The 56,961-nt window shown below is 65.7% G+C and carries 51 protein-coding genes (2 of these 51 only partly in view); 20 read left to right on the top strand and 31 right to left on the bottom strand.

Annotated features, from left to right (window positions below; all coding sequences use genetic code 11):
- From WG208_RS03620 to WG208_RS03590, 7 genes are all read right to left on the bottom strand, one after another.
- Window positions 1-1,222, bottom strand: partial view of a SufS family cysteine desulfurase gene (locus WG208_RS03620; protein ID WP_337169957.1) — the 5' portion only. The gene continues 26 nt to the left of window position 1, outside the view; only the first 1,222 of its 1,248 coding nucleotides appear in the window; its start codon is at window positions 1,220-1,222; the stop codon falls past the left edge of the window.
- Between the two features lie 86 nt (window positions 1,223-1,308).
- Window positions 1,309-1,647 (bottom strand): Rieske 2Fe-2S domain-containing protein, encoded by a 339-nt coding sequence (locus WG208_RS03615; protein ID WP_337169956.1) that lies wholly within the window; start codon window positions 1,645-1,647, stop codon window positions 1,309-1,311.
- Window positions 1,644-2,117: a Fe-S cluster assembly sulfur transfer protein SufU gene (gene sufU, locus WG208_RS03610; RefSeq protein ID WP_337169955.1), complete on the bottom strand. Its 474-nt coding sequence runs from the start codon at window positions 2,115-2,117 to the stop codon at window positions 1,644-1,646. The genes WG208_RS03615 and sufU overlap by 4 nt, the downstream gene beginning before the upstream one ends.
- 7 nt (window positions 2,118-2,124) lie before the next feature.
- Complete coding sequence (gene sufD, locus WG208_RS03605) at window positions 2,125-3,435, bottom strand: Fe-S cluster assembly protein SufD (RefSeq protein WP_337170016.1); 1,311 nt, start codon at window positions 3,433-3,435, stop codon at window positions 2,125-2,127.
- 2 nt (window positions 3,436-3,437) lie between these two features.
- Window positions 3,438-4,187 carry a Fe-S cluster assembly ATPase SufC gene (gene sufC, locus WG208_RS03600; RefSeq protein ID WP_337169954.1) on the bottom strand — a complete coding sequence of 250 codons (750 nt, stop codon included), beginning with the start codon at window positions 4,185-4,187 and terminating at the stop codon, window positions 3,438-3,440.
- Between the two features lie 51 nt (window positions 4,188-4,238).
- Window positions 4,239-5,672, bottom strand: coding sequence for a Fe-S cluster assembly protein SufB (gene sufB / locus WG208_RS03595; RefSeq protein WP_337169953.1), 1,434 nt, complete (start codon window positions 5,670-5,672; stop codon window positions 4,239-4,241).
- Window positions 5,669-6,334, bottom strand: a complete 666-nt coding sequence (locus WG208_RS03590) for a helix-turn-helix domain-containing protein (protein WP_337169952.1) — start codon at window positions 6,332-6,334, stop codon at window positions 5,669-5,671. Before WG208_RS03590 ends, sufB begins: the two co-directional genes overlap by 4 nt.
- Before the next feature lie 197 nt (window positions 6,335-6,531).
- Here WG208_RS03590 and WG208_RS03585 point away from each other — a divergent pair, with 197 nt between their 5' ends.
- The 4 genes from WG208_RS03585 to WG208_RS03570 all read left to right on the top strand — a co-directional run bounded on the left by WG208_RS03585 (window position 6,532) and on the right by WG208_RS03570 (window position 8,376).
- Window positions 6,532-6,945, top strand: coding sequence for a hypothetical protein (locus WG208_RS03585; RefSeq protein WP_337169951.1), 414 nt, complete (start codon window positions 6,532-6,534; stop codon window positions 6,943-6,945).
- Window positions 6,946-7,006: 61 nt separating this feature from the next.
- Window positions 7,007-7,654, top strand: coding sequence for a M23 family metallopeptidase (locus WG208_RS03580; protein ID WP_337169950.1), 648 nt, complete (start codon window positions 7,007-7,009; stop codon window positions 7,652-7,654).
- Between the two features lie 52 nt (window positions 7,655-7,706).
- Entirely contained in the window at window positions 7,707-8,051 is a 345-nt protein-coding gene (locus WG208_RS03575) for a YhbY family RNA-binding protein (protein ID WP_337169949.1), read from the top strand.
- 61 nt (window positions 8,052-8,112) lie between these two features.
- Window positions 8,113-8,376 (top strand): ferredoxin family protein, encoded by a 264-nt coding sequence (locus WG208_RS03570; RefSeq protein ID WP_337169948.1) that lies wholly within the window; start codon window positions 8,113-8,115, stop codon window positions 8,374-8,376.
- A gap of 132 nt (window positions 8,377-8,508) precedes the next feature.
- On the opposite strand, the gene WG208_RS03565 is transcribed toward WG208_RS03570, so the two are convergent.
- From WG208_RS03565 to WG208_RS03555, 3 genes are read right to left on the bottom strand one after another with little or no spacing between them, the layout of a single operon-like run.
- Window positions 8,509-9,126 (bottom strand): isoprenylcysteine carboxylmethyltransferase family protein, encoded by a 618-nt coding sequence (locus WG208_RS03565; protein ID WP_337169947.1) that lies wholly within the window; start codon window positions 9,124-9,126, stop codon window positions 8,509-8,511.
- A gap of 55 nt (window positions 9,127-9,181) precedes the next feature.
- Window positions 9,182-9,982, bottom strand: a complete 801-nt coding sequence (locus WG208_RS03560) for an alpha/beta fold hydrolase (protein WP_337169946.1) — start codon at window positions 9,980-9,982, stop codon at window positions 9,182-9,184.
- Window positions 9,979-11,337, bottom strand: coding sequence for an AI-2E family transporter (locus tag WG208_RS03555; protein WP_337169945.1), 1,359 nt, complete (start codon window positions 11,335-11,337; stop codon window positions 9,979-9,981). Before WG208_RS03555 ends, WG208_RS03560 begins: the two co-directional genes overlap by 4 nt.
- Window positions 11,338-11,400: 63 nt before the next feature.
- Between WG208_RS03555 and WG208_RS03550 the strand changes: the two genes are divergently transcribed.
- The gene (locus tag WG208_RS03550; RefSeq protein WP_337169944.1) at window positions 11,401-12,567 is read left to right on the top strand and encodes an HRDC domain-containing protein; all 1,167 of its coding nucleotides are present in this window, start codon (window positions 11,401-11,403) and stop codon (window positions 12,565-12,567) included.
- Window positions 12,568-12,879: 312 nt separating this feature from the next.
- Complete coding sequence (locus WG208_RS03545; RefSeq protein WP_337169943.1) at window positions 12,880-13,428, top strand: signal peptidase II; 549 nt, start codon at window positions 12,880-12,882, stop codon at window positions 13,426-13,428.
- A gap of 383 nt (window positions 13,429-13,811) precedes the next feature.
- Here WG208_RS03545 and WG208_RS03540 read toward each other — a convergent pair whose 3' ends face one another.
- The 3 genes from WG208_RS03540 to WG208_RS03530 all read right to left on the bottom strand — a co-directional run bounded on the left by WG208_RS03540 (window position 13,812) and on the right by WG208_RS03530 (window position 16,530).
- A complete protein-coding gene (locus WG208_RS03540) occupies window positions 13,812-14,183 on the bottom strand; it encodes a VOC family protein (protein ID WP_337169942.1) in 372 nt (123 codons plus the stop codon).
- Between the two features lie 467 nt (window positions 14,184-14,650).
- Window positions 14,651-15,055 carry a metal-sulfur cluster assembly factor gene (locus WG208_RS03535; protein WP_337169941.1) on the bottom strand — a complete coding sequence of 135 codons (405 nt, stop codon included), beginning with the start codon at window positions 15,053-15,055 and terminating at the stop codon, window positions 14,651-14,653.
- A gap of 62 nt (window positions 15,056-15,117) precedes the next feature.
- Window positions 15,118-16,530, bottom strand: a complete 1,413-nt coding sequence (locus WG208_RS03530; protein ID WP_337169940.1) for a serine hydrolase — start codon at window positions 16,528-16,530, stop codon at window positions 15,118-15,120.
- Between the two features lie 321 nt (window positions 16,531-16,851).
- Between WG208_RS03530 and WG208_RS03525 the strand changes: the two genes are divergently transcribed.
- The 3 genes from WG208_RS03525 to WG208_RS03515 are packed head-to-tail and all read left to right on the top strand — an operon-like array spanning window position 16,852 to window position 19,682.
- A complete protein-coding gene (locus WG208_RS03525; RefSeq protein WP_337169939.1) occupies window positions 16,852-17,433 on the top strand; it encodes a sigma-70 family RNA polymerase sigma factor in 582 nt (193 codons plus the stop codon).
- A 16-nt stretch (window positions 17,434-17,449) separates the two neighbouring features.
- Complete coding sequence (locus WG208_RS03520; protein ID WP_337169938.1) at window positions 17,450-18,268, top strand: hypothetical protein; 819 nt, start codon at window positions 17,450-17,452, stop codon at window positions 18,266-18,268.
- Window positions 18,269-18,272: 4 nt separating this feature from the next.
- Window positions 18,273-19,682, top strand: coding sequence for a PDZ domain-containing protein (locus WG208_RS03515; protein ID WP_337169937.1), 1,410 nt, complete (start codon window positions 18,273-18,275; stop codon window positions 19,680-19,682).
- A 320-nt stretch (window positions 19,683-20,002) separates the two neighbouring features.
- Here WG208_RS03515 and WG208_RS03510 read toward each other — a convergent pair whose 3' ends face one another.
- The 3 genes from WG208_RS03510 to WG208_RS03500 are packed head-to-tail and all read right to left on the bottom strand — an operon-like array spanning window position 20,003 to window position 22,963.
- On the bottom strand, window positions 20,003-20,833 hold the full coding sequence (locus tag WG208_RS03510) for a matrixin family metalloprotease (protein ID WP_337169936.1): 831 nt from the start codon (window positions 20,831-20,833) through the stop codon (window positions 20,003-20,005).
- 27 nt (window positions 20,834-20,860) lie between these two features.
- Entirely contained in the window at window positions 20,861-21,802 is a 942-nt protein-coding gene (locus tag WG208_RS03505) for an alpha/beta fold hydrolase (protein ID WP_337169935.1), read from the bottom strand.
- Window positions 21,803-21,814: 12 nt separating this feature from the next.
- Window positions 21,815-22,963: a patatin-like phospholipase family protein gene (locus tag WG208_RS03500; RefSeq protein ID WP_337169934.1), complete on the bottom strand. Its 1,149-nt coding sequence runs from the start codon at window positions 22,961-22,963 to the stop codon at window positions 21,815-21,817.
- Between the two features lie 139 nt (window positions 22,964-23,102).
- On the opposite strand from WG208_RS03500, the gene WG208_RS03495 reads away from it, so the two are divergent.
- Complete coding sequence (locus tag WG208_RS03495; RefSeq protein WP_337169933.1) at window positions 23,103-23,972, top strand: protein phosphatase 2C domain-containing protein; 870 nt, start codon at window positions 23,103-23,105, stop codon at window positions 23,970-23,972.
- Window positions 23,973-24,079: 107 nt separating this feature from the next.
- Here the strand turns inward: WG208_RS03495 and WG208_RS03490 are convergent, their stop codons facing one another.
- Window positions 24,080-24,532, bottom strand: coding sequence for a hypothetical protein (locus WG208_RS03490; protein ID WP_337169932.1), 453 nt, complete (start codon window positions 24,530-24,532; stop codon window positions 24,080-24,082).
- Between the two features lie 190 nt (window positions 24,533-24,722).
- Here WG208_RS03490 and WG208_RS03485 point away from each other — a divergent pair, with 190 nt between their 5' ends.
- On the top strand, window positions 24,723-25,826 hold the full coding sequence (locus WG208_RS03485; RefSeq protein ID WP_337169931.1) for a hypothetical protein: 1,104 nt from the start codon (window positions 24,723-24,725) through the stop codon (window positions 25,824-25,826).
- Between the two features lie 174 nt (window positions 25,827-26,000).
- Here the strand turns inward: WG208_RS03485 and WG208_RS03480 are convergent, their stop codons facing one another.
- From WG208_RS03480 to WG208_RS03470, 3 genes are read right to left on the bottom strand one after another with little or no spacing between them, the layout of a single operon-like run.
- Window positions 26,001-26,615, bottom strand: a complete 615-nt coding sequence (locus tag WG208_RS03480) for a hypothetical protein (protein ID WP_337169930.1) — start codon at window positions 26,613-26,615, stop codon at window positions 26,001-26,003.
- Window positions 26,616-26,665: 50 nt separating this feature from the next.
- Complete coding sequence (locus tag WG208_RS03475; protein WP_337169929.1) at window positions 26,666-30,199, bottom strand: serine/threonine-protein kinase; 3,534 nt, start codon at window positions 30,197-30,199, stop codon at window positions 26,666-26,668.
- Window positions 30,196-30,768, bottom strand: coding sequence for an ECF-type sigma factor (locus WG208_RS03470; protein WP_337169928.1), 573 nt, complete (start codon window positions 30,766-30,768; stop codon window positions 30,196-30,198). Before WG208_RS03470 ends, WG208_RS03475 begins: the two co-directional genes overlap by 4 nt.
- A 179-nt stretch (window positions 30,769-30,947) precedes the next feature.
- Between WG208_RS03470 and WG208_RS03465 the strand changes: the two genes are divergently transcribed.
- From WG208_RS03465 to WG208_RS03445, 5 genes are all read left to right on the top strand, one after another.
- Window positions 30,948-31,907, top strand: a complete 960-nt coding sequence (locus tag WG208_RS03465; RefSeq protein ID WP_337169927.1) for an aldo/keto reductase — start codon at window positions 30,948-30,950, stop codon at window positions 31,905-31,907.
- Between the two features lie 49 nt (window positions 31,908-31,956).
- Complete coding sequence (locus tag WG208_RS03460) at window positions 31,957-33,291, top strand: MFS transporter (RefSeq protein ID WP_337169926.1); 1,335 nt, start codon at window positions 31,957-31,959, stop codon at window positions 33,289-33,291.
- A gap of 189 nt (window positions 33,292-33,480) precedes the next feature.
- Window positions 33,481-36,339, top strand: coding sequence for a TonB-dependent receptor (locus WG208_RS03455; RefSeq protein ID WP_337169925.1), 2,859 nt, complete (start codon window positions 33,481-33,483; stop codon window positions 36,337-36,339).
- Between the two features lie 43 nt (window positions 36,340-36,382).
- Complete coding sequence (locus tag WG208_RS03450) at window positions 36,383-37,534, top strand: phytase (protein ID WP_337169924.1); 1,152 nt, start codon at window positions 36,383-36,385, stop codon at window positions 37,532-37,534.
- A gap of 151 nt (window positions 37,535-37,685) precedes the next feature.
- The gene (locus WG208_RS03445) at window positions 37,686-38,132 is read left to right on the top strand and encodes a hypothetical protein (RefSeq protein ID WP_337169923.1); all 447 of its coding nucleotides are present in this window, start codon (window positions 37,686-37,688) and stop codon (window positions 38,130-38,132) included.
- Between the two features lie 58 nt (window positions 38,133-38,190).
- Here WG208_RS03445 and uppS read toward each other — a convergent pair whose 3' ends face one another.
- The 3 genes from uppS to WG208_RS03430 form a co-directional block, all read right to left on the bottom strand.
- Entirely contained in the window at window positions 38,191-38,943 is a 753-nt protein-coding gene (gene uppS / locus WG208_RS03440) for a polyprenyl diphosphate synthase (RefSeq protein WP_337169922.1), read from the bottom strand.
- A 289-nt stretch (window positions 38,944-39,232) separates the two neighbouring features.
- A complete protein-coding gene (locus tag WG208_RS03435; RefSeq protein WP_337169921.1) occupies window positions 39,233-39,802 on the bottom strand; it encodes a TspO/MBR family protein in 570 nt (189 codons plus the stop codon).
- A 175-nt stretch (window positions 39,803-39,977) separates the two neighbouring features.
- Window positions 39,978-41,219 carry a metallophosphoesterase gene (locus WG208_RS03430; RefSeq protein WP_337169920.1) on the bottom strand — a complete coding sequence of 414 codons (1,242 nt, stop codon included), beginning with the start codon at window positions 41,217-41,219 and terminating at the stop codon, window positions 39,978-39,980.
- A 241-nt stretch (window positions 41,220-41,460) separates the two neighbouring features.
- Between WG208_RS03430 and WG208_RS03425 the strand changes: the two genes are divergently transcribed.
- The 3 genes from WG208_RS03425 (at window position 41,461) to WG208_RS03415 (ending at window position 47,380) form a co-directional block, all read left to right on the top strand.
- On the top strand, window positions 41,461-42,642 hold the full coding sequence (locus WG208_RS03425) for an efflux RND transporter periplasmic adaptor subunit (RefSeq protein ID WP_337169919.1): 1,182 nt from the start codon (window positions 41,461-41,463) through the stop codon (window positions 42,640-42,642).
- Complete coding sequence (locus tag WG208_RS03420) at window positions 42,639-45,866, top strand: multidrug efflux RND transporter permease subunit (RefSeq protein WP_337169918.1); 3,228 nt, start codon at window positions 42,639-42,641, stop codon at window positions 45,864-45,866. Before WG208_RS03425 ends, WG208_RS03420 begins: the two co-directional genes overlap by 4 nt.
- A 71-nt stretch (window positions 45,867-45,937) precedes the next feature.
- The gene (locus WG208_RS03415; RefSeq protein ID WP_337169917.1) at window positions 45,938-47,380 is read left to right on the top strand and encodes an efflux transporter outer membrane subunit; all 1,443 of its coding nucleotides are present in this window, start codon (window positions 45,938-45,940) and stop codon (window positions 47,378-47,380) included.
- A gap of 45 nt (window positions 47,381-47,425) precedes the next feature.
- Here WG208_RS03415 and WG208_RS03410 read toward each other — a convergent pair whose 3' ends face one another.
- Genes WG208_RS03410 through WG208_RS03395 form a run of 4 tightly spaced genes read right to left on the bottom strand, consistent with a single transcriptional unit; the run spans window position 47,426 to window position 51,531 of the window.
- Window positions 47,426-48,073 (bottom strand): SLATT domain-containing protein, encoded by a 648-nt coding sequence (locus tag WG208_RS03410; RefSeq protein ID WP_337169916.1) that lies wholly within the window; start codon window positions 48,071-48,073, stop codon window positions 47,426-47,428.
- Window positions 48,070-49,638: an ATP-binding protein gene (locus WG208_RS03405; RefSeq protein ID WP_337169915.1), complete on the bottom strand. Its 1,569-nt coding sequence runs from the start codon at window positions 49,636-49,638 to the stop codon at window positions 48,070-48,072. The genes WG208_RS03410 and WG208_RS03405 overlap by 4 nt, the downstream gene beginning before the upstream one ends.
- 35 nt (window positions 49,639-49,673) lie before the next feature.
- Entirely contained in the window at window positions 49,674-50,471 is a 798-nt protein-coding gene (locus WG208_RS03400) for a family 1 encapsulin nanocompartment shell protein (protein ID WP_337169914.1), read from the bottom strand.
- A 1-nt stretch (window position 50,472) separates the two neighbouring features.
- Window positions 50,473-51,531 (bottom strand): Dyp-type peroxidase, encoded by a 1,059-nt coding sequence (locus WG208_RS03395; protein ID WP_337169913.1) that lies wholly within the window; start codon window positions 51,529-51,531, stop codon window positions 50,473-50,475.
- A 122-nt stretch (window positions 51,532-51,653) separates the two neighbouring features.
- Between WG208_RS03395 and WG208_RS03390 the strand changes: the two genes are divergently transcribed.
- Complete coding sequence (locus WG208_RS03390) at window positions 51,654-52,619, top strand: helix-turn-helix domain-containing protein (RefSeq protein WP_337169912.1); 966 nt, start codon at window positions 51,654-51,656, stop codon at window positions 52,617-52,619.
- 36 nt (window positions 52,620-52,655) lie between these two features.
- Here WG208_RS03390 and WG208_RS03385 read toward each other — a convergent pair whose 3' ends face one another.
- The 4 genes from WG208_RS03385 to WG208_RS03370 all read right to left on the bottom strand — a co-directional run.
- Entirely contained in the window at window positions 52,656-53,201 is a 546-nt protein-coding gene (locus tag WG208_RS03385) for a DinB family protein (RefSeq protein WP_337169911.1), read from the bottom strand.
- Window positions 53,202-53,341: 140 nt separating this feature from the next.
- The gene (locus tag WG208_RS03380; RefSeq protein ID WP_337169910.1) at window positions 53,342-55,204 is read right to left on the bottom strand and encodes a M14 family metallopeptidase; all 1,863 of its coding nucleotides are present in this window, start codon (window positions 55,202-55,204) and stop codon (window positions 53,342-53,344) included.
- A gap of 38 nt (window positions 55,205-55,242) precedes the next feature.
- Window positions 55,243-56,313, bottom strand: coding sequence for a tryptophan--tRNA ligase (trpS, locus tag WG208_RS03375; protein WP_337169909.1), 1,071 nt, complete (start codon window positions 56,311-56,313; stop codon window positions 55,243-55,245).
- A 234-nt stretch (window positions 56,314-56,547) separates the two neighbouring features.
- Window positions 56,548-56,961, bottom strand: partial view of a hypothetical protein gene (locus WG208_RS03370; RefSeq protein WP_337169908.1) — the 3' portion only. It continues 231 nt past the right edge of the window; only the last 414 of its 645 coding nucleotides appear in the window; the start codon falls outside the window, past its right edge; it ends in the stop codon at window positions 56,548-56,550.

Here is a 56,961-nt window from a genome sequence, read left to right as displayed (position 1 = left end):
GCGCCTCCGTCAGCGCGCTCACCAGCGCATCCACATCCGACTCGTCGCTGTACACGTAGAACGACGCGCGCGCCGTGGCGCTCACCCCCAGGCGCCGCATCAGCGGCTGCGCGCAGTGGTGTCCCGCGCGGATGCACACGCCGTGCTGATCGAGAATGGTCGCCAGATCGTGCGGGTGGATATCGGGCATGGAGAAACTCACCACTCCGCTGCGTTGCGCGGCCTGCGGTCCGTACACCGTGATACCGGGCAGGGCCGACAGCTTCGCCTCGGCCCGCTCCAGCAATGCCAGTTCGTGCGCACGCACGTTGGCCATGCCGAGCCGCCCGAGATACTGCACGGCGGCCGCGAGGCCCACTGCATCGGCGGCATTGGGCGTGCCAGCTTCGAACTTGTGCGGTAGCACATTCCACGTGCTGTCGGTGTCGCGCACCCACTCGATCATGTCGCCGCCGTACTGGTACGGCGGCATGGCTTCCAGCAGTGCGCGCCGGCCCAGCAGGCAACCGCTCCCCATGGGGCCCAGCAGTTTGTGTCCGCTGAAGGCGTAGAAGTCGACGTCCAGTGCGTCGAAATGCACCGGCAGATGTGGCACGGCCTGGGCACCGTCCACGACGATCACCGCACTCGAGCGCGACCGCACGATGTGCACCGCTTCCTCGATGGGCGTGATGGCTCCCACGGCGTTGGAGACGTGCGTGATCGCCACCACCTTGGTGCGGTGGTTCACCACCGATCGCAGGTGATCGAGATCGATGGTCTGGTCGGGTGTCAGTTCGACGATGCGCAGCGTGGCACCGCTGGCCAGCGCAAGCTGCTGCCAGGGCACGAAGTTGGCGTGGTGCTCGAGTGCGGTGACGACCACTTCGTCACCGGCCTGCACGTTGGCGCGCCCCCAGCTCGAGGCCACGAGATTCATGGCTTCGGTGGTGCCACGCGTGAAGATCAGACAGTCGCTGTCGGCCATGCCCACGAATCGCGCGATGGTGGTACGCGCTTCGTGATAGATCTCGGTGGCCCGGGCCGACAACGCATACGCACCACGGTGCGGATTGGCGTTGGCCGTTTCGTAGAACCCGCGCAACGCGTCGAGCACCGCCGCGGGCTTCTGCGAGGTGGCGGCCGAATCGAGATAGTGCAGTCCCGGATTGCCGGCGAGCAGCGGAAAGTCCGCGCGGGGCGCCAGCGGGGAGAGCATCGACGAACGCGTGTGCGAATCCATCAGTGATCCGACTCCTGTTGGTCCTTCGTGGTCCTTCAAGGTTGCTTCATGAGGCTTCGTGGCGCGCCCCGAAGCGTCATGACACTTCACGAACGACAGGGACCCACCAGCACGATGCCGTCGGTCACACGCACGTCGAAGGTCATGATGGCATCGGTGGCCGGCCCCTGCAGCACCGCACCGGTGCGGATATCGAAACGGGCTCCATGCCACGGACATTCGAGTACACAGGGCGACACGAGATCGCCGCCCGACAGCGCGAAGTCCCGGTGCGGACAGCGATCCTCCACGGCATGAATCGTTTCGCCGTCACGCACGAGACACACCCGACGTCCGTCGGCGAGCACCACACCCAGCGGAAACGCCGACTCCACCTCGTCCACATGCGCCGCGCGGACGAACAGAGGAGTCGTTTCGTGATTCACTCGGTGCTGATCGCCGCTGGCGAAGCGACATCCACCGACACGCCCTGGGTGCGCTCCAGCGCGGCCTTGAGCGTGTGCCACGCCAGCGACGCACACTTCACGCGCACCGGAAAACGCGACACCCCCGAAAACACCACGAGCTGTCCGAGATCCTTGCCGCCCTTTTCGTCCTGCCCCAGCACCAGGGCGTGAAAGCGCTGGAACAGCGCCTCCGCCTCGGCGCGGGACTTGCCTTTCACCGCCGCGGTCATGAGCGACGCCGAGGCTTTCGAGATCGCGCACCCGTGACCCGTGAACTTCACATCGCGGATGACATCGTCTTCGACCACCAGGGCCACGTGCACCTCGTCGCCGCACAACGGATTCTTGCCGTCGGCCTCACGATTGGCCTCCGGCAGTTCGCCGAAATTGCGCGGCTTGCGATTGTGGTCGAGGATGACCGACTGATACAGCTCCTGCAGATCGCTCATGGGGACCTCAGCCCGGCTGCCCCTCGCCCGTGAACCGCTCGAGCGTCAGGGTTTCGAGCGCTTCCACGATGACCGGCGAATCGATCGTCTCCAGCACGTCCGCCGCGAAGGCGTACATCAGCAGCTGGCGCGCCAGGGGCGCACTCACGCCGCGGCTCTTGAGATAGAACAGCGCGGTTTCGTCGATGCGGCCCACGGTGGCCCCGTGCGTGCACTTCACGTCGTCGGCAAAGATCTCGAGCTGCGGCTTCGTGTCGATCTGGGCGTCCTGCGACAGCAGCAGCGTGTTGTTGGTCTGCTTGCCGTCGGTCTTCTGCGCTTCGGGGTGCACGTACACCTTGCCGTTGAACACCCCATGCGAACGCTCGTCGAGCAATCCCTTGTACTGTTCACGACTGAAGCAGTTGGGCGCCACGTGCTCCACACGCGTCTGATGATCGCCGTGCTGCTGCCCGTCGAGCATGTAGAGACCGTTGATCGTGCAGCCGCAGCCGTCGCCGGCCAGCACCGTGTACACGTTGCTGCGCGACAGCGAGGCGCCGGTCTGGAACGTGAACGCGATGAAGTGGCTGTCGCGTCCCTGCCGGGCTTCCACCGTGCTCACGTGCTGCGCCGAGCGGGACTCGCGCTGGATGCGCACGAGCTGCAGTGTGGCGCCGTCCTCCACGAACGCTTCCACCGCGGCGTTCGTGAAGTAGGGCACGTCGGCCAGCCCGATGTAACTCTCCACCACCGACGCCTTGGCGTGGCGTTCGGTGATCAGCAGATGCCGCGGATGACTCATGACATTGGCGCCGGCCGCGTTGACCAGGTGCAGAATGTGCACGGGGGTCTCGCTGACCATCTCCTTCGCGACGTGCACGAGCATCCCTTCACCCGCGAACGCCGCATTGAGCGCCGAGAAGCCATCGCGCGAGGGCGTGACGGCGGTGCCCAGGAACCGCGACAGCAGCTCGGGTTCGTCGGTGGCCGCCTGGGCCAGGGGCATCACCCGCACGCCCTCGGGCAGGGCATCGAGCGACGACAGCGCCGCGTCGAACCGGCCATTCACGAACACGATCAGCGGCCACGTGCCACCGAACGTGTATGGCGCCAGCGTGGCGGCCTGCACGGCACCGACCGGTGCCCGGTCCATCGCCACCTCGAACTGCGCCGACGCGATCGCCGACACGTTCGTGTAATGCCAGTCCTCCTCACGCGTGGTGGGGAACCCCAGCAACTTGAACGCGTCCGCGCCCGCCGTCCGCAACGCCTTGAGCGTGCCGGGCGCGTCGACCACCGACGCCGCCACGGCCTGCTCGGCGAATCGAAGCCCCATGCTCACGCCGCCGTCTCCAGGACCCAGTCGTAGCCGCGGTTCTCGAGTTCCAGCGCGAGGGACTTGTCGCCCGACTTGATGATGCGGCCTCCGGCCAGCACGTGCACGTAGTCGGGCACGATGTAATTGAGCAGACGCTGATAGTGCGTCACGACGATCGTCGCATTGTCCGGACGCCGGAGCGCGTTCACGCCCTCGGCCACGATGCGCAGCGCGTCGATGTCGAGACCCGAATCGGTTTCGTCGAGAATGGCCAGTGTGGGCTGCAGCACCGCCATCTGCAGGATCTCGTTGCGCTTCTTCTCGCCGCCGGAGAAACCGGCGTTCACCGAGCGGTTGAGCATGGACGCATCCATGTCCACCAGCTTCAGCTTCTCCTCCACGAAGTCGAGAAACTCCATCGGGTCGACTTCGTCGAGGCCGTGCGCCTTGCGGATCTCGTTGTACGCCGCGCGCAGGAAGTACGCGTTGGTCACACCGGGAATCTCCACGGGATACTGGAAGGCGAGGAACACGCCACGCTGGGCGCGCACTTCGGGATCCATCTCGAGGAGATTCTCGCCCTTGTAGAGCACTTCACCGCCGGTGATCTCGTACGCCGGGTGGCCGGCCAGGACCTGCGCCAGCGTGCTCTTGCCCGAACCGTTGGGGCCCATCACGGCATGCACCTCGCCGGCGTTCACGGTGAGCGTGATGCCCTTGAGGATCGGCTTGCCGTCGATCGCGGCATGAAGGTCGGTGATCTGCAGCATATATGTCGAAGCGATGTGTGAACAGAAACGGATGACGGGGACGGATGGGCCTCAGCCCACCGACCCTTCCAGCGTGATGCCGAGGAGCTGCTGCGCTTCGAGCGCGAACTCCATGGGCAGCTCCTTGAACACTTCCTTGCAGAACCCACTCACGATCATCGACACGGCCTGCTCGGCGTCGAGACCACGCGCCTTGAGATAGAAGATCTGATCCTCGCCGATCTTCGATGTGGACGCCTCGTGTTCCAGCGTCGCGCTGTTGTTGCCCACTTCCACGTAGGGGAAGGTGTGCGCGCCGCACTGATTGCCCACGAGCATCGAATCGCACTGCGTGTAGTTGCGTGCGCCCTCGGCCTTGGGAAGGATCTGCACCTTGCCGCGGTAGCTGTTCTGCCCCTGCATGGCGCTGATGCCCTTGGAGACGATCGTCGACTTCGTGTTGCGGCCGATGTGGATCATCTTCGTGCCGGTGTCGGCCTGCTGCCTCTTGCTGGCCACGGCCACCGAGTAGAACTCGCCCACGCTGTTGTCACCCTGCAGGATCACGCTCGGGTACTTCCAGGTGATGGCCGAGCCGGTCTCCACCTGCGTCCACGAGATCTTGGCGTTGGTGTACGCCTTGCCGCGCTTGGTGACGAAGTTGTAGATGCCGCCCACGCCGTTCTCGTCACCGGCGTACCAGTTCTGCACGGTGCTGTACTTCACCGTCGCGTTGTCGAGCGCGACGATCTCCACCACGGCCGCATGCAACTGGTTGGTGTCGCGCTTGGGCGCGGTGCAACCTTCCAGATAGCTCACGTACGCGCCTTCGTCGGCCACGATGAGCGTGCGTTCGAACTGGCCCGTCTCCGCGGCGTTGATGCGGAAGTACGTGGAGAGTTCCATGGGGCAGCGCACGCCCTTCGGGATGTAGCAGAAGGAGCCGTCGGAGAAGACCGCGCTGTTGAGCGCCGAGAAGAAGTTGTCGCTGTACGGCACCACGGAGCCCAGGTACTTCTTCACGAGTTCCGGATGCTCGCGCACCGCTTCACCAAACGACATGAAGACGATGCCGTACTTCGCCAGCTCCTCCTTGTAGGTCGTGCCCACCGAGACCGAGTCGAACACGGCATCCACGGCCACGCCCGACAGGCGCTTCTGCTCCGTGAGCGAGATGCCGAGCTTGTTGTACGTCTCGAGCAGCGTCGGGTCGACTTCGTCGAGCGACGCCAGCGGCTTGACCGACTTGGGCGCGCTGTAGTACGACGCGGCCTGATAGTCGATGGGCGGATAGTGCAGGTTGGCCCAGTGGGGCTCCGTCATCGTCTGCCAGCGACGGAACGCCTTCAGGCGCCAGTCGAGCAGCCACTCGGGCTCGTGCTTCTTCCCCGAGATGAAGCGCACCGTGTCTTCGGTCAACCCGGGCGGCAGCGTGTCCGCCTCGATGTCCGTCGTGAAACCGTATTGATACTCGCGATTGACGAGCGACTCGATGGTCGAACTCATGCCTGCTCCTGTTGCACCGCCAAAAGGTGACCTGACACACCGTACTCACAGTGACCGCAGCCGTCGCGCCGATGCGCACTGCGCACGAGCGGCACGCCGAGCAGCCGCTCCACGAACCGCGCTTCCACGGCACACGCTTCCGGAAACCGTTCCGCGATCTCGCGCATGGCGCAGTTGTGAATGCGCAGCGTGAGCGTGGGCGTGGTGACCGGTTCGGCCATGTAGCCCTTGGCCGTCAGCAACTCGGCCACGAGGGCGATCCGTTCGTGGAGCGGAAGCGACTCCAGCACCGGCGCCGCTTCGTCGGCCAGCCGCATCCAGTCGGCTTCGAGCACCGCTTCCACTCCCGCATCTCCGGCCTGGGCGCGCAGGGCGTCGAGCGCCGTCGCCAGCACCTTGAGATAGCTGCGGGGAAAAAGGGCCTCGCCGGCCGGCGTCAGCGAATACGCGAACACGGGGGCACCCACACCGCGGACCTCGCGGCGATATCGCACCAGCCCGTCCTCTTCGAGCGCCTTGAGATGCCGGCGCAGAGCGTTGGCCGTCAGTCCGAACTGTTCGCCCAGCTCGTGCGCCGTCAGTGGCTGCGACTTCTTCAGTGCAACCAGCAAATCGGCCCGTACGCCGCGAAATCCGCCCAGAGCGCCAACGACATCCTCCATTCGTCGGAATATACCCGACGACTTTTATACGTCAACGAAACTGTTCACGAATTATGTGAGATCCATGTGAGATCCAGATCACACTTGCTTTGCGCGGGCGTGTGTGACAGGATCTGCGAATTGGACATTCCGCGCCGACGGCGGCGGCGGTACTGTTCGAATCCTCCCACCTTCCTGGATCCGAGGTCTCCGCCGCAGTGAGTGTCACTGTCATCGTGGCCGTGCTCGTGCTCGCCATCGGACTCGTCGCGCTTGCCCGCGCGCAGCGTCTCTCCCGGAAGTCCATCGAGCGCGATGGCCTCTCGCGGTTTCGTGACGCCTTCCGTGGCCGCTATCCGGAGATCCTGCTCTCCCAGGTGTACAGCTACCTGGCCGAGAGGCACGGGGCGGTGGAGCCACATTATATCGTCAACCCCGGGGACGATCTCCAGCAGGTTCATGGACTGGCCGACCTCGATCTCGAGGATGCCGTGCTGGTGATCGCCGACCGAGCGGGAGCCCGGCTGCCGCGGGCCAACGAGCTCGATGAACTCAAGAACGGTGTCCGCAGCGTCGACGACCTGCTGCGTTACCTCGAGCCGTACTTTCGCCCGGAAGTTGTCAAAGGCTGAATCACGGGCCGACCGGGTATTGCCCGGGCGGCCGTCCAGGCGGCGGCTGACGCGATCGCTGATGTGGCCGACGACACTGCTGATGGCGGGCGTGCTGACGGCCTGCGGTGGAGGACCGGTGCCCACGCCGGCGCCGGTGCCGGTTCCCGGCGGGGCTGGAGAGTCCAGGGAAGCTGGCCGGCCCCGGCCCGTGCTGGCTCCCACCCCCGCGCATGCAGGTCCCCGCAATGGCGCCGTCACCGACGCCGATCTGGATGCCCTCTGGGAGCGCCAGCTCATGCTGCCCGTGGAAGGCATCACCCGCCAGGTGCTGCGCGACAACTACACCGCCGGCCGGGCCAATGGACGCATCCATGCGGCGCTGGACATCGCCGCGCCCAGGTCCACACCGGTGCTGGCCGCGGCCGACTGCATCATCGGCCGGCTGTTCAGTGGACCGGTGGGAGGGATCGTGATCTATGCCTACGACCCCGAGGAGCAGTTCGTCTACTACTACGCGCACCTCGAGCGCTATCGACGCGGTCTGGCGGTGGGCGACCGAGTCGCCAAGGGTTCGGTGATCGGCTACGTTGGAACCACGGGGAATGCCCCGAAGAACGCGCCGCATCTCCACTTCCAGGTGATGAAGCGGGGCACGGGGCGGGCATGGTGGGATGGTCCACCGATCAACCCCTTCTCGTTCTTCGCGAGCGACGGCCTCCGCCCCTGATCGGCAGAGTCGGCCCCGCGGCGCACGAGCCGCGAACGTTTCATCGACGGGGATGGCGGTCGTTCCCGCCATCACGTGCAACGAGGATGTCATGAGCATGACGGGCAAGGCGCGCGCGACACTGCGCGCCGAAGCACACCATCTGGACGTGCAGGTGCACATTGGCCATGCCGGCCTCACTCCGTCGCTGCTGCGCAGCTTCGACGATGTGCTCCGGACTCACGAACTGGTGAAGGTGCAGGTGGCCAAGGGTGGAGAACTCTCGGCGAAGGAAGCCGCCAATCAGGCGGCGGGTGAACTCGGGGCTGAAGTCATTCAGGTCATCGGCCGAACCTTCACGGTATACCGCGAGAACCCCGAGCTGCCGCGCGGCGAACTTCCGCCGTGGCGCCGCTGAGATATCTTTTTTCTTCGAGTTTCACTCATTCCGGTCGTGTCCGACCCGAGACCTCGTTGCCATGCCTTACGTCATCACTGAAGCCTGCATCTCCGTCAAGGACAAGTCCTGCGTGGATGTCTGTCCGGTCGACTGCATCTACGAAGGCGAGGAGCAGCTCTACATCAATCCGGACGAGTGCATCGATTGTGGTGCCTGTGAACCGGAGTGTCCGGTGACCGCCATCTTCCCCGAAGAAGACGTCCCGACGCAGCTGCGCAGCTTCATCGCGAAGAACAAAGACGTCTTCAACGGACCCAATCCGCCGGGACGCCCGACGCGTTGATTCGCGACGTGGCCATCGTCGCCATGTCCGTCATGCACGACGGGCCGGAAGCACCATGCTTCCGGCCCGTTCGTTTTCATCGTGCCGCGTCAGAGGATTGCCCTCTCGCCGAGCGAGTCGGTGGGAAGGCGTTCAGAACGACCAGCCGTTCCCCTTGAACCAGAAGAGGCCGATGAGCACGACGTACTGCAGCACCGTCGATCGCTCGCTCCAGATGGCTTCCTTCCAGTCGTGCGGCCCTTCGGTGCTGCCGGCCGGTGGCCGGCCGAACCAGCGCGGGGTGCGCGCTTTGTAGTCGAGATACTCCTGTCCGAAGATCGACTCCAGCACCCCTTCCTCGTAGCGCACGATGAGTGTGTACTCGATGGCGAAGATGACGATGGCCACCGGAATGAACCAGAACACACCGGAGACCACCGTGAAGCCGATCCAGGCGAGGAAGTTGCCGACATAGAGCGGGTTGCGGCACCACGCGAAGGCTCCGTAGGTCACGAGCCGCTGCACGTCGCGCGACCGCCGTCGTGTGACGGTACCGGCGGCTGCCACGCCCGCGGTGCGTACCAGCTCTCCGATCAGGACCAGCAGCAGTCCCGCGATCCAGGTGTTGCGGGACTGAATGCCCGGCACCAGCAGCGGCACGGCGAGGAAGGGAACCGGCAACCAGCCGCGGTTCTTGAACAGCACCTGCCCGATGCGGGCGGCGGTGGAACGTTCGGCGTCGCTGATCGGAGCGGCGGACGGTGCGGTCATCGGGGCGCCGGAAGGCGATCGGGGCCGAGCACCGGAACGCACCGTATGCGCGTACTTACGTGCTCAGCGTATCGAAGAAGTCGGACAGCGCGTGCGTCGTGGCAGCCGGTCGCTCGAGGCAGGGCACGTGCCCCGCGCCCGCGATGATCTCGAGACGCACGCGCGCTGCCGGCGGCAATGCCTCGGCGATCGCGCGGGCCTCCTTGATCGGCGTGAGGGCATCTTCTTCCCCCACGACCACCAGCGACGGAACAGTAATCGTCCTGAGGGTTTCCCGTGAGTCCGGCCGGTCGCGCAGCGCCTGCAGCGCCCCGATGATGCCCGCGGCCGGCTGACGCCCCATCATGGCCCGCAATCCATTGACGACATCGATCCGCCGGGCCCGGGTGGTGGAGCCCACCATCCCCGTCAACTGCGCCTCGGCAATGGCCCGGGCGCCGTCGCGCTTCACCAGCGCGATGAGTTCATCGCGGCGTCCCCTGGCTTCCTCGCTGTCGGCGCCGGCCTTCGTATCGCAGAACACCATGGCGCCGATCCGGTCGGGATGACGACGCCACATGGCCGTGGCGACATACCCACCCATCGAGAGGCCGCAGATCGCGGCCCGGTCGATGGACAACAGATTCAGCAACTCCACCACGTCGTCCGCGTACTGGTCCATCGAGAAGGGACCGTGGGTCGACGAATGACCGAAGCCCCGCAGATCGGGAACGATGCACCGCACCCGCGAGGCCAGCGAGGTACGCTGGGCACTCCAGAGGGTGCGGTCGTGCGGAAATCCATGCAGGAAGACCACCGGCAACCCATCGCCGCTGTCGTCGTATCCGAGACGGAATCCCGACAGCTGCGCGATCACGAGGCGCCTGCGGTGTTGCCCGCGGTGGTGCCTGTCGGATGGTCCGTCGTGTCTTCCGCGGCATCCGCGGCCAGCTTCGCCGCCTGCACCATCGCGCGTTCGCGTGCGTTTTCCCGTTCGGCGACCATGCGCAACGGCACCAGCACCGCGGCCGTGAGCGGCACCGCCACCATGAGTCCCACGAAGCCGAAGAGCAGGGTCATCAGCGTCTGGGCCACGAGGGTGATCGCAGGAGGCAGATCCATCTCACCGCGCATGAGGTACGGGATCAGCAGGTTGTTCTCGAGGAACTGAATGCCCCAGTAGGCGATCGCCACCACGAGCGCTTTTTCCGGAGAGTCCACGAAGCCCATCAGCACGGCGGGGACCGCGCTCAGGATCGGACCGACGGTCGGGATGAACTCCATCAGACCGGCGATGAAGGCCAGGGCAAATGCCGCCTTCACTCCCAGAATGAGGAGCACGATCATGCTTACCATGCCGATCACCACCATGGCAATGAGCTGCGTCACGAGCCACTTGCGCAGCACCGTCGCCATTTCCGCCAGCACCACGCGGACATGCGCGCGGGACGTGGCCGGCACCGCCGACAGAATCCACCCGCGATACACGTGGGGTTCGGCGCCGATGTACATGGCCAGAAAGATCATCAGCACGAAGGCCGTGATCACCGCCAGGGTGCTCGACACGAACGAGAACAGATACTTGGCCGCGCCGGCCATGCCTTCGGTGAGACGCTGCTTGATGGCATCGGTGGGCGACATCGACGCGGAGTCGGTGCGCGTCGGGCCGGCAGCTCCCGGCGCGGTGATGCCCTGGGTGGAGCCGGTCACCGTCGGCGTCGCATTCACCGGGCGTGTTCCGGTGCCCTGAACGCCCGGAACATCGGTCGTTGCGCCAGCCGGCTGCGCGGTGCTGGGCGTGTTGCTCGTATTGGTGGCGGAGGCGATGATCGAACCCAGCAGACCGCCACGCTTGCTGTCGATCCACGTCTGCAGCTTGTGGACGGCCTGGGGGAATTCCCGCTGCAGTTCCTTGCTCTGCTCGATCAGCGTCGGCGCGGTCCAGGCGAGTGTGCCGCCGATGGCACCCAGCGCACCGAGTACGATGAGCGCCGCGCCTATGCCCCGTCGGATGCGGTATCGCTCGAGGTAATCCACCCCTCGGCCGACGGCGAGGCCGAACAGCGTCGCCAGGAAGACCAGAAAAACAAGGGAGCTCACCGACCAGAAGAGCCGGAAGCCGAACCACACGGCCAGCACCACGGCTGCCGCGCGGGCAATATCGGCCGAACGCCAGCCGCGGCGCTCGGGGGGCAATGACTCGGGGAGCAGAGTCTCGTCTATGGTGGTCATATCGAATCGAAAGTAGCACACAGGCCCCGCGAGCGGGCCGACCGATGTACCTTATGCACAGCTATGTCTGCCAGAGCTCCTCACTATCTCGATACGGCCGAGTCCGTCGACGGCTTCCTTGCTGGCCTCACCGATGTCCGGGCACTCGCGCTCGACACCGAGGGGGCCAGCTTTCATCGCTTCGTCGATCGCATCTACCTGCTACAGCTTTCCACCGCCGAACGGGAGGCGGTGATCGATCCCCTGCCGATCGGCACACCGGCCCGACTGGGGGGGTTGCTGGAGGATCCCCAGGTGGAGGTGGTCCTGCACGACGCCGACTACGATCTGCGGTTGCTGCATCAGGATTATGGCTGGCGGGTCACGCATCTGTTCGATACCCGCGTGGCGGCACAATTGCTCGGGATCCGGGCGTTCGGGCTGGCGGCACTCCTGGAGCAGTTCTTCGGCATCAAGCTCGACAAGAAACATCAGCGGGCCGACTGGAGCATGCGTCCGCTGACGGCGGACATGCTTGATTACGCCGCACAGGACACGCGGTTCCTGCTGTCGCTGCGCGACCGGCTGCACGAGGAACTCGTGCGCAAGGGCCGCTGGCACTGGGCGCAGGAGGAGTTCACCCGGGCCGAGGGCACGCGGTGGGAGCCCGAGGTGCCGGACACCAGCTTCCTGCGTCTCAAGGGGGCCCGGGATCTCACGCGCCGCGAACTGGCGCGTCTGCGTGAACTGGTCCGCTGGCGGGACACGATCGCGGCCGAACTGGACCGGGCGACCTTCCGCGTGGCGGGTAACGAGGTGCTGCTCGATCTCGCGCGTACAGCGCCGTCCAGCCGGGACTCGCTGTTCTCGGTGAAGGGATTTCCCCGTGGCATGTCGGAGGCCCGGGCGCAGGAGGCGCTGCAGGCGATCGTGCGTGGCAACAAGGTGCCCGATGCCGATCTGCCGCGCTTTCCCAAGGCGGCACGCTGGGATCGCGAGCCGGATTTCGACGAGCGCGTGGCCCGTCTCAAGGCCATCCGGGACGCCGCTGCCGCCGACCTCGATCTGGATCCCGGCGTGCTCTGTTCCCGTGACCGGATGGAGGCCGTGGCCCGCCGTCGGCCCCGTCATGTCGACGACCTGGCCGAGCTTCCCGAGCTTCGCCGGTGGCAGGTGGAAGTGCTGGGACCGGCGTTCGTGAAGGAGCTGGCCGGCTCGGCGGCGGACGACTCGCCGTACAAGCCGGGGTGATGGGTCCCGGCCACACTCCTGTTGTGTGATGCGAGTGTGATGGCCGTTGTAGCGGCGGCGCTACGCTGCTGTGGGTGTGGTGCGGAAGGGCGACAGGTGTTCCGGTGCGCAAGAGGGGCGGTATTCCGGAATTCATCCTGTTTCTGATTTTGCAAGTATCTGTATATCAATGTGATAGGAAGGTGAAGGCACGAAGGGGCTGGCTCGCACTCACGATCCGGCTCAGGCGACCAGAGCGGCATGGGGAGTGCGTTGGAGGAGGCCGTCGGCACAGGCCGTCGACAGCAGTCTCCCACCTCAGGCGGTGCCTCCATGCGATCCCTTTCTTCGAAGGTCCAGCGTTCGGTCGAAGACCCGGTGGTGCGCCGCTATCTGGGCATCGCGGTGATGACCTGCCTGGTGGATCTGTGCACCAAGGAGATCGCCGTCCGGTCACTGGGCGAGCATGGGTTGGTGACGCTGTCGGAGCGTTTTGCCCTGATGCTGGTCTGGAACACCGGCAGTGCCGGTGGTCTTTCCATCGGTCCGTTCACGACCGAACTCAATGTGCTGATGACGTTGCTCGCGCTGGGGCTGGTTTTCAGCGTGGTGCGGCCCATGGCGGCAGTGGACGCCCGCGCGGTGCTTCCATTGGCTCTCGTCACCGGCGGGGCCGTGGGCAACCTGCTCAGCATGCTCGGCGGCCCCCCGGGCGTGGCCGACTTCATCGGTATCCGCGTGACGCGCGAAACCACGATCGTGGCGAACCTCGCCGATTTTTCGCTCTGGAGCGGCGCGATGCTGCTGGCGCCCGTGGCGCTGACGCTGATCCGCATGGTGAGAGCGGAACGGCGGGTGGAGATAGTGGCATCGGAGGGCTGACTTCCGGGCCGGCTTCAGAGGTCAGATATCAGACGTCAGACATCAGAGATCAGTAGGTCAGAACTGAGACGGAGATAGGACGCAGGGAGGAGCAATCAGAGGTCAGAGGTCTGAGCACTGGCGGTCGGCGGTGTCGTGTGCGCCACCGGCCTTGCTGGCCGGGCCTGCGGCCCGGGGCGCGCAGCGCCCCGCAGAACGCGGTTCTCTCGCGTCAGTACCAGCTCGCCGACGAAGTGCTCGGACCTCTGACTTCTGACTCCTCCTTCCTGCGTCCTATCTCCGTCTCAGTTCTGATCTCTCGATCTCTGATCTCTGATCTCTGATCTCTGAGCCCGGAGGCCCGAGCCCAGCGCCCGAGACGCCGTGTGTGCTCTGCTCCTCTCTCACCCGATCGATGCGCCCACCTCGACGAGTATCCCATTCGGCGCACGCACGTAGAACGTGAGTGAGCGCCACCCGCCCCGTGTCATGTCTTCGACGGGTCCGGGTTCGAGACCGGCCTTCGACATCCGGGCGTGTTTCGCATGAACCGCGTCCGGCGTGTCGAGAAAGAATCCCACATGGAAATTCTCCGGAAACCCGTTCGACCTGGTGTCACGCATGATGTTGAGAATGAATCCATCGCTGCCACGCAGAACGGCGAACGCATTTTCGCCGCGCATGGTCAAGACGGTGAAGTCGAAGTGCTGCACGAAGAAGTCGCGCAGCGCGGCGACATCCGGCACGGGAAGGTTGGCGTGATTGAGCTTGCTCATGGTGTGTGTCCTCGACGCACGGTGAACAGGCGCAGACCGGATTGCCGTGTGCGGTCGCGACGCTGTTGGCGAAGACGCATGAGCCCTGCTCGCCGAACGGATCGCACTGTCCTACCCACGCAAGCCTGATCCCTCCGACAGACGTGTCGGAGTTACCTGGCCGTGGGTTCTCCCATCGCTCGAGGGATGGTGAACAGTGCCCCGTGTGTCATTGGCGCGGGGTGACCGGGCTTACCTGAACCGGTCGAACTTTTTCGGCATTCGAAGAATGCCGAATTCCGTGGGGCATTTCAATGGTTTTCACGTCGATGGTGATGGCGCATCACCGGGCAGGCAGAATGCACCCCATCGCGTCAGTACCCAACCCGCAAGCGAAGTGCTCAGACCTCTGATTTCGTAGTTGTCTGATCTCTCATCATTCGATCGCCGTCTCAGTTCTGGCCTACTGATCTCTGACCTCTGAGAGGTCAGAAGCCCATGTATGCCCTGACCCGCGGTTCGATGCGTTCAGGCGTCCAGGGTGGCGACCAGACGAGATTCATGACCACGTCCGTCACGCCGGGCAGTCCGCGCAGCTGCTGTTCGGCTTCTCCCATGATCTCGGGGCCGGACGGGCATCCCGGCGAGGTGAGACTCATGTCCACGCGCACGGTCGACCCTTCGGTCTGCACGTCGTAAACCAGTCCCAGATCGACGATGTTGAGATTGAGCTCCGGATCCTTCACGCGCCGGAGCACGAGACGCGCCTGGTCGACGGAGACCACGGTATCGGAGACCGTGGTCTCGGCTGCACCCGCTTCGCCATGGTCAGCGCTGGGGACCGGCGCCTGATCGGCCGATGCGGCATCCTGGGGAATTGGCTCTTCGGTCATACTTGAAGTATACCCCGATGTATCCCCGGTATCCCCCGGGTCTGTCCGGGGAATGGGACCGCTTACTTCTTCTTGGCCGTCGCCTTGGCGGGGGACTTGGCCGCAGGCTTGGCGACCGCCTTTTTCACGGTGGCCTTCCCGGTGCCCGTCTTGGCGCTGCTCTTCTTGGCCGCGGCCGCGCGTTTCGCCGCGGCGGCACGACGCCGGGCGGCGGCGCTGGCAGTCCGGCTGGAGCGCAGGGGGCGGTTCCAGTCCTGCGCCACATCGGCCCGGAAGCTGGCCGGCATCGCCCGCACGCCGTCGGGGTCGTCCATCACCGCCAGCACCGCGGCGTCGGCCAGGTCGTTGCGCACGTCGGCGATGACCTTGGACGGGCGACGCGCCCGCGCGGCATGCACGCGGTTCGTCAGCAGGATCACGAACATCTGCCGGTCGGGATCGATCCAGAGCGACGTCCCCGTGAAGCCGGTGTGTCCGAACGCCCGCTCCGTCATGAACTGGCCGCAGCCGGCGCCTCCGTCACAGGTGTCCCAACCCAGTGCCCGGTGGCCGGCCGTCCGGCGTGTGAACAGCGTCACCGTCGAATCGGCAATGACGCGCACGCCGTTGTAACTGCCGCCATTCAGCAGCATCTGCGCGAAGACCGAGAGGTCGGCCGCGCTGCTGAACAATCCGGCGTGCCCCGCGACACCGCCGAGGGCGTAGGCGTTTTCGTCGTGCACCTCGCCGCGCAGCGGATAGCCCCGCGGCGGCGCGATCTCCGTGGGCGCGGTGCGCGACACGTCGCCCATCGGCACGCGGAAATACGTGTCCTGCATGCCCAGCTTCGCGTAGACCGCGCTCTCGAGGAACGTATCCAGACGCTGTCCGCTCACCGATTCGGCGATGAACCCCAGCAGGTCGGCCCCGAGGTCGGAGTATTCGTAGCAGGCGCCCGGCGTGCACTTCACGGGCGATGCCAGCACCGCCGCGCGCGCCTCGGCCGGCGTCTTCGCGATGCGCCACAGCTCACGGCCGGCCGGCAGCCCCGCCCGGTGGGTGAGCAGATGCCGCACGGTCACCTTGTCCCGCAGCCCGCCCTGGAAATCGGGGAGATACCGCGAGACCGGCGCGTCCAGATCGATCTGCCCGCGGTCGAACAGCACCATGATGGCCGTGGTGGTGGCCACCACCTTGGTGAGCGAGGCGAGGTCGTACAGGCTTTCCTGCGCCGTCACCCGCGACTTGCCGTTCCAGTCGAGCGTCCCGAAACCGCGCGACCAGACCGTGAATCCCTTCCGGCCCACCACCACGGCGGCGCCAGGATACCCTCCGGCATCGACGCCGCGGCGCACGACCCGGTCGATCGTGGACAGGCGGTCGGCGGACATGCCTACGGCCGCGGGCTCCCGTTCGGGGAGGCCGCCTCCACGGGGCAGCGCCACGCTCGTCACGTCGGCGGCTGCGATGGCAAGGGCAGTAGTAAGCAGGAACACCGGCAGTACCTGTCCGTAGGGTCTTCAGGACCACATCCGATGAACCATACCCGGCCACGGTGCATTCGGAGCACCAGGTCCCGCGTGGCTCATCCCCCGCGATACGCATCCGGGAGCATCCAACACCGTATCCCACGGTTTCGGCTGCAGCACCCGAAGTATCCAAAAGCATCTAAGGCGAACGCGGCTCTCCGTCAATGGTGTGACGGAACCTCGTGCCTCTCTACCCCTCTACGACTGGAACGATCGAAGGCAACGGACCTCCCCCCCACCCCCCGGGAAACCGTTTGGACGTGATCGGTGACAGAATTGATGAACGCCATGGAGACCGACGCCGCAATCGTTCGTCGGGCGATCGAAGGCGACGAGCGCGCCATGCGGCTGCTGTGGAACCAGCATGCGCCGCACGTGGACGCCGTCGTCCGTCGCCTTGCCGGAGATCCCGACCTCGCGCAGGACATCGCGCAGGAGGTCTGGATCCAGATTTTTCGCGCCCTTCCCTCATGGCGGGGGGACGCGAAGTTCAGCACCTGGATCCATCGGGTGGCCATCAATCGCACCCTCAACGCGATGCGTCGCGTGAAGCGTTTATCGACCATGGAGACCGGGATCGACGAAGACTCGGCCGTGGTCGAGCAGGATGCGGAGCACAGTCTGCTGGCGCAGACGATCGCCGAGGCCACCCGCAAGCTGTCGCCCGGGGCCCGCACCGTGTTTCTCCTCCACGACGTGGAAGGCTATACGCACGAGGAGATCGCGACGGAACTCGGGATCACACCCGGTGGCTCCAAGTCGCAGCTTTTCAAAGCCCGGGCCAAGCTGCGGCGTCTGCTGGCTCCGCTCGTCGATGTCGTGGTTCCGGTAGTATCCCCCGATCTGGATCGCAGTTATGCAGCACCTTAGCTCTCCGTCGATCGCCATGCATCTCTCTGCCGAACGTCTGGCCGCTTTCGATCACGAGCCGTTCTCGATCGACGAGCTGGCGCATCTCACGGCCTGCGCGGCCTGTCGCGCCGAGCGGGATGCGATGATGACGCTGGTCGGCCTGGCCGCCGCCGAAGCGCCGCGAGCCGCCGCCGAACACGCGCCCCGGCTCGTGACGTGGGAGTCCCTCGCCGCCGGTTTGCGGACGGCCGACGCGGTGACCGGGGTGACACCGGGGACGATGTCGGATGTGGTGTCGGACAGGGGGGCGGATGTGACCCCGGGTCACACATCGGATGTGATGCCCGTCGCGGCGCCCGGCCCGGTGGCCGGTGCGCGCGTGGTCCCCATGCACATGGGCGTGATGCCGGACCGGTTGTGGGGGGCGGCGTTCTGGCGCCGTGCCGCGGCCGCCGTGCTGCTGCTGGGCGGGGGCGCGTTGCTCGGACGGGTGACGGCGCACCGGGACGTGGGACAGACCATGGCGCAGGTGGCGCTGGGCAATGCCCTGGGCGACGGGGAGTTCACCTCGGTGGAGCGGGCCACGGAAGTGCTGACCCGCGCGCAGCGGGACTACGAGCGCGCGTCGATGTGGCTGGCCTCGAACGACAGCACGACGCGCAGTTCGGAGGTGTATCGCGCGCGTCTGGCGGCACTCGATCAGATGATGGCGGCCTCACGCGCCGCGTTGCGCGATGCGCCTCAGGATCCGGTGCTCAATCACTACTATCTCGCCGCCTGGACGGCGCGCGAGGCCACACTGCAGGCGCTGGGTGGTACCCTGCCGGTGGACAAGGTCATCGAGCGGTATTGAGATCATGAAGCGGCACGACGGAAAGCGATTTTACGGAACGCGGGACTTCGGAGCACGTCCCGGCGCGCGGACTCCGGTCCGGGAAACGCGCCGCGCGGCCTATGCGACCGCGCTGCCCCTGCTTGCGGCGGCGGTCACATTCGGATTGCCGGCGCAGGTCACGGCGCAGACACCGCCAACGCCCCAGGTACGGGTGCGCGTGACGACCACCACGACGGCGATGATGAATGCCTGCGGCGAACTGGCGTCGTCGCCATCGCCGCTGGTGCACGCCCCCGAGGGGCTCGCGCTGCTGCGACTCAAGCGGGAGCTGGAGAGTGCGGCGTTGACGCTCGAGAAGCAGCCGGTGCCCAACACGGAGGTGCAGCGGATCACGCAGGTGCAGCGGGGTGTCGACTCGCTCATGCGCGTCATCGTGCAGGTGCAGCGGGAGGATGGAGGCCCGTGGACGCCGGGGCTGCCCCGCCGGGGCGACAGCGTGCGGGTGTTCTTCCAGGGCAACCCGTTCGAAGGGCGCATGTTCTTCGAGATGATCGACAGCACCGCCCGCGGTTCGGTGCCGCAGCTGGCGATGCCGCAGCTGGCGATGATCATCCGTGCGTTGCAGCCGCAGGTGGCGGCGGTGTCGGAGGCCGCCGAAGCGCGGCTGTTCAGCGGTGTGGCCGCCAACGCGGGATACATGGGACTCTCGCTCTCCGGCGCGCAATTGCGGGCCGTGACGCCCGAGGGCGTCATGACGAGTCACTGCGAGTATCCGCTGGTGGAGTCGGTCGATGCGGGGTCGCCGGCCGAGCGGGCGGGCATCACGGCGGGTGACACGCTCGTGGCGTACAACGGGCGCGATGTGCTGCAGGTGGCGGTGAACTATCCTGAACTGCTCACCCCCGGTCAGCCGGTGCGCGTGCGCTTGCGGCGCAGTGGCCGCACGCGCGAACTGCCGGTCGTGGTCGGACCGCGCAAGAGCGAGGAACGCACGATGGTGTTCGTGCGGACGTACGGCGCCGATGGTGCGCCGGCGGGTCTCACGGCGTCGGGAAGTCCGCAGGCCGGAGGCGGGGGACGCATCACCATGGTGCCGCGGGCGACGGGTGCCTCGCCACTGCCCAGCAGCGCCGCCGGTGTGGCCACCGCGCAACTCACCACATTTGCCGGCGCGCAGTTCGCCACGGTGGACGATGACTTCGCGCAGGCGCTCGGCATGGACGCCGGTGTGCTCGTGCTGCGGGTGCCACTGGGAACACCGGCGGCCGACGTGGGCCTGCGCAGCGGGGAAATGGTGCGTGCGGTGAACGGCACGCCGGTGCGGGATGCGATCACACTGCGTCGACTGCTCGGCAACGGCGGGACCGAGGTCCGCCTGCTCGTCCAAGCGAAGAACAGCGGGGAACGCGTGGTGGTGATGAAGCTCCGGTAGGATCGACAGGATCAGACTGTCAGAAGTCTGATGTCAGAGATCAGCCGGTCAGAACTGAGACGGCGATCGAATGATGAGAGATCAGACAACCACGAGATGAGAGGTCCGAGCACTTCGCTTGCAGGCTGGGTACTGACGCGAGGGTTCGGCGTTTTGCGGGGCGCTGCGGGCGCCCGGCCAGCGGCCCGTGGCGCGCACAACTCTCTCGACCGTCAGTGCTCAGACCTCTGACATCGTAGTTGTCTGTTCTCTCATCATTCGATCGCCGTCTCGGTTCTGACCTCCTGATCTCTGACCCCGTCTGACAAGCTGAGGCCAGACTAGCGTATGCCGCCTGCCGGCACCGCGTAGATCAGCCTCGCCGTCGCGCGGTCGGCTTCGCTGAGCTCCCGCACCCGCACCCGCGCCGACATGATGTGATCGGGCGCCGCGGCGTGATCGAGGCCGATGAGATGGCCCACCTCGTGCAGCGCGATGGCGCGCATCTGCGGGGGCGTGACGGTGCCGCCGCCGGGATGCGTGACGGCGAGTTGGATATCGCTGGCCACCAGCCAGTAGTCGGCATCGCGGCTCCACACGGTGCGTCCACTGATGCCGTTGGAGAAACGGTCCACGAACCGCACGTGAACGTCGGCGCTGGCCGAGTCCACGACGAACGTGAAGCGCAGCGGCAGGCCCGCCTGCGCCCACGTGGTGAAGGCATCACGCACTGCCGGCAGGAAGTCGGGATTCCAGGCGTCCAGCCATTCACCTTCGCGGATGAATACGCGTAGCGGCCGTGTCGTACGATCGGGCCAGCGCGCGAGGGCGGAATCACGTGCCAGCAGGAGGTCGGGCAGATAGGTGCCGTCCATGCCTAACTGCAGACGGCGTCGCACATCATCGGGCGCCATTTTCAGACGCTCCGCCGGCAGCAGCAGGGGCGCGCTGACGAGCAACTCCTCGCCATGCGCCAGCGCCTTGCTCACCGGCGCCAGATGCGGCGCGAAGCGGGGTGTGGCCCGCGACGTCCGGACGTCGATCGCCCCCTCGGCTTCGTGTTGGGTCGCCTCCCGATGTGGCGCGTCGTCCCGGGATCCCATGGCCTGCCCGCCGATGAAACAGGCGAGACCCACCACACAACAGGCCAGCAGCGTTTCGGCGGACTTCATGCAGGCAAAACAGCGAGGCGATGGGCCTCAGTCGAGAAAGGCCTGCACCGCGGCAAAGAACGCATCGGGGGCTTCCCAGAAGGGATTGTGACCGGCGTCGGCAATGGGGACCACGCGGGCCCGTCCCAGCAAGGCCGCGGTACGTTCCGCCTCCGACAGCGGCAGCACGTCTGCCGCACCATGCACGACGAGTGTCGGGAAGGGCAGGTCACGCAGGCGGTCCCGCCAGTCGTACCCCTCGCGCCGCAGCCGCGCGGCCACCACCGCACCTGTGGCGCTGGAGCCCAGCGGGGCGTTCACATTGACCGCGAACTCCTGATCGGCGAACCACGCCGGAAAGAACGCCTGCGCGTATCCGGCATGGTACTCGAGCGTGGGTACCACCAGCGCCGCAGGATCGAACGCGGCGAGTCGCTCGTGCGCCGTACCGGTGAGACGAGCCAGCCCCGCGTCGTGCAGGGGTGGCAACCAGTCGCCCGTGACCCCCACCGCATTGACCAGCACCAGCCGCCGGATGCCTGGGGACGCGCTCGTGGATGCAGTCGCTTCCGCGTGACCGGCCGCCTCCGCTGCCGCCGCGAGCATGGCGATGCCGCCGCCCCAGGAATGCCCCAGTATGTCCCACTGGCTGATGCCCATGGCCGTGCGGAGTGCCGGAATATCCCCGCCGTCGAACTCGATGCGTGACGCCGCCAGACCTGGCGGTGTGGCCGACTCACCGCGACCGCGCTGGTCGTAAAAAATGAGCTGGCGTGTCGCGGCCAGCGGTGCCAGCGCCGGCCAGAGCAGCTTGTGGTCGAACAGCAGACCGCCGTTGACACAGAGCAGCGGCAGTGCGCCGTCCACGGCCGGTGTCCGGTACACCGCGAAGTCGATGCCGCGTGCTTTCACCGTCACCCGATCGAGCGGGGGCCGTGGTGGCAGGGAGCGCCGGAAGGCGAGATAGCGGGCGAGTGCAGGCGAAGTCACGGTGTCGGAAGATCACCTCCGCACATTCCACGTCCTAGTGCGGTCCTCGTGTGGGTCCTGACCCCGGGCCGACCAGGGCTGCGCGATCTCCGCGAGGCGTCCGGTCTCGATGAGTTCGTGCAGCGCGTCGCCCAGGGCCTCACTCCGCTGCTCCACCTGCGTCCAGCGTCGTATGCGTTCGGTTTCGGGGAGGTCGTGGAAATCCCGGCGATCGGGGATCTTGCCGCCGGGCAGCGACGCCACGAACGCGGCGGACGGGGCGATGAGCACGGCCCGCGAGAAATTGGCCGCACTCGCGCGTCGCCACGGCAGCGCCTTGTCGAACCAGCCGGGCACGATATGCGGATAGAAGTGCGGATAGAGCACCAGCCCGTCCCCCGGTCCGAAATCGAGATCGGGATGATAGTCCGTGATGCCGCCGTCCCAGTGCACACCCGGCACACCATCGATGCGTACCCCATGCAGCAGCAGGGGAATCGAGCCGGACGCCAGCAACACATCGCGGGCATTCTGAGCGGTCAGCGTTCGGAATGCCGTGGGCAGATCTCGCAATGTGGAAAAAGGCGACACCACACCGGCGGCGTGAAAGATCGTGCGGGTCATCTGCGCGCCGAGCGTGCGGCGCGCCAGGAGATTCGACGCGGCGGCCAGCGCCAGCCCCGCGGCAATCGCCATGCGGCGGCGACTCGCCGTCGGACCACGTCCTTCCACGGTGATCACATGCGTCCGCAGCCACGGATGGCCAAGGATCTCTTCGGCGCCGGTGGGTCCGAGCAGATGATCGAGACAGGCCGACAGCACCTGCGTGACCTCGTCCGGACCGGGCCTGGGAGAATAGCGCTGATGATGGATGTATGCCTCGTGTCCGCGCGCCAGGGCGGCCAGCGGATCGTGTTGGGCCAGACAGGCCAGCCGCCAGCTGCCGATCGAACTCCCGATGCCGTGCAGCGGCTGGTCACGCGGCGTCTGCAGGAAGTGACCGAACAGGAAGCGGTCGAGACCCGCGATCGCGAGCCACTTCGCCCCACCCGAAGCAGCCGGCAGCACATCGACGTCGATCGCACGCAGTCCGCGCTCCCGCAGAATGGTCAGGGCGTGTGGCCCCGCCCGTATCGTGAGCCATGGCGAGCGTATCGCCGAGCAGGATCGTGCGCCTGTCATCGTCCAATCATACCGTGGTCATTCGGTCGGTGGTCGTTCGGTACGGGACGAGTTGACGAATCGTGTGGACCCCAAAACCTGGAATCACGGCCGGGGTTGCCGCTTGCCACTGGTTTGCCCGCCGTGCGATAGTCTACACATGTCGTCGCCGTTTCCGGACACGGTCCCGCTCACCCGCCCGCGGGACGATGAACTCGATCTCCATGGTGTGACGCACCCGGGGCTGGTGCGCACATCCAATCAGGATCAGTTCCTGTTGTGTACCGTGCATCCACAGGTCGTGGTGCACGGCACCAGTCTGGCCAATTCCGCCGCGCTCGCCCTGCGTGGGGAACGGGTGGCCACCATCATGCTCGTGGCCGACGGGGTGGGCGGCAGCGCCGACGGCAGCGAAGCGAGTCGTCTCGCCACCGTGGCCATCACGGAGCACTTCGCGTCGGCCATGCACTGCTGGCATGCCGCGGGATCCGCCGGTGAAGACGAATTCACCGCCACGCTGCTCGATGGGGCGATCGAAGCACATCGCCGGGTCCGCGAGCAGGCCGTGCAGCAGCTCGATGGACGCAAGATGGCCACCACACTCTCGGTGGGCATCGTCGTGTGGCCGTGGTTGTACGTGCTGCAGGTGGGCGACAGTCGCTGTTATCACTACCAGGACGGCACATTGCGTCAGGTCACCCGCGATCAGACCCTGGCCCAGGAGATGATCGATCGTGGCGCCCTCACGCCCGAGCGCGCGCACAACTCGCCACTCCACCATGTGCTCTCGAGCGCCATCGGTGCTGAGGACGCCATGCCGGTCATCTCGCGTGTGGACGTGCAGCAGCGGGGGTGTATCGTGATGCTCTGCAGCGATGGACTCACCAAACACGTGAACGACGACGAGATCGCCGCCGCCTGCGCCACGATGACCTCGGCCAGACAACTGTGCGAATCATTGCTCGGTCTGGTGCTCGAGCGCGGCGGTTCGGACAATGTCACCATCGTGGTGGGACGCGCGTTGCCCTGAGGATGTTCGGTTCGCACCGTTGATTGTTGCCGCGCCGGCCATTGTAGCGGGCCATTGATTGCCGCCGCCGATTGCGGTCGACCATCGCCACCCGCGATCGCTCCCGACTATCGCCACCGGATCGCGTCGCGCACCTTCGAGGCCGCGTAGCGCATGGCTGCGGAGATCGTGGCGTATCCCATCGAGTCGACGGACACGACGCCGTGCGTATTCGCTGCATCGGTGAAGCGCACGTAGTACAACCACCCCTCCGCGTCCGGCCGTGCGGGCACTTCACCCGGCGCGAGTTGCCCATCGGCTTCGGCCATCGCGTACCACCAGTCGTAGTCCAGCGCGACGATGTCCACGGATTGCCCGTCCGACGGTTCGTCCGGACGCGCCTCCGGTTGCTCGGCCCGTGGTGCACCATCCGCCCGTCGCCAGGTGCCGGTCCTGACGATGCGCACAGATGTGCCGGCGCCATCGGGCACGTCGGGGGTACTCCCGGGACTCTCCTGAGATGCTGACACCGGCGGTGCGCTGAACAGCGGCAGGGCGCGTCGGCGGAAATGGTGGGACATCTCACAATATGTCGTCCCGTATGCGGCTACGGCACGCCCTCGCCATGTCGATGCCATGCTGATGTCCTGTTTTTCACCGCTCCTCCGTGTTCGGACATGTGGCCCTCATGACCACTACACACATCGCGATGACCGTCGATGATCGTCGACCGTCATCGCGGGTCCCGCTCCCTGCCAGAGGAACCGAGCCATGCCCGACACCACCAAGTCCCGCACGACCGCGGCATCCGCGACCATCGCCCGCCAGAAGACGCTGACCGCACTCGAGAAGCGCGAGTTCGACACGTCTGCCGTGGTCGAACCGTTCACCATCAGCATGCTCACGCCGGAAGAGCGCAGTCACGCCGAGGCGGCGTCCGGCGTGAGCACCGCGTTGATGCTCAAGGGATTGTTGCATCGCCTCGATCCGAAGACCTATGCGGCACCCGCGCAGGCCGATACGCCCGAAGCCGCGGCCATCGCCGCTGTGCGGGACATCGACGACAAGGCGTTCGCCAGCATGACGCCGCGTCTGCGCGCGCTCGCCGCCGATCAGCCCCGTCTCTCGCGCCTGGTGGCTGCCGCCGGTCGGAACATCGATCTCAAGCACCCTTCGCTGGGGTTGAAGTTGGCCCACCCCATCGCCGGTGTGGCAGGGCTCAAGCGGGTGGACGTCGGCAACACCGACCATGAAGATGCGCCGGCGATGCCGAAGATCGTGGTGCGCAGCGGATCGGCGGCGAAGTACTCCCGTATGGATCTTGTGCTCCGGGCCGTGCACTGCGTCGATGAAACGAATCCCGAAGGGGGCGGCTCGGACGACATCGTGCTCGGCGGCGTGCTCGTGGGCGCCAGCGGCAATACCAAAGTCGTGCAGTCCCGCTTCATCGGCAATTTCGAAGACGGCACCTATGTGAGCCTCGGCGAACTGCCGTTCGGACAATTCAGTCTGCGCACGACCAATGGTTATCCCAAGACCATGTACTGCATCCTGCAGCTCGTGGAGTCGGATCAGGACGATGCGGATGCCGCCCGTGAACTCACGCGGGCGCTGTCGACGATCACCTCGATAGTGGTGAGCACCATCGGATCACCGGCGGCCGGTGCCATCGCCGGGGCCATCGTGAATACGGTGGGCGGACTGGTCAGCCTCTTCATCTCCGACGACGCGTTCCCGCCTTACGGTGTCCGCGCACGTCTGCAGAGTGAGAACGAATTCGGGAGTGACGGTGACAGCGGCCAGCTCCGCACCGGCAACATCGTGGGGCACGGTGGTGCGTACCGGATCGGCTATCGCTGGCTGCTGAACGCCTGAATCACGACGTGCACCTGACACTCGCTGATGGGCACTGACGTGCACTGACATTCACTGAATGGCTCGGCCGGGGGCCGGCGTCGACGGCAGCGTGGGGTATGTGCATGCCTGTGCAGGCATATGCTTCACGTCTGCCGTCGACGTCGTGTTCGGGATGGCGCGTATGTCGACGTGTCAGCGGGCCAGCAGGACGCGCGACGTGAGTTCGGTCATCTCGAAGCCCGATCCTTCCGCATGCATCCAGACTCCGTCCACACAGGTGCAGGCACCCATGAGCAATTGCGTGCCACCGGTGGGACGTCTGGTGCCCAACTGCGTTGCCAGGGAATTTCCTTTGCACAATTCGTTCGACTTCGCCGCCGACCCGACCAGCGATTCGTGCGTGGTGGTGGGAAACCAGTACGCCGGCTGTGACGCATCGGCGGGGATGATGGCCATGCGCACCGGTTTCTGCGTATCCACCCACAGATAACTCACGCCAGCGGGAATGCCGAGTCGGGGATAGGCACTCTTGCTGGTGATGCGACCGGCGATGCCGACTTTCCCGCGTGTTCCGGTCGTCGGCGCGAAGGTGACATCGGGAATGCCGGCGGTGGAGAATCCACGGGGAACGGACGCGTCGACCACCGGTGTGCGTTCCCCGGCGAACGACGTCGCGCGTGCGGCTTTGAGCAGATCGGCGCGCCACGCGGTGTTGGGACGTTGCGCGGCGGCCTCAGAGAAGGCGAGCAGCGGAATCAGGGCACCGGCAACCAGCGACGTACGCGGCAGGGAGAAACGGAAGTGCATGGCGTGACATCTCCTGGGCAATGCCCATCGGTGGAAGAAGAGAATATGCATCACTGGCGACGCGAAGCGGCCAGCGCGGCGGTCGATAGGGCGCGAAGCTCCGGATCACCATCGGCCCACAACGATACGGCTGCACGCCCCGCTGTCTGTGCGGCCGCCTGTGTTGCACTGGTGCCTGACAGGTGTGCACGGAGAACGAGCGCCCGCCCCAGCCCGGCCGCGGCGGGAACTTCGCGCGTGAGCCGCTCCGGCTGCGTCGGAAGCGACGTGAGCAGTTCGTCCAGTAAGCCCATTGCCGTTGCCGTGTCCCGTACGGCGAGGGCGAGATGTGCACGCTGCAACAGCCATTCGGGTGCGCGGGCGACATTCTTCACCGGAGAGCGGGACGGTGCGGCAAGACGTGTCCGCACGGCCGCCGTATCACCGGCGGCCACCTGCTGCCAGAGCGCCAGCAGATCGTCGTAGGGCTCGGGCTCCTGCAGGCCGGTCAGAGAGGTCAGTCCCAGCATCGGTTGTGCGAGCATGCTGCTGCGCGCCAGGACGAGCGCACGGGCCTGTTGCCGCCGGTCGCTGCCGGTCCGGGATTCGGGAATCCACGTGCCGAGTGCACGCTCCACCTGCATGCGTGTGGCGCGCACACTGTCGAGTGGTGCACCGAGTGCGGCATAGGCGGCAAACGCGCCGGCCGCACGCAACACCGGCGCCGGTGGTGCGGTGTCCCCGCCTGATGGGACGAGGAAGACCGTCGATGGCGCGTCCGCGGCGGCCTGCCCGAGATAGCGTGCGGCCAGATGGGCGCGGCCCGTCAGTGCGGCGAGAGCGGCCAGCACGGGTGCAGATTCGACCACCATCTGTGGTGAGGCGCCGGAGGCGATGTCGGCACCGGCCCGCGAGGATGTGATCAGGGGATCCATCAATGCCGCGCTGGCCGCGATACGGGCTTCGTCGAATCTGCGCAGCTTGAGCAGGATGCGGACTTCCGTTGCCGCGCGACCGGCGTGAAAGGCCGGCGGGAGGGTCGTATCGCGTTGTGCGAGTTCGCGGGCTCGTCGTATGGCATCGAGCGCGCTCACATCACCGGGCATCGCCGAGGCGAGCATGCCCAGCGTTTCGAGGGCTTCTGCATGACGGGCCCAGGCCAGCGCACTGCGCGGATGGGCCGCGGTCCAGCGCACCGTCAGGGCGCGCAACGTCTCACGATTGCGGGCGACGGCCGCACGATGGGTCGCTGGTGCGGCAACCTTGAACAGCTCCGCCATGGGAAGCGGGTGATACACGACGGCGTCTCCGTCGATTTCCGGGAACGCGCCCATGCGGACCGTATCCGGCGCGAGGGCAAACCCCGCCCGATACTCGGTTTCTCCACTGAAGATCACCCGGCGAGCCAGCGCCGAAAATGCGGCCCCCCGCGCCGATTCGAAGTACGAAGGCACGAGTTCGAGCGCGCGAGAGTAGGCGTCGATCGCTTCCGCGCGGTTGGCCCGGAAACGCCAGCGTCCACCATGCAACGTATCCCGCACGATGACCCGATCGTACGAAAGACACTCGCCCAGACCGTACTGCGCCGCAAAATCGTTCGGTGCACGCGTCAGCAGTCCACGATAGATGCTGCAGGCTTCCTCCGGACGCGACTCGGCGAGCGCCAACAGTGCCGAAGCCAGTGCACGATCGCGCGGAGTGAGCCGGAGAGAATCGTCCATGGCACGCCCGGCCGGCACACGCCACGCCGCGGGACGGGACCGCCCACTCCATGACATGGTCTGCGCCAGTGCCAGCGACGCCTGCGCAAATCCGGAATCCCGTACCAGCGCTGCGCGGAACTCCCGCTCGGCGCGCGGCGTGTCCCACGCGTGCAGCGCAGTGTACCCCTCGGTGTAGTGCTTGAGTGCCGCGAAGTCGCGGGTGCCCGTGGCCGGCGGTGCATGGGCGGAAGGACCGGCGAGACGCGACACGAGCGAGTCCGCGAGCTGTGAAAACGCCGCAGCCACATCCATGCCCGCGGTCACGTGCACCATGTGCGTGGTCGGTTCCGCCTGCGTGCCGCTCCGCCCATCGCTCTGCGTGTCGTCGTAGAGCTGGGCCCGCACCCGCAGGGTGCCGTTCACATTCGAGATTGCGCCCCATACGAAGCGGCCGGCGCCCAGCCGCCGGGCCACCGCCCGCGCACCATTGACCGAGAGAGTGTCCACGACACCCTCGCCCCGCAGCGCATCGGCCACGCGCATCTCATCGCTCAGACGAAGACTCTGCCAGCGGGCGAGTCCATCGTACAGCAGACGCGCCGTGTTGTCGCCGGAAAGCATCGGTGTACCACCGGTGCCATTCGCTTCTCCATTGCCATCGTAGCGGAACGGAAAGACGGCGACCGTGCCCGGGTCCCCTGGCAGGTCCGCGTCACGTTCAGCGCCACGCACCATGAACAACAGCCCCGCTGCCACGGCACCGATTACCACGGCACCACCGATCACCAGAGTGCGTGTCGGGATGGCGCGCGGCCGTTGGTCCGGGTTCGGTCCCTCCTCCAGCGACCGGATCAGCGCCTCCGCCGACGGGAATCGTTCACTGCGCACGGGCGCCACCGCACGGGCGACCACCTTGCCCAGCGCCGTGTCGTGCAACGGAGAATCCCCGGGCAGTCCACCCTCGGGTGGCAGCGTTCCCGTGAGCATCTCGTGCAGCACCCGCCCCAGCGAATACACGTCACTGCGTCCGTCGAGATCGGGTTCACCGCGCAGTTGCTCCGGACTCATGTAGGCCGGTGTCCCCAGCACGAATCCGGGACGCGTGACACGCCCCAGCGGATCTCTGCTGGCCGCCAGCGCAATGCCGAAGTCGGCGAGATACGCATGGGTGCCATCGTTGGCCAGCAGGATGTTTTCCGGCTTGATGTCCCGGTGCACGATCCCCTGAGCGTGAGCCGCCGTCAGCGCCATCGCGATCTGTCGGGTGATGGAGATCGCCTGCGTGATGGGGAGACCTCCGCCATCGTTTGAGGGGTGCGCGGCCGAAGCCTCGCGCGTGCGATCGAGCAGATCCCGCAGTGATCCGCCGTCCATGTGAGGCATGACGTAGAACAGGCGGCCTTCGTGTTCACCCGAATCGAACAGCGGCAGGATGTGCGGGTGCCGGAGCCGCGCGGTAACGCGGATCTCCTCGTGGAAACGATCGGCGCCGAGCATCGCGCCGACCGAGTGCCGCAGCATTTTCAGGGCGACTTCACGATCATGACGCATGTCGTGGGCGAGGTACACCGTCGCCATGCCGCCATGACCCAGTTCGCGGATCACCCGATACCGCTCGGCCAGTATTTGCGTGGGCAATGTGTCGCGGTCCCCTGTGGACGACCCCGCAGCTCCGTTGGTGTGCAGCAGATCGCCGAACCGTTCAGGTGCCGGGATGTCCAGTCGCGGATCGGGTGTGTCCGAATCCACAAGCATCCGCTCGAGCGCACGCCGCAACGGTTCATCCGCGCCGCAGGCAGCGTACACGTACGCGGAGCGCTGCTCGGCGGGCAGCGCCAGCGCGGCGTCGAGCAAGGGTTCGAGACGACGCCACTCCTCCGCGGAAACGGGCAGTCGAGTCATGTCCCGTCGGGAGTGCCCAGGGCCTGACGCAGCAACAGGCGCGCTTTCACCCAATCGCGTCGAACGGTTCTGACGGTGACGCCGAGGGCTTCACCCGTTTCCTCTTCAGTCAGCCCCCCGAAGAAGCGCAGTTCGACCACGCGGGCGAGACGCGGATCGAGCGCGGCCAGATGATGCAGCGCATCGTCGATCTCGAGGAGCTGTTCGGGCTGCGCGTCGTCGGCCACCGCCTGTTCTTCCAGAGAAACCTGACGGCGAATACCACCACGTTTGATGGCCACGCGGGCCCGCGCCCGATCCGTGAGAACATGCCGCATGGCCACGGCCGCGAGGGCAAGAAAATGCGCGCGATCCCGCCAGCCGGCACGGGACTGGTCGACCAGTTTGAGATAGGCCTCGTTCACCAGAGCCGTGGTGGCCAGGGTGCCGCCTCCACCCCGCGCCGCGAGATGACGATGGGCGATGAGACGCAATTCGTCGTACACGAGAGGCACGAGTGCGTCGAGTGCATCGCGGCGACCGCTCTGCAGAATGGCGAGGAGGTCGTCAGGCACGCCCGTGCTGGTCATGACACGCCGTCGGCGAGAGTGTGGAAGGAATGTTGCCACATTAACATGACGGCCTTCGGTACGTCCAACAAATCTGGTGTTTCAGCGTACGTCGTCCATGGCGAGCTCGACCAGCGCATCGCCGTGCGCCGGCGTACTCTTATCGCTTCACATCCCGCCGTTTTCCCGAGGGTCCCGCCATGATCAACCGTCGTGATTTCCTTGTCACCGCCGCAGGGGCCGGTGCGACGCTCAGTCTGACCCCCCGCCTGCTCGAAGCACTGGCCCAGGGGCAACTCATCCAGCGTGCCATTCCGTCCACCGGCGAGAAGCTTCCCGTCATCGGGCTCGGAAGCTCCGCCACATTCTCCTCGGTGGCGCGCACCGAAGACGTCACTGCCCTGCGCGAAGTCTTCAAGGCGATGACGGACCGCGGTGCGAGGGTGTTCGATACCGCGCCCTCCTATGGCGCCTCCGAAGAAGTGGCGGGCAAGCTCGTGAACGAGATGGGCATCGCCAACAAGATGTTCTGGGCCACCAAGGTGAACGTGGCGGGCCGTGGTGCCACCGCGGCCGATCCGGCCGCCGCCCGCGCGCAGATCGAAACTTCGCTGGCGCGGTTCAAGCAGCCGAAGATCGATCTCATGCAGGTGCACAACATGGGCGATCCGCCAACCCAATTGAAAATCGCCCGCGAATTCAAGCAGGCCGGCAAGGTGCGGTATGTGGGCATCACCACCACGTTCGACAATCAGTACGGATTGCTCGAGGAGGTGATGCGCAATGAACCGCTCGATTTCATCGGCATCGACTACGCCGCCGACAATCGTGGCGTCGAAGAGAAGATCCTTCCGCTCGCACTCGAAAAGAAGATCGCCGTGCTGGTGTATGCGCCGTTCGGACGCACGAGCCTCTTCCGTCGTGCGGGCACCACGCCGCTTCCCGAGTTCGCGAAGGAGTTCGACGCGACCACCTACGCGCAGTTCTTCCTCAAGTTCATTCTCGCGCATCCCGCCGTCACCGCGATCACGCCGGCCACCAGCCAGGCGAAGAACATGATCGACAACATCGGTGGCGGTATCGGCCGCATTCCCACGGCCGCGCAGCGTGAACAGATCATCAAGTTCGTCGACGCGCTCCCTCCCGCGCCCGGTCGCTGACCGGGCCTCGCGCCTTCCACCGGATCCTCCGGATCTTTCAGAGTCTTTCATGACGAGTGACACGGGAATTCTGGCGCGTGTGCGCGCCAGCGTTGGCGCACGCCCCGGCGAAGGGGCCGTGCTCGTATGGGCCACGGCGTACTACTTCCTGGTGCTCTGCGCGTACTACGTCATCCGCCCCATTCGTGACGACATGGGTGCGGCCAGCGGCGCCGAGAACCTCGCCTGGCTCTTCACGGGCACCATGATCGGGATGCTGCTCGTGCATCCGCTGTACACCTCACTCGTCTCGAAACTCAAACGCCGCCAGTTCATCGGCTGGACGTACCGGTTCTTCATTCTGAATCTGGTGGTGTTCTACCTGATCTTCCGCGCCGTCGATGCGTCGCAGGCGATCTGGGTGGGCCGGGTGTTCTTCATCTGGACGAGCATCTTCAACCTGTTCGTCGTCTCGGTGTTCTGGTCGTTGCTCACCGACGTGTTCCGTCCGGGGCAGGGCAAGCGGCTGTTCGGCGTGGTGGCCGTGGGAGGCACCGTCGGAGCCATGCTGGGGGCTTCCATCACCACAGGACTGGTCGGTGTGATGGGACCGCTCAATCTCATGCTGGTGTCCGCACTCATCCTCGAACTGGCCGTGCGCGCGTCGCATGTGCTCGATCGCAAGGAAACGGAGATGGCTGCCGCGGAACCGGAGGTGGCAACCGAGGCGGTGGTGGCTCCGAAGCCGAGTGCGTCGGAAGAAGTGATCGGCGGTGGTGTGCTCGATGGAATCAGGCACATCCTCTCCTCGCCCTATCTGTTGGGCGTCGCCTCACTCATTCTCTTCTACACCATCTCCAGCACGTTCCTGTACTTCCAGCAGGTGGACGTGGTGGCCCGCACCTTCGGTGACGATCGGGCGGCGCGGACGCAGGTGTTCGGCGCGATGGATATCGCCGTGAATGCCCTCACCCTGCTGGCGCAGCTCTTTGTCACCGGCCGTTTCATCAAGTGGCTCGGCGTGGGCGCCGCGCTGGCGTTCCTGCCTGCGGTCACGCTCATCGGCTTCGGCATCATGGGCTTCGCGCCTACGCTGGCGGTGCTGGTGGTGTTCCAGGTCGCGCGTCGCGCCGGCAATTTTGCGATTCAGCGCCCCGGTCGCGAGGCGTTGTTCACCGTGTTGCCACGCACCGACAAGTACAAGGCCAAGAACTTCAGCGACACGTTCGTCTATCGCCTGGGCGACCAGGTGGGCGCGTGGTCGTACACGTGGATGGCGGTGTTTGGCCTGGGCTTGTCCGGGTTGGCGTTCACCATGGTCCCGCTGTCGGCCGCGTGGCTGGCGTTGGCGGTGTGGCTGGGCAAGCAGTACGCCAGCAGGGAAGGACAGGCGGCCAGGGAGTGAAGCCGTGAAATGTGCGCTCCATTTTCCATGAAGTTCGGGAAATGGAATGTGGAATACGGCAATCTGAAACGGGTCGCCGACAACTGTTGTGCGTTTGTGACCTGACACAATCGATCGTGTGACGAAGCGCGGGCAACATGCGGAGTCCCGGAGTCCAGCCGGAACTCCTTCAACTCCCGTTGCCCGCTCATGTCATTCCTCTCCGTCCACTCGACGCTGGCAGGTGTCTGGCGCCGCGATCTGTCCCTGATCATCGCGGCGTTGCACCTGTCGGCCGCTGCGCTTCATGCGCAATCCACGACGGGCAGTGTCACCGGCACGGTCACCGATGAAACGCTGCGCCCACTGGCCGGCGCCCTCATTCGTACCCTCGATGGGAGCATGGAGGGAGTGGCAGGCCGCGATGGTCGCTATCTGATCGTGAATGCGCGCAGTGGGACGCAGCGGCTCGTGATCCGGTATCTCGGTTATCAGCCGGAGACGCTTTTGGTGGCCATCGAGGCCGGGCGCACGGTGCGGGCCGATGTGGCGCTCAAGCGTCCCTTGCAGCAACTCGACGCCATTCGCGTCGAGAGCGCCGTGGCGGGGCAGGCGGCGGCACTCAATCAACAACGCGCGGCCGACAACATCTCCTCGGTGGTGGACGCGGAACTCGTCGGGCGTCTGCCCGATCGGAATCTCGCCGAGGCGCTGGGCCGTGTACCCGGTATCGCGCTGGTCCGTGATCAGGGAGAGGGACGCTTCGTGCAGATCCGGGGCACCAATTCGTCGCTCAGTACGCTGTCGATCGATGGCATGCGTATGGCCAGTCCGTCACCATCGTCCCGCCAGACGCCGATGGACATCATTCCGTCGGACATGGTGGCCGGCATCATGGTGAGCAAGACGCTGACACCGGACATGGAAGGCGATGCGATCGGCGGGAACGTCAATCTCATCACTCCCGCGCCGCGCAGTGGGCCCGCGCAGTTGAGCGTGAATCTGGCCGGCGGACAGAACCTCATCAACAAAGGACTGCTGGGTAACGCCAGCGCCACCATCGGCGGCCGTTTTGGGCGGGGCGACAGGTTCGGTCTGCTCGTGGGCGGCAACTTCTACCAGAACGATCGTGGTTCGCAGAACTACGAGATGGGCTGGTGTGTCGAAACCACCTGCAAGGGCGTGCTGGCGGACAACGCGCTCGACGTGCCCGCCTCGCTCGCGTTGCGTGACTACTCGCAGATCCTGCGGCGCCGGCATGGGGCGAACGCGGCGTTCGACTATCAGATCAACGACCGGCATCAACTGTTCGCCAAGTACTTCTACTCCACGTTCTCCGACGACGAGCAGCGCTACGTCACCACGGCGAACTTCAGTTCGGGCACGTATTCGGCCATCCAGGGCAACACCGGTACCGTGACCAGCGGGCGCATGGACAAGGAACTCCGCCTCCGTCCAGTCGCGCAGGAGCAGCAGTCCATCCAGATCGGCGGCAAGCACTTCTTCTCGACCGGCACCAATCTCGACTACACCTGGCAGACGGCCAGGGCCGCCGAGGATCGTCCGAACACGCTTTCGATGGTGTTCCGTCAGAGCGGCATGAACTTCACGTATGATGTGGCGGATCAGAATCGCCCGCAGTATTCCGCGCTGACGGGTGCGCCGCTCGACCCGTCGAAGTTCAATTACAACACGCTGCGTCGGCAGACGCGTGATGTCAGCGAGGACGAGAACACCGGTCGCCTGAACGTCACGCACCCGTTCCGGATCGGCTCCCACAACGTGACGTTCAAAGCCGGCGCGTTGTTCCGCGACAAGGATCGCTCGTCGGTGGATTCGAGCACCCGCTTCCTCGGCACCTTCCGCACCGGGCAGGCCGCGCCGACGTTACCCGTGACGCTGGCGGCACTCGCCGGACCGTCGCGCACGCACGATTTCCTCGACAACCGTTTCGTGTTCGGGCCGCAAGCCAGCGCGCGTGCCGTCCGCGATTTTTACGAGACCTACAGGACCTCGCTGAACGTCGATACCGCGGCCTCGAAGTATGAAACCAACCAGGGCACCTTCGGCATCCAGGAAAAGGTGACGGCCGGTTATGGCATGGCCACGGTGGACATCGGACCCCTGACGCTCATTGGCGGTGCGCGTCTGGAGCGCACGGCACAGACCACCACCGGCAACACCGTTCGGCGCGCTGGGCAGGTGGTGACCATCACACCGGTCAGCACCTCCCGATCGTACGTCAACGTCTTGCCGTCACTGACCGGCAAGTATGCGGTGGACGAACAGACACTGGTGCGCGCGGCCATCACGCGGTCGCTGGTACGCCCCGACTTCAATCAGATGGCGCCCACCGTCAACATCCCCGACGGCACCAATGTGGTGGCCACGATCGGCAACCCGGAACTCAATCCCATCCAGGCGACCAACATCGACGTCATGGTGGAGCGCTATTTCCGCACCGTGGGATTCGTGTCGGTGGGGTATTTCCACAAAAGCCTGACCGACTACATCTACCAGGTGCAACGCGGCGTGACGGCCGGCGACAATCTGGGTAGCACCGTGCAGACGGTGGCGCAGCCGCAGAATAGCCAGAAGGGCACGCTCGACGGGTTCGAGATCGCCTGGCAGCAGAATTTCCCGTGGTTGCCCGGGCCGCTGAGTGGTCTGGGGCTCAATGCGAACTACACGAGGACGGTGTCCTCCACGACACTGCCCGCGCGCGCAGGTGTCAAAGCGCCGCTCCCGGGGCAGGCCGGCAACTCGGCCAACGCCGGGCTCTTCTACGAAAAGGCGCGGGTGGCGGTCCGACTGGGATACAACTTCGCCGATCGGTATCTCGAGGTCGTGGGTGACGATGCGTCCAACGACATCTACGTCGCATCACGGATGCAGCTCGATCTGAGCGGCTCGGTGCAGATCAACGCGCGGACCAAACTGTTCGTCGAGACCAACAATCTCACGAACCAGCCCCTGCGTCGCTACATCGGCAAGCCCGAACGTAGTTGGCAGCCGGGCAACGAATACTACAAGCCGTGGGGCATGGTCGGCCTCCGTATTCAGCCGTAGGCCGTTGTCGGCTGGCCATCGATAGATCCCATCTGCAAATCCCATGAACCACATCGCACGTCTTCAGCTCACGACGGCCGCGTTCGGCTGTATTCTCGGCGCCGCCTGTTCGTCGTCGTCACGCACCGCGAGCGACTCGGCGGCCACCTCGGTGGCCACCGATACCGCGCATGGTGTGACCGCGGGCGACACGGCATTGCCGCTGATCGCCGACACGCTGCAACCCGTGGTGATCACCGATACCATACCCGGCGACAGCGACGATCCGGCCATCTGGGTCGATCCCCGCAACGCCGCCGCTTCGCTGGTCCTCGGCACGGACAAGAGCGACAGCACGGGCGCCGTGTTCGTGTTCGGCCTCGACGGACACATCGATCATGCGCGCTCCGTGCGTCCGCTCAAGCGCATGAACAACGTCGACATCGAGTACGGACTCGAACGCAACGGTGCGCGGATCGACATCGCCGTGGCCACGGAGCGCAACCGGCAGCGGTTGCGCGTCTTCGCACTGCCCGGCATGCGCCCCATCGACGATGGTGGCATCGAGGTGTTCGATGGCGATGTCAACCGGGCGCCCATGGGCATCGCGCTGTACCGTCGGCCGCATGATGGCGCCATCTTCGCATTCGTCGGCGGCAAGAGTGGACCGACCGATGGGTCCTACATCTGGCAGTATCGTCTCACGGCCAATGCCGCCGGTGTCGTGACCGGTACGAAAGTGCGCGCGTTCGGCGCCTACAGTGGCCGCAAGGAGATCGAGGCCATCGCGGTGGACGACTCGCTGGGATTCGTCTACTACTCCGATGAAGGTGTTGGCGTGCGTCAGTATTTTGCCGACCCCGATTCTTCCAACCGGGAGTTGGCGCTGTTTGCCACCACCGGTGTGGCCGAGGATCATGAAGGGCTCGCCATCTATGCGACCGGTACGGGCACGGGTTACATCCTGCTCTCGGATCAGGGCGCGAATCGTCTGCAGGTGTTCTCGCGCGAAGGCACTGCGGCAAATCCCTTCGAGCACCGTCGTCTGGCGGTCATTCCCGTGCGCGCTCGTCAGACCGACGGACTGGACGTCACCGAACGCGCACTCGGGGCGCGGTTCCCACGCGGGATGCTGGTGATGATGTCCGACCGGGGCGCGTTTCACTACTACGACTGGCGGGATGTCGAAGCCGCCATCGGACGCGCCCGAAAGTAGGGACCGTGGAGGGCGGATCGTCGGGAGCACCACCGACGGGGTCCGGGAGGGTGAGCCTGTTCGCGGGGGTTCTGCGCGTACCCCCCGTAGAAGCCCCTTCCCGACCTTTTTGCATCCATCCCAGGTCCTGCAGATGTCACCGAACCGAATGATGTCCCAAGCCCGCCGCCGTCTTCCGATGGTCCTGGCGTTTCTTCTCACGGCGCCGGTCCTGGTGGCCTGCGGCTCGTCCGACCCCGCATCACCCGGAGGCGGCGGGGGACTCGGGGGCAATCAGAACGTCACGGCAGTCGCCACGCCTGCCAGTGCGACGGTCGCGCGCGGCGTTACGACGTCTACCACGGTGGTCTTTTCTGCGACCGGCGGACTCATCGTCGGCGGCTCGCTCACCATCAACCGGCAGTATGGTGGCATCAAGGTCGACCAGACGAGTACGCAGACCTCGGGTTCGACCGTCACGCGGGTTTTTGCGATCAGTGCCGACGCCACCGTGCCCGCGGGCACCCACGAAGTCCGGTTCGTGGCTCCGGTGACCGGCTTCACGGATGGATCCAGTGGCACCACGGTTGCTGTGTTCCGGCTCACGGTGACGCAGTAGATCTCGATGGACACATCGATCGCACGCGCTCTGCAGGGATGATTCTCCCCGTCAGAGTCTACTCGTCCGACGCCCCCATCGAGAGCGGTACCTCGACCGGCGCGGCCGGCACCGCCCCATACCGCCGCTCGCGTCGCGCGAAATCGGCGAACACCGCATCGAGATCTGCCGCCGAGAGATCGGGGAAGGGCACGTCCAGAAACGCCAGTTCGGCGTAGGCGCACTCCCACAGCAGAAAGTCCGACAGGCGCCGCTCGCCACCGGTGCGGATGAGCAGATCGACCGGGGGCAGAATGGTCTCGCCGGTCAGGGTCGCGGCCGGGCATGATGTCGTCATCGCCGTCACCGCGAGCGCCTTCTGCAGCGACGCGCGGCTGGAATAGTCCACGGCCACCCGCAAATGCATGCGTCGTCCTCCGGCCGTTCGCGCTTCAGCAGCCTCGATGGCCTCCACGAGTGTGGACGGGAGACGGTCGCGGCGGCCGATGATCGACAGCTGGATGCCATTGTTCACCAGCGACGCGAGATGTCGATCGAGGTGCGACGCAAACAGTGTGAACAGGAACCCGACCTCTTCACGTGGGCGCTTCCAGTTGTCGCTCGAGAATGCGTACAGCGTGAGCTGCCTGACGCCGCGACGGGCACAATGGGCCACCACCTCGCGCACCGTATGCGCCCCCCGCACATGCCCCATCCATCGCGGGCGCCTCCGGGCCGTCGCCCACCGGCCATTGCCATCCATGATCAGGGCCACGTGCGACGGCACGGCCTTCGGCGGGGTACCCGGCGGACCCATCGGTTCAACTGTCATGACCGGAGTGTCGCACGGAAGTGAGTGCGTGTCAAGCACTTTGTATTACAAAGTTAATGCGCGCCTCTCCCCCTGCCCCCTGTGGTCATCCTGCAGGTATCCCGCTGTTCATCCTGCTGGTATCGCGCCCGCAGGGCGCCCCTCACATCCCAGGCTCGCTCTCCAGTCCGGCTAGTTGGTACACATCCCGCGGCACACACTCCCCGAACTCCAAGCCGGCCGGATGTTCCCCCATCGCTGCCGGCCCCGAGAAGCCCGAAGCCCCGATCGACCAGCGGACTCCCCTCCCTCACCCCAGCAACGTCGGATTGAGTCGCCAGGCCGCCAGCGCGAGCGCCGTCGCGAACGTCACCCACGCCGCATAGGGCACCAGCAGAAAGGCCGCCGGCGGATGCACCCGATGAAACGCGCGCAGCGTCAGAACCACCAGCGCAAGCAGCGTCACGATCGTCAGAACAGCCAGACCGCCCAGATGCCACGCGAAGAAGGTCCAGCTCCAGAACGCGTTCACCACCAATTGCACCGCAAACAGTCGCAGCGCCGGAATCGCGTGCGCCGATTCCTCGCGATGACGCCAGACCAGCCAGGCTGCCACCGCCATCAAGGCGTACAGCACCGTCCATACCGGTCCGAACAGCGAGGCCGGCGGTGCCCAGCCCGGAAGGGTCAGACCGGCGTAAAATGCCGGAGCGTCTGACGTCGCCAGCGCGCCGATGCCCGCGGCGGAAAAGCAGGCGACCAGGGAAATCGCCAGCGATACCAGACTCTGTGCGCGCTCCCGGGCCCGCTCCCGCGCACGCTGCCGGCGCCGATCGTCGTGTGTATTGACCGGAAGCAGAATCTCATACGGCGTGTCCATCGGATCCCCCGTATTCATGACATCAGGCCAGGGCCTGAATGAAGCGGTATGAAGCTGTTGCGTAAAAGGACCAGCATCGGCACTCATACACCGCGACGGCTTCATCGTCTTTCCAATGGTGCGGGACAGATCACGATGTGTCATTTGTCACAGAACTGGATCCCCGACGGATCTCCTATCGGCTCGCCGGTCGGATCTCCGCGTCACCCGTCGTGCGTCGCAGTGTCACCACGGTCACCTCCGGCAACGCGCCGATGCGTAGCGGCAATCCCCAGTAGTTCGTGCCCGGATTGATGTAGAGCAGGGAATGCCCGGCGCGATGATGCCCCATCGCGTGCGCCAGAAACGGAGAGGCCAGACTCCAGTTCAGTCGCGGGATGGACAGCTGTCCGTAGTGTGTGTGGCCACTCAGTGTGAGCGCGACTCCCCGTTTCCCGAGTGCAGGCCACAATGCCGGATTGTGTGCCAGCGCCACCGTGAAGGCGTCCGCAGGGACATGCGCCAGCGTGCGGGCGATATCGGGAGCCGCTGCGGCTGCTCCGCCACGATCCCATCCAAGGCCCGCCGGATCGCCTGTGCCCGCCAGCCAGAAGCGCCCCGTGCCACGCTGCAATTCCAGCGCATCGTTCACGAGTACCGTCACCCCCATCGCTTCGAGGCCAGCACGCACACTCCGCCAGCCCGCGTACACATCGTGATTCCCGGCGATCGCATACACACCGAGCGGGGCATGCAGTGCGCCGAACGCGGCCGCGAAGTGCTGCACGTCCGGTGCATGATCGTCCACCTGATCTCCGGTGATGGCGATCAGCTCGGGACGAGCGGCGTCCACGGCCTGCACCACCCGCGTGAGGAATCGTTTCGACGTGTGCGGCCCCACATGCAGGTCGGAGATCTGCACGATTCTCAATCCATCGAGCTCAGCCGGAAGATCCGGATGTGCGGCCACCAGTTCCTTCACCACCAGCCACCGCGAGCCCACGTATCCGACGCAGGCCACCACGATCAGCACCACGCTCACCGCGAGCATCATCCAACGTCCCGACACACCCGCCGCACCGAACGGCAGTCCCACGATGACACCGATGAGCGCGGACAGGCCGAGCAACGGCAGAGCGAGCTGCAGGTACCAGAAGGGGCGCAGGATCCACACGCGCTCGAACGCGGACGGATAGTGCAGGCCGCCAAAACCGCGCAGAACCACCAGCAGTGGAGCCGCCCCGATGAGCGCAAAACCCATCAGGGTCAGCCAGCCGCCCGGAAGGCGCGGCGCGAGAGGCAGACCGATCAGCAGCCACCAGGTGAGCATCCACAATCCGAAGCCCCGACTCACGCGCGAGATCGATAGACCGGAGGGGCCGGAGGCGGAAGAAGAAGCGGTATCGGAGGCCGCGGTGGCGCTGCTGGTCATGTTCATGGGATCTGGAGTGCGTGCTGCATACACCAGATCGCCGGATTCGGATGGGTCCCCTTCGCCGGTGCAGTCAGTTACTTGTCATAACGTACAACAGGGGTCCCCTCTCCTGCGTACCACGTGGGCACACTTTCGTGCGCGCTGCGTACCGTCGTCGTTCTGTCTGCGTTTTCCGTCGGCAGTCATGTCGACGGACGTCTCATTCGCGCTCCTGGCGCCTTCACACATTTTTCACACATTCCCGATGCACGTATTCCCGGCCCGTCTGCCGCGCTGGGCAGTGGGATTGTCCGCTGGCCTCACGCTGGCCTGCTCGAAAAAGGACGCACCGCCGCCGCCGCCGCCCGCCGAGGTGACGTATGTGGTGACGCAGCCGGCCACGGTCGAAGAGCATCTGCAATTCGTCGGACAGGTCGAGGCATACCGCACCGTCCAGGTCCGTGCGCAGGCGTCGGGGGTCATCATCGCCCGTCCCTTCACCGAAGGTGCCCAGGTGCGCGCGGGTGACGTGCTCTATCGCATCGATCCGACCACCGCAGACGCCGATGCCCGGAGCGCGCGTGCACGGCTGGCAGAAGCCGAGGCGCGACTCGCCAACAGTGAGCTGGTGGTGGGACGTCTGCGTCCACTGCTCGTGGGCAATGCCATCGCGAAACAGGACGTGGACAACGCGGAGTCCCAGTTGTTGCAGGCGAGAGCCGCCGTGGACCAGGCGAAGGGCGCGGTCGATGCGGCGGAGAAGCGACTCACGGAAACCGTCGTGCGTGCGGAGATCGCCGGACGGGTGGGACGGACGCTCATGGAGGTCGGCGCTCGGGTCTCCGGCCCGGCGGATCTGCTCACCACCATCGATGTCGCCGATCCCGTGTATGTGAGCTTCCGTCCCTCGGCGGAACAGCAGTACCGTTGGACCCGTACCGGCGCGCGAAAGGAGCTGGCCGCCGGTGGCCGCGCGCGGGTCGCGTTGTCCATGCCGGACGGGAGCGAATATCCCCGACTTGGCCACATAGACTTTGTCGATCCGGTGGTCGATCCCCGCACCGGGACGCAGGAATACCGGGCGCAATTCACCAATGCCGATCGTCTGCTGGTTCCCGGCCAGTTCGTGCAGGTGCGCGTTCGTGGGCTGCATCGTGACAGCGCCATTGTCGTTCCGCAGCGCGCGGTGTTACAGCAGATGGGGCAGGAAGTGGTGTATGTCGTCGGCGACAGCGACAAGGTGGCCGTGCGTGTGGTGAAAGCCTCCGGATGGTCGGGCACCGACTGGCTGATCGAGACCGGTCTCGCCGCCGGGGAGAAGGTGGTGGTGGACGGCGTACAGAAGATCGGCGCCGGAGCCACGGTACGCGCGCGACTGCTGACGGACAGCGCCGCCGCCACCGCGACTCCCAACAGTGCCGCAAGCGGCGAGGGAGCGCGCCGGTGAGTGATCATCAGCTGCACGACGGATCACACGACGGCTCCCACCACATCCCCGACAGCGAAATCGCGAACAAGCTTGCCGCCGAAGTCTCCGGTGAGAGCGAATATCTGTTCGTACGTCGTCCGGTGTTGGCGGCGGTGATCTCCATGGTCATCACGCTGCTGGGTCTCTTTGCCGTGCAGTCGCTGCCGGTCAGCCGATACCCGCAGATCACGCCGCCCGCCGTACAGGTGAGTGCGTTCTATCCCGGCGCCAGCGCCGCCGACGTGGCCACGGCCGTGGCCGCACCCATCGAACAGCAGCTCTCGAGTCTCGATGGGCTGTTGTACTACAAGTCGTCGAACACCAGCGACGGCACGATGAGTCTGTCGATCTATTTCGACATCCGGCGCAATCAGGATCTCGCGGCCGTGGACGTGCAGAACGCGGTGAACGTGGCGCTGCCGCAGCTGCCCGCCGCGGTGCGTCAGACGGGCGTCACCATCACCAAGGCCAATTCGGATATTCTGGCGCTGGTGGCCATCACGTCGGACGATCCGCGGTACGATGCCTCGTATCTGAGCAATTACGCCAAGATCTACGTCGAGAACGAAATCAAACGCATCCCGGGAGTCGGTGATTCCCGGGTGTTCGGCAATCTCGATTTTGCGATGCTCATCAGCATGAACCCCGAGCGGATGGCGCAGCTCGGAATCACGGTCGACGATGTGCAGCAGGCCGTGGCGGCACAGAACGCCACCAAGCCCGGTGGACGGCTGGGCCGTGAACCGTCGCCCACCGGTACACAACTCACCATTCCGGTGGTCACGACCGGCCGTCTCACGCAGCCCGCCGAATTCGGCGAGATCATCGTGCGTGCGCGGGCCGATGGATCGCTCGTGCGCGTCCGGGATATCGCCACCGTCACGATGGGATCGCGCGGGTACGACGCCCGCGCGCGCGTGAACGGCAAACCCACCGCCAATCTGCTGGTCTTCGGGCGACCGGGCGCGAACAACCTCGAAGTGAAGAAGGCCATCGTCAAGCGCATGCAGGAGCTGGCGCCGTCGTTCCCCGAGGCCGTGCGCTACGAAATTCCGTTCGACACCACGCCCTTCATCACCGAATCCATCAAGGAAGTGGTGAAGACGCTCTTCGAAGCGATGGTGCTGGTCACGCTGGTCGTGTTCCTGTTCCTCAAGAGCTGGCGGGCGACACTCATCCCCGTGCTGGCCGTGCCGGTGTCCATCATCGGGACCTTCCTCGGTCTCCAGGCACTCGGCTTCACGATCAACACGCTCACCCTGTTCGGTCTCGTGCTGGCCATCGGCATCGTCGTGGACGACGCCATCGTGGTCATCGAGAACGTCGAACGCATCATGGAGCAGGACAAGGTGTCGCCGCGTGTGGCCACCAATCGGGCCATGAAGCAGGTGGGCGGTGCACTGGTGGCCATCGTGCTCGTGCTGTGCGCCGTGTTCATCCCCGTGGCATTCGTGGGAGGCATCACCGGCGCGATGTACAAACAGTTCGCGGCCACCATCGTCATCTCGGTGGTGTTGTCGGGCATCGTGGCACTCACGCTCACACCGGCGCTGTGTGCGACGCTGCTCGTGCACAAGACCTACGAGGAAGAAGGAAAGTTCTTCCAGGCCTTCGATCGCTGGTTCGGCCGTCTCACGCACCGCTATGTACGCGGCGCGCGAGGGGTCGTCGATCGCCCGCGCACCTGGGTGGCCGGCTTCGCCGTGATCCTCGTGCTCATCGGGGTGCTCTTCAAGGCGGTGCCCGGGGGGTTCCTGCCCAACGAGGACAAGGGATACTTCGCCGTCTCCATCCAGTTGCCGGATGCCGCATCCCTGCAGCGCACCAGCGACGTGGTGACCGAAGTGAACCGCATCGTGCGGGAGGAGCCCATGGTGCGCGGCACGGTGGCGCTGGAAGGCTTTGCGCTGCTCACGGGCTCCAATCTCACGAACGTGGCCACCATGTTCGTCACGCTCAAGCCGTGGGATGAACGCACGGCGGGTGATCAGTCGCTCGAAGCCATTCTGGGGCGTGTCAACAAACGACTCGGCGGACTCAAGGAAGCCGTGGCGTTCGGTTTCAATCTGCCCGAGATCCCCGGACTCGGCATCACCTCCGGCCTCGAGCTCAATCTGCAGCAACGTTCTGGTGACGATGTGCAGGCGTTCGCGCGCGAAGTGCAGAGCTTTGTGAACGAAGGCAAAAAAATCCCTTCGTTGCAGAACGTGGCCACCAACTTCCGTGCGGAGGTGCCGCAGCTGTTCGTCACGGTGGACGAGGCGGCGGCGCAGGCACGCGGCGTCAACACCTCGCAGATCTTCTCCACGCTGCAGGCGATGTTGTCCAATCTCTACATCAACGATTTCAACATCTACGGGCGACCGTATCGTGTGCAGGCCGAAGCCCAGTCGCAGTACCGGCAGACGCCTGACGACATCGGACGGTTCTTCGTACGCAGCAACACCGGCGCCATGGTACCACTGTCCGCCGTGACGCAGACCGATATGCGTGGGGCGCCAAGTCTGCTCACGCGCTTCAACGGGTTCCCGTCGGCGCTGGTGACGGCGGCGGCCACCCTGGGATCGAGTTCGGGCGAAGGTCTCGACGCCGTGGAGAAGCTGGTGGCCGACAAGTACGCCGCACAGGGTATCGGCTATGCGTACAGTGGTCAGTCCTATCAGGAGCGCGCCGCGGCTGGCAGCAACAGTCTCGTGCTCATCCTGGGCTTCGTGCTGGTCTTTCTCGTACTGGCTGCACAATACGAAAGCTGGTCCATCCCGTTCGCCGTGCTGCTGGGCATTCCGTTCGGTATCGCTGGTGCGCTGTTCGGGGTGTGGCTGCGCGGATCGCCGAGCGACGTGTATCTCCAAGTCGGACTCTTCACCGTGGTGGGACTGGCCGCCAAGAACGCCATTCTCATCGTGGAATTCGCCACGTCGCTCAGAGCGCAGGGCCTGAGCATCCGGGAAGCGGCCATCGAGGCCGCGCGCGAGCGGTTCCGCCCCATTCTCATGACCTCGTTCGCATTCATTCTCGGTGTGTTGCCGCTGGTCGTGGCTAGTGGCGCCGGCGCGGGCAGCCGACGTTCGCTGGGTACCGGTGTCTTCGCCGGCATGCTCATCGCCACCACCGTCGGGGTGTTTTTCATCCCGTTGTTCTTTGCGCTCATCCGGCAGCTCACCGAGCGGACGTCCGCGAAGAAGGCGGGAGGTGCGTCATGAATCGGCGGGCCATTCGGCGAACCATGTTGCCGGTTGCCGGCATACTCATCGCGGCACTGCCAGGCTGCGCGGTGGGACCCTCCACCCGTGTGGACCCCGTGGTGCCGGCCGTGTCCGTGCGTGCCTCATCGGGAACGTCCGCCGAGACGCGGGGATTCCTCGATTCTCTGCGAACGGCGCGTTCACGGGAGGCCGGCGACAGCACGGCCCGCATCACGTCGAATATCACCTCGCAGTTGCCGGCGCAGTCGCTCGGCATCGAACGATCGGCCACGGAGATGCCGTCCTGGACCGAGATCCTGCGTGACTCCGTACTCGAGTCGCTCATCCGTCTGGCGGTGAACAACAATCGCAACCTGCGGGTCGCGCAGCAGCGTATCAACGAGTTTCGCGCTCTGCATGGTGTCGCGGCATCGCGGTTCTTCCCGCAGATCAATGCGGGCAGCACGGTGGCCAGCAACAAGATCGCGCTGGCCGCATCGGCGCCCATCGAGTTCGATGCCGCGCGGGTGACTACCGATCTGGCGTGGGAGCTGGACTTCTGGGGACGGACACGGCGTGCCACGCAGGCTGCCGGATTCGATCTGGCCGGACGCGAAGACGACGTGCGAGCCGTGACGTTGTCGCTGGTGAGCGACGTGGTCTCCGCCTATCTGCAGTTGCGCGAGGCCGATGCCATCATCGCCATCGCCGAGCAGACGCTCGTCTCACGCGAAGCCACATTGCAACTCGCGCGGCGGCGGTTCGAACAGGGACTGATCTCCGAACTCGACGTGCGGCAGTTCGAAGCCACGGTGGCCGATCCCGCGGCCCGTGTGGCCGACTATGCGCGGCAGCGTACCGAATGGGAGAATGCGTTGTCGCTGCTGCTGGGTACATCGCCGCAGAGTATACCGCGCGGCCGTCTGTTGAGTGATATCGTCAGGACCGTGGACGTACCGGACACCATTCCCGGCGACCTGTTGGCGCGCCGCCCCGACGTACTGCGCGCGCAGCACGATTTCCAGGCGGCCACGGCGCGTGTGGGTGTTGCCCAGGCTGCGCGGCTCCCCGCCATCACGGTGGCCGGTCAGTATGGTGCGCAGCGACCCAGCTATGGTCAGCTATTCGACGGTCGCGGAGAGATCTACACGCTGCAGGCGGGCGTTTCGATCCCATTGTTCACCGGCGGGCGGTTGAGCAACGAACAGAAGGCCGCCCGTGCGCGCGCCGAGCAGTCGCGCAATGTGTACGAGCAGGTGGTGCTGGTGGCATTGCGTGAAGCCAGCGATGCCGCGACCGGCGTGAAGCTGCGTCGCGACCAACTGGCCGCGCAGCAGACCCAGGAACGCGCGCTGCAGGCCGCGTATGCGATTGCCGAGCGTCGGTATGCGAGCGGCATTTCGAGTTATCTCGAAGTGCTGGACGCGCAGCGCGGCCTGTTCACGGCGCAGCTCACCCGCGTGCAGGTGGAGCGACAGTACCTCGCGGCGACGGTGCAGCTGTTCCGGGCGTTGGGGGGAGGGTGGGAGTGAGGGGGTACTTCTCCGGGGGCGGCGACGACATGTGTTGCCGCTACCTCACCCCTGCGGCTCCACCACCGGCGGCACCCCTCCGCCCGACCGCTGCCCGACCTGCTCCCGCGTCCCCTTGATCAGCGCGTCCAGCATCGTTGCGCCCGAGCGGAATTCCGCGATCCACAGATTCGTTTCTTCAGCCTGCAGCGTGTTCAGGTCATCCTCGAGCGCCACGGCGAGTTCGAAAAGCTGACGCATGGTCTCCGCGCTCACCGCGCCCTGATCCGCGATCAACTGTCGTCGCCAGGCATTCCGGAAACGCTGTGTCGAGGCCTCCATCGCCGTCACGGTCGTGATGTAGCGCATCCAGCCGGACGACCATCCGAACGCCTGATCGGCAAAGCGCACGAGCCCCGCCACCACCAGACAGCAGATGCCGATCTGCGTGATGAGCAACTTCTCCTCGGCCGTATTGCGCAGCGTGGCCACGAGCGGCAGCAGGGAGCCGACGATGAGCATGACGTACACCACGCCACGCGCCACCCGTGAGATGCGGCGCTTGGACCGGATGCTCTCCCAGTACCAGGAGGTCTTCCGTTCCGCGACGCCACTGATGTGTCGCCAGGTCTGATCGAGAATCTCGTCGACACCACGGCCCTTGAGCTGATCCCACGACAAGGGCTGCTGAAAGGAGAGGTCTGCCTTGCTCATCCGCGCTCCGGAAGAGGTAAGACCGGGACGGGTGCGTGCGGTTCGTTCAATTCCCCTCCATCCAGCACCTGGCGGATTCGCGCGCGCAGCACACGGGGTGAATAGGGCTTCTGCAGAAATGCCGTGCTCTCCCGCTCGATGCCACGCCGCTCGAGACTCTCGCCGGCATAACCGCTCGTGTACAGCACGCGCAGTTCGGGATGCCGGAGCTTCAGCACTTCGGCGCAAGTCGGTCCATCGATGCCTGGGAGAACCACATCGGTGATCAGCAGATCGATCCGGGCGGTGTAGCCCTTCGCGATACGCAGCGCCGACTCCCCGTCGCGCGCCTCCAGGAGGTGATAGCCCGCCTCGCGCAAAGCGCGGAAGGCCAGTCGCCGCACGTTGTCATCGTCCTCGACGAGCAGCAGCGTCTCCGAACCTCCGGCGTCGTTGCACGTCGGAGCGACGGGAGGCACGGTGAGAGGGTCGTTCACGATCGGAAAACAGAGCGTGACGGTCGTGCCGTGCCCCGGCTCGCTCTCGACCTCGATGTGACCGCCGCTCTGACGCACGATGCCGTGAACGACGGCCATGCCGAGACCGGTCCCTTTGCCCATCGGCTTCGTGGTGAAGAATGGTTCGAAGACCCGTGCCTTCACCTCCGCCGACATGCCCGTGCCGTTGTCCGACACCGAGATCGCCACAAAACGTCCCGGCTGTGCGCCCTCGTGCAACCGGGCGTACTTCTCGTCACGGATCACGGTGAACGTGCGGATGGAGATCTTGCCACCGGCCGGCATCGCATCACGCGCATTGACGACCAGATTCATGAGCGCCTGTGTCACCTGACCGGGATCGGCTCGCACATGGCCGAGCGTCGGGGCCAACGTCGTCTCGATCGCGATGTCCTCGGTGACGAGCATGCGCAGCATGTGCTCCGCATCCGAGATGACATGGTTGATGTCCAGCACCACGGGGTGGTACATCTGCTGCCGGCTGAAGGCGAGCAGTTGCCGGGTCATGTCCGTCGCGCGATTCGCGGCATCGCGCACCTCGGTCAGGCTCTCGAGATCGTCACCCGTGCGCGGGGTGTCGAGCAACATCTCCGTATGCCCGATGATCACCGTCAGCAGATTGTTGAAGTCGTGCGCGATGCCGGCGGCCAGGCGTCCCATCGACTCCATCTTCATCGCCTGACGCAACTGCTCGGCGAGTTGCCGCTGTTCGGTGACATCCACCCCCGATGCCACGAGTTCCCGGATCGTACCAGCCTGGTCGCGTGTGGGACCGAACATGGCATCGATGGTGATCAACCCATCGCCCACCCGGGCACGGAAATCGGCGCGGACCGTCTCACCCCGTGCCGCGCGGTGTATGGCGTCCCGGACCTGCGCCTGGGTGTCGGGGGAATGGGACCACCAGTACGTATCGGCGAACGCTCGCCCCAGCACGTCGGTGCGCGAGAGCCCCGACGTGTTCAGAAACGCCTGGTTGGTGTCGAGGACGGTGCCCTCCACCGACAGCAGCCCGACGTACTCGTACATCGAGTCGAGGATGCGCTGCAGTCGATCCTGGTCCTCCACCGAGTGCTCCACAGATCCCGTCCGTTGGTCAGCCGTTACGGAACAAGCACCACCGCCGCTTCGGCGGTCTGCGTGAGATAGGTCATCGTCTCCTGGAAATAGAGCGTGACCGTTTCCGCCGAATGGGTGAGGTAACCGATCGAGATGTCCTGACCGAGCCACAGATCGAAATCGCCGCCACGGGTGGTGAGCACTACGCCGCCCGTGATCGCCGGACTCCAGATGACTTCCTGGTCGACGAGATCCTGGACGTGTTTCAGGATCGGATACCCGTCGTCGCTGCTGCCCATGGTGCTGGTATAGGCGTCGGCGCCGAGCAGCAGGGCATACGGGCCATTCACACCGGCGAGCCGCAACTTGTTGACCGCTTCGGCGATCGCGTCGGGATACGCACGCACATCGCTCGGCAGTTGCACCGGCGCGTGGTTCGTCACCTGCCGGATGCCTTCGATGCCGGCAGCGGCATACCCCTCGAAGACCGCGTGATCCTCGGCGTAGGCGATGGTTCTTGCCGCGTCTTTCAGCGGTTGCCAGTCTGAGTTCTGCGATCCGCGTTCGACGTCGTCGATGGCCTGACGTGACAATTCGAACGGAACCCGCAGTTCGATGAGCGGACTGACTTCGCGTTGCGCCACGTGCAGACCATCACGCAGTGCCGGAACCTGTTTGATGTGGCCCGTACCGACGGCGGAAAGATCGAATCCGCCGGGACCCTGCACATCGACCACGCGGCGCGCGGCCAGATAGCGCTTGAGAGTGCGGGTCGCCTCTTCCTCGATTTCGGTCCAGGCCGCGCTCGAGATGGGCGCCAGTTCACGGTGCAGGTTGTTCATGTCAGACCTCGTCTTTCAGGGAGCCGATGGCCAGGGAGCCGTCACCCGAAGCTGATTCGCCGAGGGCGGTGGGCGGAATGGGCGTGCGTGTATCCGATTGGGAAGAAGGCACTGCTGAAGGCGCTGGCGCCGTCGGCGCCGCCTCGAGAAATGTTGCCGAAGGAACGAAGAACAGGCCTCCAGTCGCGGCCCGGCTGAAATCGAGCAGGCGATCGTAGTTCCCTGGCGGATTGCCGATGAACATGTTCTGCAGCATGCGCTCGATACGTTGCGGCGATCGGGCGTACCCGATGAAGTAGGTGCCGTATTCGCCGCGTCCCACTTGTCCGAAAGGCATGTTGTCGCGGAGGATGTCGAGGTCGTTGCCCTTGTCGTCGGTGATCGACGTGAGCACGTTGTGCGCAAAGGTGGGTTTGGCCGCCTCGGCCAGCTCGATATCGGAGAGCTTCTCCCGTCCGATGATGCCCTCCTGTTGGGCAACGGGCACCGCGTTCCAGCCGTTCAGGTCGTGCAGGTATTTCTGGACGACGACATAACTTCCGCCGGTGAATGCGGGATCCTCGTCTCCGATGATCGTGGCCGCCACGGCCGCCGGACCGGTCGGATTTTCGGTTCCGTCCACGAAGCCCAGCAGATCACGATTGTCGAAATACTTGAAGCCGTGCGTCTCGTCGTCGATGGAGATGGCCGCGCCGAGTCGTGTGACGATGCGGGCGGCGAGCTCGAAGCAGAGATCCATGCGGGCGGCCCGGATATGGAACAACAGGTCGCCCGGCGTCGCCGGTGCGCGATGGCGTCCGTCGATTTCGCGGAAAGGATGCAGCTCGAGCGGACGCGGTGCGCCGAACAGCCGGTCCCAGGCGTCGGAGCCGATACCAAGAATGCAGGACAGGTCGCCGTCGCCATCGCGGAAGCCGACACCCCGCACCAGCGCCGCCAGATCGCCGCACAGGGCGCGTACGGCGTCGGGGCCGGCCGCATCGTCGGTGAGGCTCGCCACCAGAAAGATCGCCGCGCGCGAGAGCCTGTTGGTGACCGGCTGACGTTCGGCGATGCTCATGGATCGTTCTCTGCGGATCTCATGTCCGGTGAGTTGCGGTTGATGTTCGGTGCCCGGTCATGGAAGATGATACGGTTGCCTGGCAGTCACAGTCAAAAAATCACTTTTCGGGGTTTCCCGCCATGCACCTCGTCGAACTGCAGGTCCTGAAGGGTGTCATGCCTTCCAGCGTGGCCATCACTGCCGACGTCCTCGCGACCGCCAATCGCTTGCGCGAGGCTGGTGGACGTCCGCCGGTGTTCGCCGTGCGGGTCCGGGGATCGGCCGCGGGTGATGTGCGTGGGCTGGTGCACGGTGTCATGCCACTGCCGCGTGGGCTCACCGGCAGGGATGCCGATCTCGTCATCGTGTCCAGTCTGGTGACGGTCGCCGAGGAGGCGGTCATGACACGCCTTGCGCAACGTGATGCGTTGCAGTTGCAGCGGGACCTCGCACGGGCGGCCGGTCGTGGCGCGCATGTCGCCGCGTCGTGTTCCGCGGTCTTTCATGTGGCACGCGCGGGACTGCTCGATGGACGACGCGCCACGACCACCTGGTGGCTGGCGCCGATGTTCCGGCGGATGTTTCCGCAGGTCACACTCGATGCCGACGAGATGATCGTGACGGATGGACGGATCACCACGGCGGGGGCGGCCATGGCGCATCTCGATCTCATGCTGGCCATCGTGGAACGATACGGGGGACCGGAGATCGCGATGCGCTGTGCCCGTTTTCTGTTGCTCGACGGGCGTCGCAGTCAGTCCCGCTACATGGCGCTCGGATTTCTCGCCGCGCAGGATGCACAGGTGGCGCGCGCGGGAAAGTGGGCGCGGGCCGAGCTGGCCAATGGTCCGACCGTGGATGCGCTGGCCGCCGCGGCGGGACTCAGTCCCCGCACGTTTGCCAGGCGCGTCGTGCGGGCCACCGGGCTTTCACCCGTGCAGTTCCTGCAACGCATGCGGGTGGAACGGGCCGTCGAGTTGCTCGAGACCACCACACTTTCGGTCGAGGAGATCGCCCGGCAGGTGGGGTACGCGGAACCCACCACACTGCGCCGGCTCCTGCGTCGGGAAGCCGGCCGTCGCCCACGCGAGCTTCGGCCGGCCTGATCACACCGGGATGGAGAGCGAGGGTTGGAGTGGCGCTCAGAGCCGCATCACGCGCAGGTACGCACCCCACGGTCCCACCGCCTCGCGATATTGCGTCGCCATCACACGCGCGATCTGTGCGAGATGCGACAGATCGTGTGCCGTCCACGTGGCCAGCAGCTGGGCCAGCGTGACCGTGCCGAACTCGGGATGTTCGCCCGTCCGGCGGAGTTCCGCCTCGCCCAGCTGCCAGCTCTCGAGTTGTGCGAGACACACCGCCCGCGCCTGCGCGAACTGGATCAGCAGATCGGACAGCGGGATATGCCGCATCTCCCGCACCTGGGCATCCGGATCGATACGCGGGAACACGCGGGGCTGCGCCTGTGATGGTGTATGTGGTCCGTCCGCGAGCATGATGCGGGCGCGGATGATCCAGTTGGTGCGATCGGCACAGAGCAGATGGGCCACGACCATCGTCGGACTCCACGTGTCCGGCGCTTCGGTCGCATCCGTCCAGCACGGAGGCAGTGTCCCCAGCAGACTGCGCAGCGTGCGAGGGGTCTGCGACAGCAACGCGACCGCCTCCGGAAGTCGGAAATCCATGGCGAAACGGAACAGAGGGTGAATCGGCCCGCCCGATGCGGACACCGGACGATGCGCGATCACCCTCTCCAGTGACCAGTGTCTGATTCGACAACTATCGGGGATTTTCCGTCACACCCCGATTCAGCGCCGGAATGGGATCAGGGCGTGAGCGTCGCCTCGCGGCTGGCCACGCCGCCGCGAGTGCTGCTCACCTTGGCATTCATCGGGATGGCCTGCCCCTGCGGCACGCGCACCCGCACGGTGAGCACCCTGGTCTCGTAGCCGCCCATCCAGAACTCCTGCGGGCGGGCACCGATCACGGTCACGCCGGTGCCCTCCAGGGTGAGCATGTCGGGCTTCACCATGTGCACGCGCTTGGCCTGTTCCAGGGCCGTGGGAATGCGTCCGGTGTTGCGCACGGTCACCTTCACTTCGTGCGTCGCGGAGTCTTTCGGTGTGCCACGCACGCGCGCGGCCTGCACGTCGGTGATCTCCACCTTCGGCAGATCCATGGCCATCGTCAGGTTGAACATCGCCTGATTGCGTGCCCAGCGTTCCAGGTCCTCCGCGGGCGGATTCTGCGCCCAGAACTTGGGGTCGATGCCGCCCACTTCCACTTCGCCGAGGTCCGGGTGCAACACCTTGGTCCACATCTGGTAGCCGCGTCCGCCGAAGCGTTCGTCGTTGTAGCGCAGCACCTCGTACTGGTCGATGCGACCGTCGTTGTTGTAGTCCTTCTCGCGCCCGCCATTCCAGAGCTCATCACCGTACCACACCTGTCCCATCTGGAAGTAGCCGAAATCCGGACCGTGACCGAACAGCGGCTCGGGGCGCTCCTGACCCTTGGGTTGACCGCGGGTGCCATACGTCCAGTACACGTCGCCGGCCAGGCCGTAGTTGGTGAACGAGTTGCCCACCGAGTCGTAGTGCTGCACGAGCTTGAGATCGGCGGGGAACATGCACTCGCTCGCCAGGCAGGTGCTGGGACCCCGCAGGTGCATCGGGACCGAGGTGTCCATCGAGTTCGTGACACTGATGTTCGGATGCGTCATCTGCCAGAGAAACACGGCGCGGGTTTCCGGTTCCGACAGCGGATACTCACCGGCTCCGAATTGCGTGTGCCCCCGCCCCGTGGACTCGGCCATGGGGCGCCAGTTGTAGGGATAGTTGCGGTGGAGATCGAGGCCACCGACGCCGTCCTCGTTGTATCGACCGTCCCGGTCGTTGTCGATGCCTTCCGGATACAGGAGATAGTCGCCGCGACCCGCACCCACGGCCCGCATCAGACGCCCCTTGGGATCCAGCGTGTCGACCACATGCGTCCCCTTGCCGGCCCCCACGAACTTGCGCATCTGGCGGATGAAGCCATCACCATCGAGATCATCACCCGGATCCTCGTCCAGCAGTCCGTCGCCATCGTTGTCGGTGGGGCGCACCGATGACCGGTTGGCCTGCGCGGTGAGTTTGTACATGTCCGCGCCATCGGGATTGTTGTTGGGGCGCAGATACAAGGTCTTCTCGTCGAGCAGCCGCGTGATCGCCGCGTCCTTGCCGTAGTTCTCGAGGACATGCCAGGTGAGCCACAACACGCTCTCACTCGAAGTGATCTCACCGGAATGCCGCCCGCCTTCGAAAAAGGCCGCGGGCTTGGTGGTGTGTGCGCCCGTCTTCCTGTTGGTCACGATGAGTTGCCAGATGGGCTGACCGCCGAACGACGTGCCCACCTGCACCTTCTCCACGAGATCGGGCTTCTCCTTCGCCCACCGCTCCATCCAGTAGTTCAGTTCTGCCGTGGTGTGATAGTGCTCGAAGTCCATCACGCCGACCTGTTTGGGGCGCATCTGCGGATAGTTCACGAGTGGAAACGTGGACGGTCCATCACGCAGGCCGGGAATGGTGAGCACCTTGCGGACGGTGTCACGAGGAGGCTGGTTCCCTCCCGGCTGTGCCGGAAGAGGAGTGGCCACGATGGCGGTCAACGCCAGGGCCGAACGAATCCACGCGGGGCGGGAGGCGCGCATCGGAAATCGGGGTGGAGGGAGAAACGGATATGCCTCGCTTAAAGAGAAAACGCGCGTCGCACGTCCGCCAGCACGGCATCGGTTTCCCGGCGGGCCACGGCCGTTCCCGCGGCGATCACGTCGTCCACGAGATCGGGGCGGGCCGCCAGCGCCATGCGTCGTTCACGAATGGGTTCGAGCAGATCGTTCAGCACATCGATCAGACGACGCTTGAGGGGCACGTCACCCAGACCGCCGCGCGTGTAGTGCCGTTTGAGCTCCGCCACGTCCTCCGGGGCCGGGTCGAACGCGTCGAGATAGGCAAACACCACATTGTCTTCGACTTTCCCCGGATCCGAGACCCGCACATGTCCCGGATCGGTATACATCGCCATCACCAGCTCGCGCACCTCGGCCGATGTGGCCGACAGCGAGATCGCGTTGCCCAGCGACTTGCTGGCCTTGCGTCCATCGATGCCCGGCAGACGAGGAGTGGACGACAGCAGCGCCCGGCACTCCGGCAGCACCTCCTCGCCTACCGTACGATTCACCCGGCGCACGATCTCGTTGGACAATTCGATCATCGGCAACTGATCCTCTCCGACAGGCACCACGGTCGCGCGGAAGCCGGTGATGTCCGCGGCCTGCGACACGGGATAACACAGAAATCCGGCCGGAATGTCGCGCGCGAATCCACGCATCTCGATCTCCGCGCGCACCGTGGGATTGCGTTCGAGACGCGCGACGGTGACGAGGTTGAGATACAGCACCGTGAGCTCCGCGAGCGCCGGCAATCGCGATTGCAGCGCGATGGTGGTGCGCTCGGGATCGAGTCCAACGGCGAGATAGTCACTCATCACTTCGCGCACATGGGCCGCCACATGCGCCGGACGCCCCGCGTTGTCGGTGAGCGCCTGCAGATCGGCCACCACGATGGTCTGTGCGCAATGGCCCTGCAGCGCGAGACGGGACTGCAGAGAGCCCGCATAGTGCCCGAGATGCAGACGGCCCGTGGGCCGGTCCCCGGTGAGCACGACATCGGAGGCACGGACCGAGGCGGGGATTGTCGTGTGGGCGCCGGCCGAATGGTCCGGCGACACGTTGGCAGTGAGCGAGGTGAGCAGCGACATGCGAGAGACTCCCGGAAGATCGGATCGCTCGATGTCGGCCCTCGTGGCCGGGCCGCCGTGCAAACGCCACGGGCCGCTCACATCGAGCGGCCCGGAAATGGTGTGCCGACCTAGCTGGCACGCACGCAGAACGGGACCGCCGGAGAGGGCGGCCACCACCATGCGCACGGGATGAGACGGGTCGAAGGCATGACTGAAATATACCGAAGACCGGCGCTGGATGGTACGGAGGTGTCAGCCTCGCCCGCGCTCACGCAGATAACCGTGCCAGAGAATGCGCGCGGCGGCGGCCCGCCAGGGTGCCCAGCGTTCGGCACGACGATTCACTTCATTGCGCGCCGGCGGTGCGGGCCAGCGCTCCAGCTGTTGCAAGGCGAGATGCAGAGCCAGATCACCCGGTGGCCATACATCGGGGCGGCGTAGCGCAAACAGCAGATACACCGACGCCGTCCATGGGCCGATACCGTGAAGCCGGGTGAGCCGGGCCATCACGTCGGCGTCGGAGGCTCTGGCGAGTGCGGACAGATCGAGTGCGCCGGTCGCCACTTCCGTCGCGAGACCGTGCAGATACGCGGCCTTCTGCCGTGTGAGACCAAGGCGGCGCAGCGCGTCGATCCCGAGTTCCGCCACGGGTTCGGCGGTGAATCC

It is taken from the genome of Gemmatimonas aurantiaca (assembly GCF_037190085.1).
GTDB classification, from domain to species: domain Bacteria; phylum Gemmatimonadota; class Gemmatimonadetes; order Gemmatimonadales; family Gemmatimonadaceae; genus Gemmatimonas; species Gemmatimonas aurantiaca_A.
This window is presented reverse-complemented; position numbering and strand designations above follow the sequence as displayed.

Excerpts from the sequence above, each read along its gene's own strand:
- sufU (WP_337169955.1), bottom strand. The coding sequence starts at position 2,117 with ATGAGCGATCTGCAGGAGCTGTATCAGTCGGTCATCCTCGACCACAAT.
- sufD (WP_337170016.1), bottom strand. The coding sequence starts at position 3,435 with ATGGGGCTTCGATTCGCCGAGCAGGCCGTGGCGGCGTCGGTGGTCGAC.
- sufC (WP_337169954.1), bottom strand. The coding sequence starts at position 4,187 with ATGCTGCAGATCACCGACCTTCATGCCGCGATCGACGGCAAGCCGATC.
- sufB (WP_337169953.1), bottom strand. The coding sequence starts at position 5,672 with ATGAGTTCGACCATCGAGTCGCTCGTCAATCGCGAGTATCAATACGGT.
- WG208_RS03590 (WP_337169952.1), bottom strand. The coding sequence starts at position 6,334 with ATGGAGGATGTCGTTGGCGCTCTGGGCGGATTTCGCGGCGTACGGGCC.
- WG208_RS03580 (WP_337169950.1), top strand. The coding sequence starts at position 7,007 with ATGTGGCCGACGACACTGCTGATGGCGGGCGTGCTGACGGCCTGCGGT.
- WG208_RS03575 (WP_337169949.1), top strand. The coding sequence starts at position 7,707 with ATGGCGGTCGTTCCCGCCATCACGTGCAACGAGGATGTCATGAGCATG.
- WG208_RS03570 (WP_337169948.1), top strand. The coding sequence starts at position 8,113 with ATGCCTTACGTCATCACTGAAGCCTGCATCTCCGTCAAGGACAAGTCC.
- WG208_RS03565 (WP_337169947.1), bottom strand. The coding sequence starts at position 9,126 with ATGACCGCACCGTCCGCCGCTCCGATCAGCGACGCCGAACGTTCCACC.
- WG208_RS03555 (WP_337169945.1), bottom strand. The coding sequence starts at position 11,337 with ATGACCACCATAGACGAGACTCTGCTCCCCGAGTCATTGCCCCCCGAG.
- WG208_RS03550 (WP_337169944.1), top strand. The coding sequence starts at position 11,401 with ATGTCTGCCAGAGCTCCTCACTATCTCGATACGGCCGAGTCCGTCGAC.
- WG208_RS03545 (WP_337169943.1), top strand. The coding sequence starts at position 12,880 with ATGCGATCCCTTTCTTCGAAGGTCCAGCGTTCGGTCGAAGACCCGGTG.
- WG208_RS03540 (WP_337169942.1), bottom strand. The coding sequence starts at position 14,183 with ATGAGCAAGCTCAATCACGCCAACCTTCCCGTGCCGGATGTCGCCGCG.
- WG208_RS03535 (WP_337169941.1), bottom strand. The coding sequence starts at position 15,055 with ATGACCGAAGAGCCAATTCCCCAGGATGCCGCATCGGCCGATCAGGCG.
- WG208_RS03525 (WP_337169939.1), top strand. The coding sequence starts at position 16,852 with ATGGAGACCGACGCCGCAATCGTTCGTCGGGCGATCGAAGGCGACGAG.
- WG208_RS03520 (WP_337169938.1), top strand. The coding sequence starts at position 17,450 with ATGCATCTCTCTGCCGAACGTCTGGCCGCTTTCGATCACGAGCCGTTC.
- WG208_RS03515 (WP_337169937.1), top strand. The coding sequence starts at position 18,273 with ATGAAGCGGCACGACGGAAAGCGATTTTACGGAACGCGGGACTTCGGA.
- WG208_RS03510 (WP_337169936.1), bottom strand. The coding sequence starts at position 20,833 with ATGAAGTCCGCCGAAACGCTGCTGGCCTGTTGTGTGGTGGGTCTCGCC.
- WG208_RS03500 (WP_337169934.1), bottom strand. The coding sequence starts at position 22,963 with ATGACAGGCGCACGATCCTGCTCGGCGATACGCTCGCCATGGCTCACG.
- WG208_RS03495 (WP_337169933.1), top strand. The coding sequence starts at position 23,103 with ATGTCGTCGCCGTTTCCGGACACGGTCCCGCTCACCCGCCCGCGGGAC.
- WG208_RS03490 (WP_337169932.1), bottom strand. The coding sequence starts at position 24,532 with ATGTCCCACCATTTCCGCCGACGCGCCCTGCCGCTGTTCAGCGCACCG.
- WG208_RS03485 (WP_337169931.1), top strand. The coding sequence starts at position 24,723 with ATGCCCGACACCACCAAGTCCCGCACGACCGCGGCATCCGCGACCATC.
- WG208_RS03480 (WP_337169930.1), bottom strand. The coding sequence starts at position 26,615 with ATGCACTTCCGTTTCTCCCTGCCGCGTACGTCGCTGGTTGCCGGTGCC.
- WG208_RS03475 (WP_337169929.1), bottom strand. The coding sequence starts at position 30,199 with ATGACTCGACTGCCCGTTTCCGCGGAGGAGTGGCGTCGTCTCGAACCC.
- WG208_RS03470 (WP_337169928.1), bottom strand. The coding sequence starts at position 30,768 with ATGACCAGCACGGGCGTGCCTGACGACCTCCTCGCCATTCTGCAGAGC.
- WG208_RS03465 (WP_337169927.1), top strand. The coding sequence starts at position 30,948 with ATGATCAACCGTCGTGATTTCCTTGTCACCGCCGCAGGGGCCGGTGCG.
- WG208_RS03460 (WP_337169926.1), top strand. The coding sequence starts at position 31,957 with ATGACGAGTGACACGGGAATTCTGGCGCGTGTGCGCGCCAGCGTTGGC.
- WG208_RS03455 (WP_337169925.1), top strand. The coding sequence starts at position 33,481 with ATGTCATTCCTCTCCGTCCACTCGACGCTGGCAGGTGTCTGGCGCCGC.
- WG208_RS03450 (WP_337169924.1), top strand. The coding sequence starts at position 36,383 with ATGAACCACATCGCACGTCTTCAGCTCACGACGGCCGCGTTCGGCTGT.
- WG208_RS03445 (WP_337169923.1), top strand. The coding sequence starts at position 37,686 with ATGTCCCAAGCCCGCCGCCGTCTTCCGATGGTCCTGGCGTTTCTTCTC.
- uppS (WP_337169922.1), bottom strand. The coding sequence starts at position 38,943 with ATGACAGTTGAACCGATGGGTCCGCCGGGTACCCCGCCGAAGGCCGTG.
- WG208_RS03435 (WP_337169921.1), bottom strand. The coding sequence starts at position 39,802 with ATGGACACGCCGTATGAGATTCTGCTTCCGGTCAATACACACGACGAT.
- WG208_RS03430 (WP_337169920.1), bottom strand. The coding sequence starts at position 41,219 with ATGAACATGACCAGCAGCGCCACCGCGGCCTCCGATACCGCTTCTTCT.
- WG208_RS03425 (WP_337169919.1), top strand. The coding sequence starts at position 41,461 with ATGCACGTATTCCCGGCCCGTCTGCCGCGCTGGGCAGTGGGATTGTCC.
- WG208_RS03410 (WP_337169916.1), bottom strand. The coding sequence starts at position 48,073 with ATGAGCAAGGCAGACCTCTCCTTTCAGCAGCCCTTGTCGTGGGATCAG.
- WG208_RS03400 (WP_337169914.1), bottom strand. The coding sequence starts at position 50,471 with ATGAACAACCTGCACCGTGAACTGGCGCCCATCTCGAGCGCGGCCTGG.
- WG208_RS03395 (WP_337169913.1), bottom strand. The coding sequence starts at position 51,531 with ATGAGCATCGCCGAACGTCAGCCGGTCACCAACAGGCTCTCGCGCGCG.
- WG208_RS03390 (WP_337169912.1), top strand. The coding sequence starts at position 51,654 with ATGCACCTCGTCGAACTGCAGGTCCTGAAGGGTGTCATGCCTTCCAGC.
- WG208_RS03385 (WP_337169911.1), bottom strand. The coding sequence starts at position 53,201 with ATGGATTTCCGACTTCCGGAGGCGGTCGCGTTGCTGTCGCAGACCCCT.
- WG208_RS03380 (WP_337169910.1), bottom strand. The coding sequence starts at position 55,204 with ATGCGCGCCTCCCGCCCCGCGTGGATTCGTTCGGCCCTGGCGTTGACC.
- trpS (WP_337169909.1), bottom strand. The coding sequence starts at position 56,313 with ATGTCGCTGCTCACCTCGCTCACTGCCAACGTGTCGCCGGACCATTCG.